47 protein-coding genes and 1 riboswitch are annotated in these 50,771 nt (G+C 61.7%); of the genes, 13 read left to right on the plus strand and 34 right to left on the minus strand.

The genetic code is table 11. The features are described 5' to 3' along the window. Positions 1 to 107: 107 nt before the first annotated feature. Together ASN89_RS23000 and ASN89_RS23005 are read right to left on the minus strand one after the other, a co-directional pair. Complete coding sequence (locus ASN89_RS23000; RefSeq protein WP_046683424.1) at positions 108 to 1,844, minus strand: ABC-F family ATP-binding cassette domain-containing protein; 1,737 nt, start codon at positions 1,842 to 1,844, stop codon at positions 108 to 110. Between the two features lie 258 nt (positions 1,845 to 2,102). Further along, on the minus strand, positions 2,103 to 2,861 hold the full coding sequence (locus ASN89_RS23005; protein WP_058050901.1) for a ZIP family metal transporter: 759 nt from the start codon (positions 2,859 to 2,861) through the stop codon (positions 2,103 to 2,105). Between ASN89_RS23005 and ASN89_RS29205 the strand changes: the two genes are divergently transcribed. Then, positions 2,773 to 2,973 (plus strand): hypothetical protein, encoded by a 201-nt coding sequence (locus ASN89_RS29205; protein WP_162483243.1) that lies wholly within the window; start codon positions 2,773 to 2,775, stop codon positions 2,971 to 2,973. The two genes, ASN89_RS23005 and ASN89_RS29205, sit on opposite strands and share 89 nt — an antisense overlap. Before the next feature lie 252 nt (positions 2,974 to 3,225). Here ASN89_RS29205 and ASN89_RS23010 read toward each other — a convergent pair whose 3' ends face one another. Beyond that, positions 3,226 to 4,110, minus strand: coding sequence for a dienelactone hydrolase family protein (locus ASN89_RS23010; RefSeq protein WP_058050902.1), 885 nt, complete (start codon positions 4,108 to 4,110; stop codon positions 3,226 to 3,228). Between the two features lie 91 nt (positions 4,111 to 4,201). Next, positions 4,202 to 6,961: a DNA polymerase I gene (gene polA, locus ASN89_RS23015; RefSeq protein WP_058050903.1), complete on the minus strand. Its 2,760-nt coding sequence runs from the start codon at positions 6,959 to 6,961 to the stop codon at positions 4,202 to 4,204. A gap of 291 nt (positions 6,962 to 7,252) precedes the next feature. On the opposite strand from polA, the gene ASN89_RS23020 reads away from it, so the two are divergent. The 3 genes from ASN89_RS23020 (at position 7,253) to ASN89_RS23030 (ending at position 9,482) form a co-directional block, all read left to right on the plus strand. Beyond that, positions 7,253 to 7,648 (plus strand): hypothetical protein, encoded by a 396-nt coding sequence (locus ASN89_RS23020; protein ID WP_046683428.1) that lies wholly within the window; start codon positions 7,253 to 7,255, stop codon positions 7,646 to 7,648. Positions 7,649 to 7,731: 83 nt separating this feature from the next. Then, positions 7,732 to 8,688: a homoserine kinase gene (locus tag ASN89_RS23025; protein WP_058050904.1), complete on the plus strand. Its 957-nt coding sequence runs from the start codon at positions 7,732 to 7,734 to the stop codon at positions 8,686 to 8,688. Between the two features lie 2 nt (positions 8,689 to 8,690). Further along, entirely contained in the window at positions 8,691 to 9,482 is a 792-nt protein-coding gene (locus tag ASN89_RS23030) for a BPSS1780 family membrane protein (RefSeq protein ID WP_046683430.1), read from the plus strand. Positions 9,483 to 9,750: 268 nt separating this feature from the next. Here the strand turns inward: ASN89_RS23030 and ASN89_RS23035 are convergent, their stop codons facing one another. Beyond that, complete coding sequence (locus tag ASN89_RS23035) at positions 9,751 to 12,054, minus strand: UvrD-helicase domain-containing protein (RefSeq protein ID WP_058050905.1); 2,304 nt, start codon at positions 12,052 to 12,054, stop codon at positions 9,751 to 9,753. A gap of 108 nt (positions 12,055 to 12,162) precedes the next feature. On the opposite strand from ASN89_RS23035, the gene ASN89_RS23040 reads away from it, so the two are divergent. Continuing rightward, positions 12,163 to 12,438, plus strand: coding sequence for a hypothetical protein (locus tag ASN89_RS23040; protein ID WP_058050906.1), 276 nt, complete (start codon positions 12,163 to 12,165; stop codon positions 12,436 to 12,438). Here the strand turns inward: ASN89_RS23040 and ASN89_RS23045 are convergent. From ASN89_RS23045 to ASN89_RS23100, 12 genes are all read right to left on the minus strand, one after another. Beyond that, on the minus strand, positions 12,435 to 13,289 hold the full coding sequence (locus ASN89_RS23045; RefSeq protein WP_152988662.1) for a hypothetical protein: 855 nt from the start codon (positions 13,287 to 13,289) through the stop codon (positions 12,435 to 12,437). The genes ASN89_RS23040 and ASN89_RS23045 overlap by 4 nt on opposite strands. Positions 13,290 to 13,473: 184 nt before the next feature. Then, positions 13,474 to 14,580, minus strand: a complete 1,107-nt coding sequence (locus ASN89_RS23050; protein ID WP_058050908.1) for an S-(hydroxymethyl)glutathione dehydrogenase/class III alcohol dehydrogenase — start codon at positions 14,578 to 14,580, stop codon at positions 13,474 to 13,476. Between the two features lie 86 nt (positions 14,581 to 14,666). Then, positions 14,667 to 15,299: an ANTAR domain-containing response regulator gene (locus ASN89_RS23055; RefSeq protein WP_034749164.1), complete on the minus strand. Its 633-nt coding sequence runs from the start codon at positions 15,297 to 15,299 to the stop codon at positions 14,667 to 14,669. Positions 15,300 to 15,377: 78 nt separating this feature from the next. After that, a complete protein-coding gene (gene thiE, locus ASN89_RS23060) occupies positions 15,378 to 15,989 on the minus strand; it encodes a thiamine phosphate synthase (RefSeq protein WP_058050909.1) in 612 nt (203 codons plus the stop codon). A gap of 10 nt (positions 15,990 to 15,999) precedes the next feature. Then, positions 16,000 to 16,767, minus strand: coding sequence for a bifunctional hydroxymethylpyrimidine kinase/phosphomethylpyrimidine kinase (gene thiD / locus ASN89_RS23065; RefSeq protein WP_058050910.1), 768 nt, complete (start codon positions 16,765 to 16,767; stop codon positions 16,000 to 16,002). Continuing rightward, the gene (locus tag ASN89_RS23070; protein WP_058050911.1) at positions 16,764 to 17,558 is read right to left on the minus strand and encodes a thiazole synthase; all 795 of its coding nucleotides are present in this window, start codon (positions 17,556 to 17,558) and stop codon (positions 16,764 to 16,766) included. The genes thiD and ASN89_RS23070 overlap by 4 nt, the downstream gene beginning before the upstream one ends. A gap of 157 nt (positions 17,559 to 17,715) precedes the next feature. Then, a complete protein-coding gene (thiS, locus tag ASN89_RS23075; RefSeq protein ID WP_046683437.1) occupies positions 17,716 to 17,928 on the minus strand; it encodes a sulfur carrier protein ThiS in 213 nt (70 codons plus the stop codon). An 11-nt stretch (positions 17,929 to 17,939) separates the two neighbouring features. Then, positions 17,940 to 19,853 carry a phosphomethylpyrimidine synthase ThiC gene (gene thiC, locus ASN89_RS23080; protein WP_058050912.1) on the minus strand — a complete coding sequence of 638 codons (1,914 nt, stop codon included), beginning with the start codon at positions 19,851 to 19,853 and terminating at the stop codon, positions 17,940 to 17,942. Positions 19,854 to 19,932: 79 nt separating this feature from the next. Continuing rightward, a riboswitch (TPP riboswitch) is annotated at positions 19,933 to 20,048 on the minus strand. Between the two features lie 83 nt (positions 20,049 to 20,131). Then, positions 20,132 to 20,389 carry a hypothetical protein gene (locus ASN89_RS23085; protein ID WP_046683439.1) on the minus strand — a complete coding sequence of 86 codons (258 nt, stop codon included), beginning with the start codon at positions 20,387 to 20,389 and terminating at the stop codon, positions 20,132 to 20,134. A 38-nt stretch (positions 20,390 to 20,427) separates the two neighbouring features. Next, positions 20,428 to 21,234, minus strand: a complete 807-nt coding sequence (locus ASN89_RS23090; RefSeq protein ID WP_046683440.1) for a response regulator — start codon at positions 21,232 to 21,234, stop codon at positions 20,428 to 20,430. 28 nt (positions 21,235 to 21,262) lie between these two features. Further along, entirely contained in the window at positions 21,263 to 23,167 is a 1,905-nt protein-coding gene (locus ASN89_RS23095; protein WP_235432892.1) for an ATP-binding protein, read from the minus strand. 45 nt (positions 23,168 to 23,212) lie between these two features. After that, complete coding sequence (locus ASN89_RS23100; protein WP_046683441.1) at positions 23,213 to 23,953, minus strand: Crp/Fnr family transcriptional regulator; 741 nt, start codon at positions 23,951 to 23,953, stop codon at positions 23,213 to 23,215. Between the two features lie 235 nt (positions 23,954 to 24,188). On the opposite strand from ASN89_RS23100, the gene ASN89_RS23105 reads away from it, so the two are divergent. Continuing rightward, a complete protein-coding gene (locus ASN89_RS23105) occupies positions 24,189 to 26,273 on the plus strand; it encodes a putative bifunctional diguanylate cyclase/phosphodiesterase (protein WP_058050913.1) in 2,085 nt (694 codons plus the stop codon). Between the two features lie 8 nt (positions 26,274 to 26,281). Here ASN89_RS23105 and ASN89_RS23110 read toward each other — a convergent pair whose 3' ends face one another. After that, positions 26,282 to 27,364 carry a porin gene (locus tag ASN89_RS23110; protein WP_058050914.1) on the minus strand — a complete coding sequence of 361 codons (1,083 nt, stop codon included), beginning with the start codon at positions 27,362 to 27,364 and terminating at the stop codon, positions 26,282 to 26,284. A gap of 491 nt (positions 27,365 to 27,855) precedes the next feature. Here ASN89_RS23110 and ASN89_RS23115 point away from each other — a divergent pair, with 491 nt between their 5' ends. The 4 genes from ASN89_RS23115 to ASN89_RS23130 all read left to right on the plus strand — a co-directional run bounded on the left by ASN89_RS23115 (position 27,856) and on the right by ASN89_RS23130 (position 35,018). Next, entirely contained in the window at positions 27,856 to 30,663 is a 2,808-nt protein-coding gene (locus ASN89_RS23115) for a valine--tRNA ligase (protein WP_058050925.1), read from the plus strand. Between the two features lie 164 nt (positions 30,664 to 30,827). Further along, positions 30,828 to 31,274, plus strand: a complete 447-nt coding sequence (locus tag ASN89_RS23120; RefSeq protein WP_046683443.1) for a DUF2147 domain-containing protein — start codon at positions 30,828 to 30,830, stop codon at positions 31,272 to 31,274. Between the two features lie 278 nt (positions 31,275 to 31,552). After that, complete coding sequence (locus tag ASN89_RS23125) at positions 31,553 to 33,865, plus strand: beta strand repeat-containing protein (protein ID WP_058050915.1); 2,313 nt, start codon at positions 31,553 to 31,555, stop codon at positions 33,863 to 33,865. Between the two features lie 13 nt (positions 33,866 to 33,878). Next, complete coding sequence (locus ASN89_RS23130; RefSeq protein ID WP_058050926.1) at positions 33,879 to 35,018, plus strand: OmpA family protein; 1,140 nt, start codon at positions 33,879 to 33,881, stop codon at positions 35,016 to 35,018. 51 nt (positions 35,019 to 35,069) lie between these two features. Here the strand turns inward: ASN89_RS23130 and ASN89_RS23135 are convergent, their stop codons facing one another. The 11 genes from ASN89_RS23135 to tyrS all read right to left on the minus strand — a co-directional run bounded on the left by ASN89_RS23135 (position 35,070) and on the right by tyrS (position 44,186). Further along, positions 35,070 to 35,537 (minus strand): YaiI/YqxD family protein, encoded by a 468-nt coding sequence (locus ASN89_RS23135; protein WP_046683529.1) that lies wholly within the window; start codon positions 35,535 to 35,537, stop codon positions 35,070 to 35,072. 23 nt (positions 35,538 to 35,560) lie between these two features. Further along, positions 35,561 to 36,616, minus strand: coding sequence for a Holliday junction branch migration DNA helicase RuvB (gene ruvB, locus ASN89_RS23140; protein ID WP_058050916.1), 1,056 nt, complete (start codon positions 36,614 to 36,616; stop codon positions 35,561 to 35,563). Positions 36,617 to 36,622: 6 nt separating this feature from the next. Beyond that, positions 36,623 to 37,201: a Holliday junction branch migration protein RuvA gene (gene ruvA, locus ASN89_RS23145; protein WP_034749203.1), complete on the minus strand. Its 579-nt coding sequence runs from the start codon at positions 37,199 to 37,201 to the stop codon at positions 36,623 to 36,625. Between the two features lie 31 nt (positions 37,202 to 37,232). Beyond that, positions 37,233 to 37,772 carry a crossover junction endodeoxyribonuclease RuvC gene (ruvC, locus tag ASN89_RS23150; protein WP_058050917.1) on the minus strand — a complete coding sequence of 180 codons (540 nt, stop codon included), beginning with the start codon at positions 37,770 to 37,772 and terminating at the stop codon, positions 37,233 to 37,235. A gap of 126 nt (positions 37,773 to 37,898) precedes the next feature. Further along, a complete protein-coding gene (gene purH / locus ASN89_RS23155) occupies positions 37,899 to 39,485 on the minus strand; it encodes a bifunctional phosphoribosylaminoimidazolecarboxamide formyltransferase/IMP cyclohydrolase (protein WP_058050918.1) in 1,587 nt (528 codons plus the stop codon). 105 nt (positions 39,486 to 39,590) lie between these two features. Next, a complete protein-coding gene (locus ASN89_RS23160; RefSeq protein WP_008445162.1) occupies positions 39,591 to 39,824 on the minus strand; it encodes a helix-turn-helix domain-containing protein in 234 nt (77 codons plus the stop codon). Between the two features lie 191 nt (positions 39,825 to 40,015). Next, positions 40,016 to 41,056, minus strand: coding sequence for a tRNA dihydrouridine synthase DusB (gene dusB / locus ASN89_RS23165; protein WP_082654716.1), 1,041 nt, complete (start codon positions 41,054 to 41,056; stop codon positions 40,016 to 40,018). 107 nt (positions 41,057 to 41,163) lie between these two features. Then, positions 41,164 to 41,808 (minus strand): histidine phosphatase family protein, encoded by a 645-nt coding sequence (locus ASN89_RS23170; protein WP_058050920.1) that lies wholly within the window; start codon positions 41,806 to 41,808, stop codon positions 41,164 to 41,166. A 3-nt stretch (positions 41,809 to 41,811) separates the two neighbouring features. After that, positions 41,812 to 42,444: a YbhB/YbcL family Raf kinase inhibitor-like protein gene (locus tag ASN89_RS23175; protein ID WP_058050921.1), complete on the minus strand. Its 633-nt coding sequence runs from the start codon at positions 42,442 to 42,444 to the stop codon at positions 41,812 to 41,814. A 33-nt stretch (positions 42,445 to 42,477) separates the two neighbouring features. Continuing rightward, positions 42,478 to 42,924: a D-aminoacyl-tRNA deacylase gene (gene dtd / locus ASN89_RS23180; protein ID WP_046683449.1), complete on the minus strand. Its 447-nt coding sequence runs from the start codon at positions 42,922 to 42,924 to the stop codon at positions 42,478 to 42,480. Beyond that, the gene (gene tyrS, locus ASN89_RS23185; RefSeq protein ID WP_034749219.1) at positions 42,921 to 44,186 is read right to left on the minus strand and encodes a tyrosine--tRNA ligase; all 1,266 of its coding nucleotides are present in this window, start codon (positions 44,184 to 44,186) and stop codon (positions 42,921 to 42,923) included. Before tyrS ends, dtd begins: the two co-directional genes overlap by 4 nt. Before the next feature lie 154 nt (positions 44,187 to 44,340). Between tyrS and ASN89_RS23190 the strand changes: the two genes are divergently transcribed. Continuing rightward, a complete protein-coding gene (locus tag ASN89_RS23190) occupies positions 44,341 to 45,708 on the plus strand; it encodes a M23 family metallopeptidase (protein ID WP_034749221.1) in 1,368 nt (455 codons plus the stop codon). A 123-nt stretch (positions 45,709 to 45,831) separates the two neighbouring features. Further along, on the plus strand, positions 45,832 to 46,926 hold the full coding sequence (locus ASN89_RS23195; RefSeq protein ID WP_058050922.1) for an anhydro-N-acetylmuramic acid kinase: 1,095 nt from the start codon (positions 45,832 to 45,834) through the stop codon (positions 46,924 to 46,926). A 65-nt stretch (positions 46,927 to 46,991) separates the two neighbouring features. On the opposite strand, the gene erpA is transcribed toward ASN89_RS23195, so the two are convergent. The 5 genes from erpA to rplM form a co-directional block, all read right to left on the minus strand. Further along, a complete protein-coding gene (gene erpA / locus ASN89_RS23200) occupies positions 46,992 to 47,354 on the minus strand; it encodes an iron-sulfur cluster insertion protein ErpA (protein ID WP_029496047.1) in 363 nt (120 codons plus the stop codon). Positions 47,355 to 47,452: 98 nt separating this feature from the next. Continuing rightward, complete coding sequence (locus tag ASN89_RS23205; protein ID WP_034785332.1) at positions 47,453 to 47,842, minus strand: bactofilin family protein; 390 nt, start codon at positions 47,840 to 47,842, stop codon at positions 47,453 to 47,455. A gap of 90 nt (positions 47,843 to 47,932) precedes the next feature. Then, positions 47,933 to 48,970, minus strand: coding sequence for an N-acetyl-gamma-glutamyl-phosphate reductase (gene argC / locus ASN89_RS23210; RefSeq protein WP_058050923.1), 1,038 nt, complete (start codon positions 48,968 to 48,970; stop codon positions 47,933 to 47,935). A gap of 170 nt (positions 48,971 to 49,140) precedes the next feature. Next, complete coding sequence (gene rpsI, locus ASN89_RS23215; RefSeq protein ID WP_010393285.1) at positions 49,141 to 49,533, minus strand: 30S ribosomal protein S9; 393 nt, start codon at positions 49,531 to 49,533, stop codon at positions 49,141 to 49,143. Between the two features lie 9 nt (positions 49,534 to 49,542). Then, complete coding sequence (gene rplM / locus ASN89_RS23220) at positions 49,543 to 49,971, minus strand: 50S ribosomal protein L13 (RefSeq protein ID WP_010393282.1); 429 nt, start codon at positions 49,969 to 49,971, stop codon at positions 49,543 to 49,545. A 225-nt stretch (positions 49,972 to 50,196) separates the two neighbouring features. Between rplM and ASN89_RS23225 the strand changes: the two genes are divergently transcribed. Beyond that, the gene (locus ASN89_RS23225; protein ID WP_058050924.1) at positions 50,197 to 50,619 is read left to right on the plus strand and encodes an OsmC family protein; all 423 of its coding nucleotides are present in this window, start codon (positions 50,197 to 50,199) and stop codon (positions 50,617 to 50,619) included. The last annotated feature ends 152 nt before the right edge of the window (positions 50,620 to 50,771 follow it).

Raw genomic sequence — 50,771 nt, forward strand, 5'->3', positions numbered from 1 at the left:
TATCCGGGTTCTTGGAGCGAATGGTGCGCCGATCCGGCGCGACCTGTGGCGACGGGGAATTAAAAAATGGCGGACCAACTGGTCCGCCACCTTTTACCCGTGGATAACTACGATGTTATTCCCAGCGCTTGATTCAAGCGTTCCAGTTCCGCCAGCCACGCCTGCTGGCTGGCCGGCTTCTGGTGGCGCGGCTTGCGGGCAAGGTCTTCCGTCAGCAATTGCTCCAGTTCGCACAAGCGTTCCAGCTGCACTTCGACGTCCTCCGGTACCGCAGATGCATGCTCCACTCTTGGCGCGGGCGTCAACGCCTGCCCATCTTCCGCACTGAGCCGTGCATACGCGCTGGCCGCGTCCGGCCACTCTTCCAGCTGGCCATCGGCCACCACCCAAAAACGGTTGCATGCCGTTTCGATCAGATCGCGGTCGTGCGACACCAATAAGCAGCCGCCGGCAAAGCCACGCAAGGCTTGCCCCAGGTCCGCCTTGCCCTGCATGTCCAGGTGGTTGCTGGGCTCGTCCAGCAGCAGCAAATGGTAGCTGGCCAGGGACAGGCCCAGGAACAGCAACCGCGCCCGCTCGCCGCCGCTCAGGGTCGCCACCGCCTGGCCATGGCGCGCATACGGAAAACCGGCCGCGATCAAGGCCTGCTTGCGCGCCACCTGGCTGCGGGCAGCCTCGTTTTGCACGGCAAACGGATACAAGGCGTCGGACAAATCGGCGTCATCGGCCAGTTGCTTGAGCGACTGGTCGTAGTAACCGATGTTGGCGGCGTGATGGTAGCGCAGGTCGCTGCGCTCCTCCTGCGCCTGGATCGCTTGCCAGCACAGCCTTAGCAAGGACGACTTGCCGCTGCCGTTGGCGCCCAGCAAGGCGATGCGGTCGCCCGGTTTCAGCCACAGCTGGCCGACGTGGAACAACAGCGGCGAGGCAGGCACGGCGCGCACGTCCACGGCGTCCAGCGCCAGCAACTGGTCGGCCGCCAGCGCCTTGCCCCGCAAGCTCAAGCGCCACGGCGCGCCATCGCTGACGAACGACTGTTCATCCTTCAGTTTGTCGATGCGACGCTGCATGGTCTTGGCCTTGCGCGCCAGGTCTTCATTGTCATAGGTGCGGCCCCACAGGGCCAGGCGGGCGCTGCTGGCCGACAGGCGGTCGATTTCCTTTTGCTCGGCCGCATGGCGGGCGGCAGCGGCCATATCCGCTTCGGCCAGCGCCGCCAGCGCGGGGCCGCACGGCAAGTCGAAGTCGTACAGGCGGCTGTCGCGCAAGATCCAGCTGCGCGTAGCCACGTTGTCGAGCAGGCGCTGGTCGTGCGAGACGAGGATGAAGGCGCCGCGCCAGGCCAGCAGGAATTGCTCCAGCCAAAGCAGCGACGGCAAGTCCAGGTGATTGCTCGGTTCGTCGAGCAGCAGCACGTTCGGTTCCTGCAGCAGGGCGCGCCCCAGCAGCAATCGCGTGTGCTGGCCGCCGGACAGCGAGTGTACGGGCACTTGCGCGGTTTCTTGATCAAAACCAAGTTCGGCCAGCAGGCTGTCGACCCGCCAATGCAGTTCCGGCTGGTCCAGCACGGGCGCCAGCAAGGCGTCGTACAGGCTCAGGCTGGCAAGTTCGGCCGGCAAATGCTGCTCCACGTGCTGCAAGCGGCAGGCACGGGCGTAGTGGATGGTGCCGGATGTCGCTTCGCGCGTGCCGCTGAGCAGACCCAGCAAGGTGGATTTGCCGCAGCCATTGTGGCCGATCAGGCCGATGCGGTCGCCCTGGCGCAAAGTAAAGGCGAGTTCGTTGAACAGGAAACCGTCGTGGGTATCCAGCTGTAAAGCTTGTGTCGAGATAAGGGTAGTCATGGCTCTTGTCTTTGTTCGGGATGCAAGCATCCGCGTTAACAGGAGCGCTAACGACAACCATGAGCCGAGAAAGACTCTATATGAGAGGGGTGACTTTGCTCTGACCCGGTTATCGCAGCGCGATAGAACGTGGGCAAGAGCTGGCAAATGCGCTTAAAGAGCGCGCATCCCATAGGGCGAGCATAAAAATTTCCATATTTTCCTCCTTTCTGTGCAAGTTAGTCAGAAAGGCAATACTACACCCACACAGTCAGTACATCAACCGCCGTGGCGCTTGTGCGTCAGGAACAGCACGATGCACACGCCCAGCGCGATCAACAGCACTTGCGGAATGGTTTCGCGCAAGGTGGCGCGGCGCTGCATCTGCGGCATCAGGTCGGACAGGGCAATATAGATGAAGCCGGACGAGGCGAACACGAGCACGTAAGGAATCAGATTGCTGGCGCGGTCCAAGGTGAAATAGCCGAGCAGGCCGCCCGCCACCGCCATCAGGCTGCACAGCAAATTGAAGATATAGGCGCGCAAGCGCGAGAAGCCGGCGTTGAGCAGAACAATAAAATCGCCGATTTCCTGCGGGATTTCATGCGCGATGATGGCCAGGCCCGTCACCAGGCCCAGCTTCGGGTCGGCCAGGAAGGCGGCTGCGATCAAAATGCCATCCGTAAAATTGTGCATGCCGTCGCCGACGAGAATCATCCAGCCGGCCTTGCCCGCCTCGTGCTTGTCGTGGCCGTGCGCATGGTGGTGTCCATCGCCTTCGTGGTGGTGCGAATGGCGCAGGACGGCGAATTTTTCCAGCATGAAAAAGGCCAGCAAGCCCGCCAGCAGGGTGGCGAACAGGGTGCGCGGGTCCGCCTGCGATTCGAACGCTTCGGGCAAGGCGTGCAGCAAGGACGTCGACAACATGATGCCGACGGACAAGCTGACCATGCGCTCCACCACTTTGGACAAGAATGCAAACGAAAAGATCGCCGCCGCGGTAATGCTCAACACGCCCGCGATCGTGGTCGCGAGCAAAATGGATATAAGGACGGGATCGATGATTTTCTTACCTCAAAATGGCGCCGGGTCACTGGCGCCCGCGATGCTGGCGTCTGGCCTGATGAATGCGTTGTTATCTATTGTTTAATTTTTTGCGCGTCTGGCGGCAGCGTCGCGCGATGAAGATGCAATTGTACTGCATTGGCGCGCAGCGGGCATTTTACAGCCCGGTGCGCCTTTCGCGTTAACTTCTGGGAAATTTAACTGTTCTCATGCTTTCGACGTCGGATAAAACCGTCGCGAGCGGCAGCGAATTGTGGCCGCGAAGCGGAACTGTACTGAGTACAGTGAGCATCGCAGGCCGCAAGTCGCAACGCGCAGCAGGTTTAATCAGACGTCGTCACGCCACGCCGTGTGTCTTGAACCAGGCCAGGCAGCGCGCATAGCCGTCCTTCGCATCGGCGGCAACATAGCTGGGGCGGTAATCGGCATTGAAGGCGTGGCCCGCATCAGGGTACACGACGAATTCCGACTTGTTGCCGCCCTTGGCCAGCGCCTCCTTCATCTTCGCGATCGACTCCTGGCTGATGCCCGTATCCTTGCCGCCATACAAGCCCAGCACGGGGACCTTCAAGGTGGCAGCGATATCGATGGGGTTGCTCGGCTGCAAGGGATTGGGCTCGCCCACCAGGCGGCCATACCAGGCCACGCCCGCCTTGACGGCTGGATTGTGCGCCGCGTACAGCCACGTGATGCGCCCGCCCCAGCAAAAGCCCGTGATGCCCAGGCGGCTCGTGTCGCCGCCGTTCTGTTTCGCCCACGCAACAACAGCGTCGAGGTCCGTCATCACTTGCGCGTCCGGCGTCTTGGCGATGATGCCTTTCATTAATTCGGGGATGCTGCCCACCTTGGTCGGGTCGCCTTGGCGCACGAACAAATCGGGCGCCAGCGCCAGATAACCCTGCTTGGCGAAGCGGCGCGCCATGTCGGCGATATGCTCATGCACGCCAAAGATTTCCGAGATGACCAGTACCACTGGCAAACCCGTCTTGCCCTCCGGCTGCGCCGCATACACGGGCACGGCCTGGCCATCGACCATCACCGACATGCTGCCCGTGACGAGCCCGGCGGAATCCGTCTTGATGACATTTTGCGCCGCCACGGGCAGCACGGCCACGGCAAAGCCCGTTCCCAGCGCCACCTTCAGGAAACCACGCCGGCCGTCCGGCCCGGACAAGCTGCTCTGGCCCAGCAAACTTTCACAATCGGTGATCATGTCGCTCATGCGTTTCTCCTGAAGGGTGTGTTGACAAAAAATGTCGGCTTACGCGCTGCGCGCTAAGCCGACCTACGGTCATTGCTGCTATGTCACATAGTTAATGCGCTTCGTCCCAATTTTTGCCGACGCCCACCTCGGCGATCAAAGGCACTTTCAGGTCGGCCACGCTGGCCATCAGTTCCGGCAGCTTGCGCTTGACCAATTCCAGCTCGGCGTCCGGTACTTCCAGCACCAGTTCATCGTGCACCTGCATGATCATCTTCGTCTGCAAGTTGTCCGTTTCCAGCCAGCCTTGCACGGCGATCATGGCCAGCTTGATCAGGTCGGCGGCCGTGCCCTGCATCGGCGCGTTGATCGCCGCCCGTTCCGCGCCCTGGCGGCGCGGGCCGTTAGGCGAATTGATTTCCGGCAGCCACAGACGGCGGCCAAACACGGTTTCCACGTAGCCGCGCGCCTTCGCTTGCTGGCGCGTGTCTTCCATGTACTGTTTCACACCAGAAAAACGCGCGAAGTAACGGTCGATATAGCTTTGCGCGGCCGTGCGGTCCACGCCCAAGTTACCGGCCAGGCCGAACGCGCTCATGCCGTAAATCAAACCGAAGTTGATGACCTTGGCGTAGCGGCGCTGCTCGCTTTGCACTTCCGCGGCCGGCACGCCAAAGATTTCGGCCGCCGTGGCGCGGTGAATGTCGATGCCGTCGGCAAACGCGCGCAACATGGCTTCATCGCCCGAGATATGCGCCATGATGCGCAATTCAATTTGCGAATAGTCGGCCGAGACGATGTGGCTGCCGGGCGGTGCAATAAACGCTTCGCGGATGCGGCGTCCTTCCGCGCTGCGGATGGGAATATTCTGCAAGTTCGGGTCGTTCGACGCCAAACGACCCGTCACGGCCACGGCTTGCGCATAGTTCGTATGCACGCGTCCCGTCGTAACGTTGATCATCTTCGGCAATTTATCGGTATAGGTCGACTTCAGCTTGGCCATCCCGCGGTATTCCAGCAGCACTTTGGGCAACGGATAATCCTCGGCCAGCTTTTGCAGCACCTCTTCATCCGTCGATGGCGCGCCCGTCGGGGTTTTCTTGACCACCGGCAGCTTCAGCTTCTCGAAGAAAATCTCGCCGATCTGCTTGGGCGAACCCAGGTTGAACGGCTGCTCGGCCAGTTCATACGCCTTCTTTTCCAATTCCAAAATCTTGACGGCCAGCTCGGCCGACTGGATGTTGAGCAATTCGTCATCGATCAGCACGCCGTTGCGTTCGATCTTTTGCAAGACCACGGCCGTCGGCATCTCGATCTTTTCATAGATGAAGGTGAGCTTGTCATCATTCGCCACGTTGCCCCACATGGCATTGTGCAGGCGTAAAGTGACGTCGGCATCCTCGGCCGCATATTTTGCCGCCTGCTCCACTTCCACCTGGTTGAAGGTAATCTGCTTGGCGCCCTTGCCGCACACGTCCTCGAACGGGATCGTCGTGTAGTTCAGGTGGCGCAGGGCCAGGCTGTCCATGTCGTGTTTCTTGTGCGATTCGAACACATACGATTCCAGCAGGGTATCGTGGGCGATGCCGCGCAGGGTCACGCCGTGGTTGGCGAAGATGTGGCTGTCATACTTGAGGTTCTGGCCCAGCTTGGGCTTGTTGGCATCTTCCAGCCACGGGCGCAGTTTCGCCAGCACGTGTTCGCGCGTCAACTGTTCCGGCGCGCCCGCGTAGTCGTGGGCCAGCGGGATGTAGCAGGCGGCGTGTTCGGCTACCGAGAGGGAAATGCCGACCATTTGCGCCGTCATCGGTTCCAGCGACGTGGTTTCCGTGTCGACGGCGGTCAAGGGCGCCGCATCGATCAGCGCGATCCATTTGTCCAGCTGTTCATCCGTCAGCACGGTTTCATACACGGCTTCCACCGCTGGTGCCGCATCGGCAAACATGTCGCCCGTCGTGTTGCTGGCAGCACCACCGGCAACAGGTGCGCCCACAGGCGACATCGGCGGCGGCGCGGCGCCCAGTTCGCGCAGCAGGGCCTTGAAGCCGTAGCGGTTGAAGAAAGCCAGCAGCGCTTCCTTGTCTTCGTGTTTCGCCACCAGCGAGTCGGCGATCGTCGTCATGTGCCCGGACAAATCGCAATCGGTCTTGACGGTGATCAAGGCGCGCGCCTGCGGCAGCCATGGCAAGGCCGTGCGCAGGTTTTCACCGACGGCGCCGCCCACCTTGGCCGCGTTTTCCATCACGCCTTCCAGGCTGTCGTACAAGGTCAGCCATTTGACAGCCGTTTTCGGGCCGCATTTCGATACGCCCGGCACGTTGTCCACGGTATCGCCGATCAGCGACAGATAATCGATGATGCGGTTCGGCGGCACGCCGAACTTGACCAGCACGGCCGCTTCATCGAGCTTTTCATTGCTCATGGTATTGATCAGGGTCACCTGGCTGTTGACCAGCTGCGCCAGGTCCTTGTCGCCCGTGGACACCACCACGTTCATGCCGGCGGCGGCAGCCTGCACGGCCAAGGTCCCGATCACGTCGTCCGCTTCCACGCCATCGACCATCAGGATCGGCCAGCCCATGGCGCGCACGGCTTCGTGAATCGGTTCGATCTGCAGGCGCAGGTCGTCCGGCATCGAGGCGCGCGTGGCCTTGTATTCGGGATACATGTCGTCGCGGAAAGTTTTACCTTTGGCATCGAACACGCAGGCGATGTAAGCGGCCGGGAAATCGGCGCGCAAACGGCGCAGCATGTTGACCATGCCGTGCATGGCGCCCGTGGGATAGCCATCCGGGCTGCGCAGGTCGGGCAGCGCATGGAAGGCACGATAAAGGTAACTGGAACCGTCGACTAACAGCAGGGTGTTTTGCATAATGCCAATAAAATAAGGTGAGCCGCGCCAGCCGGGAAGACACAGCGGCGAACGGGCGGAATATCGCACAATTATCGCAGAGTTTAGGGCCGCGCCACCGGCAGCCACGCGTGCCGTTCCTGGCGTTTTTGACACGCTGACAGTCCCGTGCGGACGCGCGGGCTGCCACCTGGGCCGATTTCAACCCATTTAAACAGCATTGCCTACCAGTTTGTTACAATGCCTTATAGATAAATTGACGGCATTACACACTGCACGCGCTGCAGTCCCACACATGGAAGCGAACCCATCATGATGCGTACATCGACACTCTGGACATTCCTCGCCCTGCCCCTGCTGGCATGTTCGGCCATTGCCAGCGCCCAGACGCCGGCCAAACCGAGCGACGCGCCGCCACAGCTCGAACGTATCGAGGAAATGGGCGAAGCGCCCATTACCGTGGCGCCAGCGGCGGCCAAGCAGCAGATTACCGAAAAACGCGAAGCGGGCGTGACGTCCGAAGTCAAAGTCACGAGCGGCGGCAGCACGTATTACATGAAGCCGGCCGCTGGCGGCGACCAGGCCCACAACGGCGCCCTGCGCGGCCCGCAATGGAAAGTGCTGGAATTCGACCTGGGCAAGAAGAAACAGAAACAACGCGATGAAGAGGCAGCGGACGCGCCAGCACCACCCGCACCAGCGAAGTAAGCAGCCACTCTCTTCTGCCCTGCCCCGGCCACCTGCGGGGCAGCCGGCTTTTTTTGACCTTTTAGACCATTCCCCTCTTTCCCATGGCAGTTTTTACCGCGCTACACCTGGACGATATCGGCCAGTGGATCACGCAGTTTCCACTTGGCAAACCTCTGGCGCTCAAGGGCATCGCGTCCGGCATCGAAAACAGCAATTTTTTCCTGAGCGCGGAGCGCGGCGAGTATGTGCTGACGATCTTTGAAAACCTCAGCTTCGAGCAATTGCCGTTCTATCTGCAACTGATGCGCCATTTGGCGGACCGGGGCGTGCTGGTGCCGGCGCCGATCGCCAATGCGGACGGCGAACTGGTGACGGCCTTGCACGGCAAGCCGGCCGCCATCGTCAGCAAACTCGACGGCAGCTCGCAGATGGCGCCGCAAGCCGTGCACTGCGCGGCTGTCGGCGCCATGCTGGCGAAAATGCACCTGGCGGCGCAGGATTTCCCCCTGCAACAGCCGAATTTACGTGGACTAGACTGGTGGAACGCCACCACTCCGCTGGTCTTGCACCACCTCGACGATGCCAGGGCGCACTTGCTGCGCGCGGAAATCCACTTCCAGGATGCCTTTGCTGCCTGCGATACGTATAAAGCCATCCCGCGCGGTCCCGTGCATGCCGACTTATTCCGCAACAACGTCATGTTTGACGGCGAGCAACTGACGGGCTTTTTCGACTTTTACTTTGCCGGCTGCGACACGTGGCTGTTCGACGTGGCCGTCACCGTCAACGACTGGTGCGTGGACCTGGCCACGGGCGTGCTCGACACGGTGCGCGTGCGCGCCCTGCTCGACGCCTACCAGGCCGTGCGCCCGTTTACGCAGGAAGAACAAACGGCATGGCAACCGATGCTGCGCGCCGCCGCGCTGCGCTTCTGGCTGTCGCGCCTGTACGATTATTACCAGCCGCGCGAAGCGGAAATGCTGACCCCGCACGATCCCACGCATTTCGAACGCATTCTGCGCGAACGTATCGCCACACCTGCTCCGGAACTGTTTTAAACATGGAAAAATTACCTGCAAGTACAGGTTGGCAATGGGTGAAACAAGGCTTCGCCCTGTTTCGCAAGCAACCTGGCGGCATGTCGATGCTGTTTCTCGGCTATATGTTCTGCATGCTGGCCGTCAGCATCGTGCCCGTGCTCGGCCAGTTACTGCCCGTCATCCTCGTGCCCGTGTTTTCCGTCGCCTTCGTGCAAGGCTGCCTGAATATCGACCAGGGCAAGCGCGTCCTGCCGAGCCTCTTGATCTCCGGCTTTCGCAAGCCCGCCTTTCCGTCCCTGCTGGGCCTGGGCGTGCTGTACATCCTCATGGCCATCGTCGCCATCGGCGCCTCGACCCTGGTGGACGGCGGCTTGCTGTGGCAACTGGTCACAGGGCAACTGACGGAAGAAGCGGCGCGCGCCGCCATCCCCGAATCGCGCCTGGGCTTGGGCATCCTGCTGGCCATCGCGATGTACGTGCCGGCCGCCATGGCCTTCTGCTTTGCCGCGCCGCTGATCTACTGGCAACGCATCAGCCTGGGCAAGGCGCTGTTCTTCAGCTTTTTCGCCGTCTGGCGCTCGCTGTCGGCCTTCATCGTCTTCGCCAGCACGTGGTTCGCCATCAGCATCGTCACCAGCCAGTTGCTGGCTCTCATCTTTGGCCGCACGCCGCTGATGATGCAACTGATGATGCCGCTGTCGATGATACTCACCATCATCATGCATTGCTCGTTCTACGCCGCCTACCGCCAGATCTTCGGCCTGCCCGTCGATGACAGCAAGACGGTGTCGCTGGACAAGACCGGCGAATAATCGCCGGCCAGATGTAAAAAGGGGCAGCCTGCGCAGGCTGCCCCTTTTTTATTTTCCGAATGCCTCGCAATGCCACCCGTAAGTCGGATTAGCGGCGGCACGCCGCGTAATCCGACGCTGCGAGGCCAACAATGGTGTCGGATTACGCTTCGCTAATCCGACCTACGCGACCGGCCAGAGTATCTTCCCGGTAGGTCGGATTAGCGGGGCCGAAGGCCACGCGTAATCCGACAACATTGTTAGCGCCTGCGGTGGTGCCGGATTACCTTCACAGCCGTTCCAGCTTCGCAATCCCCAGGTCCAGCACCTTCATGCCGTGCTGTCCGAAATTGATTTGCGCACGCGCATTGCCGCCGCCGCCTTCGATATTGACGATCACGCCTTCGCCAAACTTGGCGTGCGCCACGGATTCGCCGATGCGCCAGCCGCCGCCCGTGGCTTTTTGCGCGATCTTTTGCGCAATCGCATTGTCCGAACCCAGGCTGGCCACGCGCGGCGCCTCGTCCCAGGCCGACTTGCGGTTGCCGAACCAGTTTGCCTGCACCTTCGGCGACAGCCATTTCAAGGATTCTTCCGGCAATTCGTCGAAGAAGCGCGATTTCATGTTGTAGCGCGTCTGGCCGTGCAGCATGCGCGTCTGTGAAAAGCTCATGTACAGCCGCTTGCGCGCACGCGTGATCGCCACGTACATCAGCCGGCGTTCCTCTTCCACGCCATTGTCTTCCTTCGAGCTACTTTCGTGCGGGAACAGGCCCTCTTCCAGGCCCGTGATAAACACGTTGTCGAATTCCAAGCCCTTGGCCGAGTGCACCGTCATCATCTGCAGCGCATCCTGGCCCGCCTGCGCCTGGTTGTCGCCCGCTTCCAGCGACGCGTGCGACAGGAAGGCGGACAGCGGCGACATCACGGCCGGCAGCGGCGCGTCCGCGTCCAGGATTTCGATGCCATCCTGGTTGACCACGGGCGCGCCCGACTGCGCCTGGGCGGCAGGCCCCAGGTGGGCCGGTGCGCCCTGGCCGAAACCTTCCTCGGAAATGAACTGGCTGGCCGCGCTGACCATCTGCTCCAGATTCTCGATGCGGTCGGCGCCTTCCTTTTCATTCTGGTAATGCTGCAGCAAGGTACTGGCTTCCAGCACCACTCTAACCATTTCCGGCAAGGACAATTGCTGCGTTTCAAAGCGCACGCCTTCAATCAGCTTGACGAAGCCGGCCAGCACGCTGCCCGCCTTGCCCGCCACATACGGCACGGATGCATACAGCGAAATGCCGTACTGTTCCGATGCGGCCTGCAATTGCTCGATCGAGCGCATGCCGATGCCGCGCGTAGGGAAATTGACCACGCGCAAGAAGGCCGAATCGTTGTGCGGATTGTCCATTAATTGCAAATAGGCAATCGCGTGCTTGACCTCGGCGCGCTGGAAGTAGCGCTGGCCGCCATACACGTGATACGGAATCGCGGCCGAAAACAGCGCATGTTCGATCACGCGCGACTGCGCATTCGAGCGGTACAAGATGGCGATTTCGCTGCGCGAGGCGCCGTCGGCGATCAGGCTTTTCGCCTCTTCGATGATCCACTGCGCTTCCTGCAAGTCGGAACTGGCTTCATAGACGCGCACCTGCTCGCCATGGCCCGCGTCCGTGCGCAGATTCTTGCCCAGGCGCTTGCTGTTGTTCGCGATCAGCACGTTGGCGCTGTCGAGGATGTGGCCGTGCGAGCGGTAGTTCTGCTCCAGCTTGATCAAGTTCTTGACCTGGAACTCGTGCTCGAAGGCGCTCATATTGCCCACGTTGGCGCCGCGGAACGCGTAGATGCTCTGGTCATCGTCGCCGACGGCAAACAGGGCGCCGCCATCGCGGCTGCCGTGCCCGGCCAGCAATTTGAGCCAGTTGTATTGCAAGTCGTTGGTATCCTGGAACTCGTCCACGAGAATGTGGCGGAAACGCGCCTGGTAGTGTTCGCGCAGCGGCTGGTTGCGGCTCAGCAATTCGTACGTGCGCAACAGCAATTCCGCAAAATCGACGACGCCTTCGCGCTGGCACTGGTCGTCGTACAGCTGGTACAGCTCGACCATCTTGCGCTCGTGCGCGTCGTACGCTTCCACGTCCGTGGCGCGCAAGCCCTGGTCCTTGGCATTGTTGATGAAATACATCACCGTCTTCGGCGGGAATTTTTCATCATCGATATTGTTCGCCTTCAACAAGCGCTTGATCACCGACAATTGATCCTGGGAATCGAGGATCTGGAAGGTCTGCGGCAAGGCAGCGTCGCGGTAATGCGTGCGCAGCAAGCGGTTGCACAGGCCGTGGAAGGTGCCGATCCACATGCCGCGCGTATTGATCGGCAGCATGGCCGACAAGCGCGTGAGCATTTCCTTGGCGGCTTTATTGGTAAACGTCACGGCCAGGATGCCGGGCGGCGATACCTGCTGGGTCTGGATCAGCCACGCGATGCGGGTGGTCAGCACGCGGGTCTTGCCCGAACCGGCGCCCGCCAGGATCAGCGCATGTTGCGCCGGCAAGGTGACGGCAGCCAATTGTTCGGGATTGAGGTTGTGAAGAAGATTTTGCATCCCGTGATTATACCGGCATGGCTAAAAATACTGTGCATTTGTCCAGCGGTCGCGGCATTTTACCCACGCGCGCTACAATCGGTATCCCGACACAGCGGCCTGTATCCCATGACACCACCGACCCATCTCGACGGCGCCCGCGTACTGGCCTGGGCCTGGTCCGACCTGCCCTTCGGCCACGTCGCCAGTGAAGGCGGCGCCGCCCCCGTCGCCATCCACGGCCTGGCCCTGTGCCGCTACACAGACGAAGCGCGCGTGTACCGTTTCAGCTGCGACGCGCAGTGGGAAACCGTGCAGGATGACGTGTATGCCAGCGAGGACGAAGCCATGCAGCAGTTGCCAGCGCAATATCGCGCCGTGGCCGCCGCGTGGCGTAAAGTCTAGCGCACCAGTTTTGCCTTGCCTTCGCTGAGCGCCTGGGCGATCACCTGGCGCGTGGTCTTGTCGGCTGCCTTCGATGCCTTTTCCTGCTGGCGTCCCAGCGCTTCCATTTGCTTGCCCAGGGTTTCCATCGGCTTGCCGCGCTGGTCCATCTGGCGCGACAGTGCGTCCACCTTGTTTGCTTCGCGCTCGTGCGCGGCGGCGATGCGGTCATTGACCTCTTCCATGGCGTCCTGCGCATCTTCCATCTGCTGCTGCAAGCGTTCCACGTCGCGTCCGGCCGCGCGACGCGCCGTCTCCGTAGTCGCCTGCGCCTGGCGGCGCGCCGCCTCGCCCATCTTGCGGCCCAGTTCCTGCTGCTGGCGGCCCAGCGCCTGCAACTGCTCCGCATCGCGCGTGCCGCCGTTCGCCTGCGCCGCGCCATGGGCACCCATCTTGCTGCCCAGTTCACCCATCGCCTTGCCGTGCTCGCCCATCTGCTTGCCCAGGTTGCCCATCTGTTCACCCAGCTGCTGCGACGGTTTCCAGGCTTCGCTGACCCGGGCCAGCAATGCGGCATCCTGCGTCACATAACTCTTGCCCTGGTCGCGGAACCACAGGAACTGGCCCTTGACGGACTGTTTCAGCTGCTTGATCTGCTGGCCATCGACATCGGTGCCGGCCATGGTGACGCTATCCTTGCGACTGTCGACGAGCGCATAACCGTCGCCGCTGCCCATGGAAATATTGATCTGCTTGCTCGGTGCTGCCGGTGCGGCCGGTGGCGCGGGCGGCTCGGGCGGCTGCACGGCCAGCGCGCTGCCGCCGATCAGGATACCGGCCAGGCTGAGGATCAAACGGTGGGAAGTGGACATGGCTGCCTCGTCGCAAAAGTAGTGGAGCCTTGACTTTAACGGCGGATGAAGCACGGCTCCAGCGCAATGCGACAGGCTGCAAAAAGACCGGCCTGGATGGCAGACACGGACGATGGATGGAACGCCGGGCAAAAAAAACGGAGGCCGCAGCCTCCGCAAAAACGCCGTGGTACGGCGTAATGTATTAGTACAGCACGACGGAGCGGATCGATTCACCGCTTTTCATCAGGTCGAAGCCCTGGTTGATGTCGTCGAGCTTCAAACGGTGCGTGATCAAATCGTCGATATTGAGCTTGCCTTCCATATACCAGTCGACGATCTTCGGCACGTCCGTGCGGCCGCGCGCGCCACCGAAAGCGGAGCCTCTCCACACGCGCCCCGTCACCAGCTGGAATGGACGGGTGGAAATTTCCTGGCCGGCCGCCGCCACGCCGATGATGATGGACTGGCCCCAGCCCTTGTGGCAGCACTCGAGCGACTGGCGCATGGTGGTGGTGTTGCCGATGCACTCAAACGAATAGTCGGCGCCGCCGTCCGTCAGCTGCACGATGGTGTCGACCACGTTTTCCACCTCGTTGGCGTTGACGAAATGCGTCATGCCGAACTTGCGTGCGATTTCCTGACGCGCCGGGTTGATGTCGACGCCGATGATCTTGTCGGCGCCGACCATCTTGGCCGCCTGGATCACGTTCAAGCCGATGCCGCCCAGGCCGAATACGACCACGTTGGCGCCCGCCTCGACCTTGGCCGTAAACAGCACGGCGCCCACGCCGGTGGTGACGCCGCAGCCGATGTAGCAAACCTTGTCGAATGGCGCATCTTCGCGGATCTTCGCCAGGGCGATTTCCGGCACGACGATGTAGTTGGAAAAGGTGGACGTGCCCATGTAATGGAAGATGGGCTTGCCATCGATGGAAAAGCGCGACGTCGCGTCCGGCATCAGGCCGCGGCCCTGGGTCGAGCGGATCGATTGGCACAAGTTGGTCTTTTGCGACAGGCAAAATTTGCACTGGCGGCATTCCGGCGTGTACAGGGGAATGACGTGGTCATCCTTTTTCAGGCTTTTCACGCCCGGCCCCACGTCGACGACGATGCCGGCGCCTTCATGGCCCAGGATGGACGGGAAGATGCCTTCCGGATCGGCGCCCGACAGGGTGTAATAATCCGTGTGGCAAATGCCCGTGGCCTTGATCTCGACCAGTACCTCACCCTCGCGCGGGCCGGCCAGGTCGACTTCTTCGATGGTCAAAGGCGCGCCGGCCTTCCATGCAATCGCTGCTTTGGTTTTCATGTGTGTCCTGTGCTGTGTATGGTTGAACCGGGCGCGCCAGCGCGCCGTATCGCCACATCATAGCAAAGCAGGCGCCAGGAAAACGCTTACTTGGTTTTCGCGCGGTTCAAGAACGCCCCGTGCAAGCCGTTCAGGGTTTCCTCGGCCAGCAGCAGCTGGCTGGCGATTTCATTGATCTTGCGGCGGCTGGAACGGGCGTGGTCGCGCAACACTTCGAAGGCCGTGTTGCGGTCCGTCTGGAATTTGCCCATCAGCAAACCGACTGCCAGGCTCGTTTCGCGGCCGGCGGCCAGCGCCGCGTTCAGATTCAGTTCCGTGCGGCGCAGCTGGCGGATTTCATCGGCACGGGCCAGGCCCGCTTCGAACGCGGGCATCAAGCGGCCTTCATCGACGGGTTTCACCACGTAACCGACGGCGCCGTAGGCGGCCGCCTGCTTGCCCGATTCGCTGTCGCCGCTGCCGGACAGGAACATGAACGGCACGGCCGTTTCGCCATGCAGGCGCTTGGCCAGTTCCAGGCCGGACATGCCCGGCATGTGGATGTCGAGCAAGGCCAGGTCCGGCTCGCGCTGGGCGATCAGCTGCAGCGCCACTTCGGCCGAATGGGCCAGGGCTGTTTCGTAGCCGGCATGGCGCAGGACTTCGCCGAGGAACTCCAACAGGAGCTGGTCATCGTCAACGATCAGGATAAGGCGTTTCGCGGCGGCTGGCTGGCTCATGGGTGGGGGACCTCGGTAATGAATGATGTTCTTATTATATGCCGATTATTCCCCCAAACCAGCCCTGCACGTCCATGCTCACGCCGCAAACAAGTGATTGAATTGCTGCACCGCAATATTCACATCGTCCGCCTGATAGACGCTGCTGATGGCCGCCACCATGTCGGCCCCGCGTGCGGCCAGCGGTGCGGCGTTCTCCGGCGTCATGCCCCCGATCACCACGCAGGGCAAGGCAATCTCGCGCTTGGCCTGCAGCACGATGTCCAGCGGTGTCGTGACCGGGTACTTTTTCACCAGCGACGGATAAAAGCCGCCGAAGGCCACATAGCTGGCGCCGCCCGCCTCCGCCGTCCTTGCCAATGTCATGTCGCCATAGCAGGAAGCGCCGACGATCTTGTCCTTGCCCAGCCGCGCGCGCACCTGCGCCACGGACGCATCCGTGCCGCCCACGTGCACGCCGTCCGCATCGAGCGCTTCGCACAGCTCGATAAAATCGTTAATGATGAAAGGCACGCCATACTTGCGGGACAGCGCCAGCAAGGCGCCAGCCTGTTCGCGCCGCTGCTCCGCGTCGGCGCTCTTGTGGCGGTATTGCAGCAGGGCCACGCCTTCCTGCAAGGCTTGCTCGCTCACGTCGAGCAGGCGGTCGGTGTCGTCCCAGTTCGGGGTGACCAGATACAATCCACGCATGATGTTTTCCTTATTGAATGAATCGTTGCGGTATCAGCTGACCTGGCGCTATCGCATACGCGTCGGACAGGGCCGCATGACAATAACGCTGCGCGCCATCGAGCGCATCTTGCATCCGCACGCCTTGCGCCAGACGCGCCGCGATGGCCGACGCCAAAGTGCAGCCGCTGCCATGAAATTCGCCGGGCAGGCGCGGCCAGCGCCACGCGTGCTCCCTGCCATCGGCGTCAAACCAGCGGTTGACGATCATCTCGCCTTCGCCGTGGCCGCCCGTCACCAGCACGTTCCGACAGCCTTGCGCGCGCAAGTTTTCTACGCCGCCGAGGACCACCGCTTCCGGCCCGTTCGGTACGATCACGGTCGTCACCGGCAACAAGGGCGCCAGCGCCAGCACGACATCGTCCCGGCTAAGCACGTCGCCATGGCCGCTGGCCAGCACGGGATCGAGCACGACAGGTAAATGCGGCCGGGCCAGCCGCAATTGCGCGATCAGTTGCGCAATGACGGCCGCATTCGCGGCGCTGCCGGGAATGCCGATTTTCACGGCATGAATCGCCATCTTGTCGATCAGCGCCTGCGCCTGCCGGCGCAGCAATTCCGGCGCCACCGGCTCGACGCCAAAGACGCGGTCGTTGTCCTGCACCGTCAGCGCCGTGATGACGGGCAGCGCATGCGCGCCCTGCGCGGCAATGGCCAGGATATCGGCGGCGATACCGGCGCCGCCCGAGGGATCGACACCGGCAAACACCAGCACCGCCGGCAAGCTGCCTGGCTTCACGCCAGGCGGCCCGCCATCGGCGACGACGGCGACGCGGCAAACTTGCGCGGCATGCGCCCCGCCAGAAACGCTTCGCGCCCGGCCCGCACGGCCAGTTTCATCGCATGCGCCATGCGCACGGGGTCGCGCGCACCGGCAATGGCCGTATTCATCAGCACGCCATCGCAGCCCAGTTCCATGGCAATGGCCGCATCCGACGCCGTGCCCACGCCGGCATCGACGAGCACGGGCACTTTCGCCTGGTCGATGATCAGCGACAAATTCCACGGGTTCAAGATGCCCATGCCCGAGCCGATCAGGGAGGCGAGCGGCATGACGGCCACGCAGCCGATATCTTCCAGAATCTTCGCCTGGATCGGGTCGTCGCTGCAGTAGACCATCACGTCAAAGCCATCCTTGACCAGCGCTTCGGCGGCGACCAAGGTTTCCGGCATGTGCGGAAACAAGGTCTTTTCGTCACCGAGCACTTCCAGTTTCACGAGATTGCGCCCGCCCAGCAGCTCGCGCGCCAGTTGCAGGGTATAGACGGCGTCCTTCGCGTTGTAGCAGCCGGCCGTGTTCGGCAAGATCGTGTACTGGTCCGGCGGCACGAAGTCGAGCAGGCTGGGCGCGTTCGGATCCTGGCCAATATTTACCCTGCGGATCGCCACCGTGATGATCTGCGCCTCGGCCGCATCCGTCGCTTCGCGCGTCTGCGGCAAATCCTTGTACTTGCCGCTGCCGACCAGCAGGCGCGATTGATACTGTTTTCCTGCAATGGTCAGCAGGTCGTTATGTGTTGCGGTATTCATGTGTTCTTCCTTAAGTTTTTAAACGTCCGAAGAAAACCGTAACGAGCGGCGATGATTTGTGGCCGAGACGCGCAACCGTGCTAGAGCACGGGGGCGCCGAGCCGGTGAGCATCGCAGGCCGAAAAGCGCGACGCGCAGTAGGTTTGCTTGGACGTTTTCAGCCGCCGCCGATGGCGCGGACTATTTCCACTTGATCCTGGGTTTGCAAGACCTGTCCCGGCCACGCCTTGCGCGGCACGACATTGCGGTTGACGGCCAGCGCCAGCGCCTGGTTTTCCAGCGACAGGGCGGCGATCAATTTGTCCAGGGTTTGCCCCGGCGGCACCTGGTGCGGTGCGCCGTTGAGCGTGATGTTGATGAATGCAGGCATCACGCTCTCCCTCAGACCTTGCGGTACAGCTCGGCGCCGTTCTTGATGAATTCAATGGCCTTGATTTCCATGCCCTGCTTGAGCGCCTTGTCTTCCGCGATGCCCATGCCGGCCGCGTATTCGCGCACTTCCTGCGTGATTTTCATCGAGCAGAAATGGGGGCCGCACATGGAGCAGAAATGCGCCACCTTGGCCGAATCCTTGGGCAAGGTTTCATCGTGGAATTCGCGCGCCTTGTCCGGGTCCAGGCCGATGTTGAACTGGTCGTCCCAGCGGAATTCGAAGCGGGCTTTCGACAGGGCGTTGTCGCGGATTTGCGCGCCCGGATGGCCCTTCGCCAGGTCGGCCGCGTGCGCCGCAATCTTGTAGGTGATGATGCCGTCCTTGACGTCCGCCTTGTTGGGCAGGCCCAGGTGTTCCTTCGGCGTCACGTAGCACAGCATGGCCGTGCCGTACCAGCCGATCATGGCCGCGCCGATGCCGGACGTGATGTGGTCGTAGCCGGGTGCGATATCGGTCGTCAGCGGCCCCAGGGTGTAGAACGGCGCTTCGCCGCACTGCTCCAGCTGCAAGTCCATGTTTTCCTTGATCAGCTGCATGGGCACGTGGCCAGGCCCCTCGATCATCACTTGCACGTCATGCTTCCACGCGACTTGGGTCAGCTCGCCCAGGGTCTTCAGCTCGCCCAGCTGCGCCTCGTCGTTGGCGTCATAGATGGAGCCGGGACGCAGGCCGTCGCCCAGCGAGAACGACACGTCGTACGCCTTCATGATTTCGCAAATTTCTTCGAAATGCGTGTACAGGAACGATTCCTGGTGATGCGCCAGACACCATTTCGCCATGATGGAGCCGCCGCGCGACACGATGCCCGTCAGGCGCTTGGCTGTCATCGGCACATAGCGCAGCAGCACGCCCGCGTGGATGGTGAAGTAATCGACGCCCTGCTCTGCCTGCTCGATCAGGGTGTCGCGGAAGATTTCCCAAGTTAAATCTTCGGCCTTGCCGTTGACCTTTTCCAGCGCCTGGTAGATCGGCACGGTACCGATCGGCACGGGGCTGTTGCGCACGATCCATTCGCGCGTCTCGTGGATATGTTTACCTGTGGACAGGTCCATCACGTTGTCGCCGCCCCAGCGGATGGCCCAGGTCATCTTTTCCACTTCCTCGCCGATCGACGAAGTGACGGCGGAATTGCCGATATTCGCGTTGATTTTTACGAGGAAATTGCGGCCGATAATCATCGGTTCCACTTCCGGATGGTTGATGTTGGCGGGAATGATGGCGCGGCCGCGGGCGATTTCCTCGCGCACGAATTCCGGCGTGATCTCGGCCGGAATGCTGGCGCCGAACGACTGGCCAGGATGCTGGCGGCCCATCAGGTCGGCCAGGCGTACGCCCATGGGGCCGGAGGCTTTCAGCTCGCGCAGATATTCCTGGCGCCGCATGTTTTCACGGATGGCCACGTATTCCATTTCCGGCGTGATGATGCCGCGCCTCGCGTAATGCATCTGCGTCACGTTCTTGCCGGCGATGGCGCGGCGCGGCTTGCGGTGCAAGTTGAAACGCAGCTCGGCCAGCTTCGGGTCCGCCAGGCGGGCGATGCCGTAGTCGGAGGTCGGGCCGGGCAACTCTTCCGTGTCGGCACGCTCGATGATCCACGGCAGGCGCGGCGTATCGAGGCCCGAGCGGATGTCGATCTGCACGTCCGGATCCGTGTAGGGGCCGGACGTGTCGTAGACGTAGATCGGCGGATTCTTTTCGCCGCCGAACGACGCTTCCGTATCGGACTGGCTGATCTCGCGCATGGGCACGCGGATGTCGGGGCGGCTGCCTTCAACATAGATCTTGCGCGAATTGGGCAGCGGCGCGATGGCGGCTTCGTCGACCGTGGCGGTGGCGGAGAGGAATTTCGGGTTGGCGTTCATTTTGGCTCCTTGGCTAGACTATTTTTAAGCCTGGAGCCAGCTAAGGAGGTTCGGCTGTGCGCACGCGGAAAAGCGGGGTGCGTTCATCCTAAAGCTTCCCTTCGCTGGCATTATCCAGATCAGGTTCGGAGGGTATTTCTCACCCGCGCTTGCACTGTGTTTTCACAGCGAAAGGCAGGACCCCTAGCGTTTGCCGCCTTGCGGCAGCGAGCCAATTATACGCGGTTCACGTCGCGTGGCCAGATGATTTCTTGCAGGTGTCGTCTTTGTACATCGCTCTACTTCTTCTTGCCCCAGCGCCAGCTGGTCGGTTCGCCCTTCAGCTGGCAGATGAAAATAAGCACGGCAACGATGGCCGCTTCATAGACGATGTAGCCGACCAACATGGTTTGCGGCGGGAACAGGAAGGCGCCGCAGGCGAACAGCGCCAGCGCGGCCAGAAACACCAGCCAGCCCTGCCAGGTGATGGGCAAGCCCCAGCCCCAGCCATAGGTTTTGGCGGGGAACCAGTATTGCGGCCTTGATTTGTCAGTCATGATTTTTCCTGGTCAGTATCGATAGCACCCAGTATAAATCAGCCGATGCGATGGCGTTCCGTGACGTCGAGGCCGATGCCGCGGTAGCCGATGAAGCGGCTGCCATTGTCGAACATCGGTTCGCCGCTCACTTGCAGGTACTGCGTGCTGCCGTCGAGATTGGCGCGGCTGTAGATGAAATCGAGAAACGGTTCGCGCGCGGCAATTTTTGCGTCGAGCAAGGCGCGCTCGGTGGCGTTCCAGCGCTGCGGCTCTTGCTCGCTGCCGATGCCCAGCATTTCGGCCACGGGGCCGGAAAAGCGCGTCAGATTGCCCTGCGCATCCTGCTCCCAGTACCAGTCGGACGACAGTTCCGTGAAGCGCTGGAAGCGCGCTTCGCTTTCGCGCAGTTCCGCCGTGCGCTCTTCCACCATCTGTTCGAGCGACTTGTTGTATTCGGCCAGCTTCTGGTACAGCAGGCGCACTTCCAGCATGTTGTGGATGCGCGTTTTCACTTCCACCAGGTCGAACGGTTTGCTGACGAAATCCTTGGCGCCCGCTTGCAGCGCGCGCAGCTTGTGGCCGGGCTGGGCCGTGATCACCAGCACGGGCAGATAGCTGCCCGCCTCGATGTCGCGCAAGCCTTCCATGACTTCAAAACCATCCATTTCCGGCATCTGCAAGTCGAGCAGGATCAGGTCGTAGCGGTGCTGCTGGTGCAGCGCGCGCACGGCTTGCGGGTCCATGGTGGAAGTAATGCGCGTATAACCGGCATTGCGCAGCACCTGTTCCAGCAGCATGACGTTCGCCTCCTGGTCATCGACGATGAGGATGCTGGCGTTCAGAATCTCGGTGGCTTGAAGCATGGCGGTATTCCTAAAAATAAATGCTGAATTAGCGTACTGCGTGAATGTCGTCGGCCAGGCCGTGCGCGGCCGCATGGTGCAGGGCCACGTCGAGCGCATCCATGAATTCGACGACCTTGATCGGCTTGGTCAGGTAGCGGAAGAAGCCCGCTTCCAGGCCCTTCTCGATGTCGCGCGGCACGGCGTTGGCCGACAGGGCCATCACGGGAATATGTTTCGTGAGCGGGTCGTCATGCAGGATGTGCAGGGCGCCAAAGCCGCTGATGCCGGGCAGGTTGATATCCATCAAGATCACGTCCGGCTGATACGTGCGCGCCAGGTCGATGCCCAGGTGTGCATCGATGGCCGTGAGCAGTTTCAAATCGCTGCGGCGGGCGATCAATTGCTCCACCAACGCCAGGTTGGCGGGATTGTCTTCCACGTACAGCAAGGTGCGCTGGCTTTCCTGCGGCTCCTGCACCTGCGGCAGCGCGTCGCCATCGCCCAGCACCAGTGCGGGAGCACTGCTGGCGGCCAGCTCGAACCAGAACGTGGTGCCCACGCCGACCGTGCTGTCGACGCCGATGGTGCCGCCCATCAATTCGACCAGCTGCTTGGTGACGACGAGGCCGATGCCCGTGCCCTCTTCCGTGCTGTTTTCCTGTCCCAGGCGGTTGAAGGGCTGGAACAGCTGGGCTACCTGGCCCGCATCGAGACCGGCGCCACTGTCGCGCACGCTCACGCGCACACGCTCGCCATGGCGGCTGCATTCGACGGTGACGGCGCCGCCGCCCTGGTTGTACTTGATGGCGTTCGACAGCAGGTTGACCATCACCTGTTTCACGCGCGTGCGGTCCGCATGCACATAGAAGGCCTGGCCGCAGCGGGGGAAATGCATGCGGATGCCGCGCTTTTCCGCCTGCGGCGCGATCATTGCCTGGCAATCCTGCAACACGTCGAGCAGCGACATCGCTTCCTGCGACAAGGTGACCTTGCCCGATTCGATCATGGCCAGGTCGAGGATTTCATTAATCAGGCGTAACAGATACCAGCCGCCCTTGAGGATTTGCTCGATCGAGCGCTGCTGCGGCGGGCTCGGTGGCGGCACGTCGGACGCCATCAGCTGCGCAAAGCCCAGCACGGCGTTCAGCGGCGTGCGCAATTCGTGGCTCATGCTCGACAGGAATTCGGACTTGGCGCGATTGGCCTTTTCCGCCACCTGGCGCGCCTTCTTCAACTCCGCATTGTTGGTCTCGACCAGCGAGCGCGTGTACGCCTGCTGCTCCTGCAGGCGCTGGTCCAGCAAGGCCTGTTCCGCCTCGACCTGCTTGCGCGCCGTGTTGTCCGTGCCGATCAGCAAGTAACCGATGACTTTGCTTTGCGCATCGCGCAAGGCCGTCACGGAGACGATGGCGGGGAAGCGGCTGCCATCCTTGCGGATGTAGGTCAGCTCATAGATGTCTTCGATGCCGCGCGTGGCCTTGAACACGAGCGCTTCCACGCCGGGCGTGATGACGGTGTCGAGTTCGGCACTGAGGGCGGCGGCGCGCGCGACGATTTCCTGCGCGTCAGAAATACCAGCCGGCGTCAGCTTGTCGACCACGTCGCTCGCCGCATAGCCCAGCATGCGTTCGGCGCCCACGTTGAAAATCTGGATCACGCCCTGCGCATCGGTGGCGATGCAGGAGAAATTGGCGCTGTTGAAAATCGCATCCTGCAGGGCGCCCGCCTTGAGCAGCTGGCGCGGCAGGCTGGCCGCCAAGGTGCGCCGGTACAGCGCCACGAGCAGCATCAGCAGCAAGAAGACCAGCGCGTCGATGACGCAGGCCGTTTCGAACGGCGCGCGCCAGGCCAGCAGGCCGATGGCCAGCAGCACGATGGCGCTGAACGAAAACGCCAGCGCCATGGGCCAGCGCGACGGTGCGCGCGGGGGAATGTTTTCAACAGATTGCATGGGGTAGCCCGGGCTGTGACAACGATAAAAGAGAGGATGCGGTGTTCAACGCGCCTGGCGCTGGCGCACGTCCGACAGCAGGCGCGTGAATTCCTTCTTCACCACGCCATAGCATTCGCACACGTGGCCTTCGAGGCCGGCGCGGTCCAGCACGGAGATATGGCCGCGCCGATAACTGATGAAGCCGCGCGTCTGCAAACGCCCGGCCGCTTCCGTCACGCCTTCGCGGCGCACGCCCAGCATGTTGGCGATGAGTTCCTGCGTCATGGTCAGCTCGCGGTTCGGCAGGCGGTCCATGGTCAGCAGCAGCCAGCGGCACAGCTGCTGCTCCACCGTATGGTGGCGGTTGCACACGGCCGTCTGCGACATTTGCGTGATCAGCGCTTGCGTATAGCGCAGCAGCAAGCGCATGACGGGGCCGGCGCGGTCGAATTCCTCCATCAGTAAATGCGCCTTCAGCCGGTAGCCGACGCCGCCCGTCTGCACGACGGCGCGGCTCGGCGTCGAGTTGCCGCCCATGAACAGCGACACGCCCACGACGCCTTCATTGCCGACACCGGCAATTTCCGACGATCCGCCGTTTTCCAGCAGGTAGTGAATGGAAACGATGGCCGTGGTGGGGAAATACACATGCTGCAGCTTGTCGCCCGAATCGTAGATCACGTCACCGAGCAGCATCGATACTTGCTCCAGGTGGGGGGCCAGGCGCGCGAAATCGGCGTCGAGCATGGCGGCGAGCAAATGGTTTTGATTCGGGTTGTGCAACTGGGCATGCGGACTCGACATGGGCAGGTTTCCTGTTTTCCAGTCGTCAGCTAGGGGATCGATGAAAGGCGTCCGAACGAGGGGCGCCATGTGGTGCAGCGTAACACAGCGCTGGCACAGTGACCCGACTATATTTCTTGTCAGCATTGCCGTCCGTTCGGTAGCGAACGGACGGTATTTCGCCGTGCACCCTACAGTCAGTCACTGCCCGGCTTGCCTGATCATGGATCGGCACCGGCGCTGCCACGGGACCACCATGCAATCATTCTTCAAACGCATCTCCATTTCCGTTTCCACCTCGGCCCTGCTCACGCTGGCGTTCGGGCTGTGCCTGACGGCCCTTTGCTACGCCTCGGCGCGCCAGATCGAAGCGGAAAGCGCACGGCTGCTGCTGCAGTACCACGCCAGCGGCCACACCTTGGGCGCCGCCCTGCTGCCGGCCAAAGGCATGGGCCTGGACGCCAGCCATCGCGGCTCGCTGTATGTGCTGCTGGGCGGAATGCTGTCGAGCCTGCTGGCAGCCGCGTATGTGTATCAGCTGGTGTCGCGCAATTCCGTCATTGCCCGCATCACGGGCGAACGCACGGCGGCGCTGCAGTTTGCCAATTTGCGCCTGTCCGAAGACATCGCCGCGCGCATGCACAATGAAAAGTCGCTGCGTTTGCGCGAACGCATCATCGAAGTGTCGGCCAATGCCATCATCCTGTGCAGCGCCGACGCGCCAGGCTACCTGATCGAGTACGTCAACCCCGCCTTCGAGCGCATCACCGGTTATGCGGCCGGCGAAGTCATCGGCCAGCGCCTGGAAGACTTGCAGGGTCCCGAGCAAGGGCGGCAAGACATGCACGCCATTACGGCGGCCCTGCGCGAGCAGCGCGAAGGCAAGGCCATCGTGCGCAATTTCCGCAAGGATGGCAGTTGCTACTGGAGCGAGCTGTTCGTCGCGCCCGTGCGCGACGATGGCGATGGCCCCGTCAGCCACTTTGTCGTGGCGCAATACGACATCAGCACCGTCATGCGCTTCGAACAGGAACTGGAATTCCAGGCCAGGCACGACATCCTGACGGGCCTGGCCAACCGGGCCCTGCTGCGCGAACGGCTGGAGCAGGCGATGGCCGTGACGCGGCGCAGCGGCCTGCCCCTGTGGGTGGTCTTCATCGACCTCGACCGCTTTAAATTCGTCAACGATACCCTGGGCCACGACGCGGGCGACCTGGTGCTGAAAAACGTGGCCGAGCGCCTGCGCGACGCCACACGCGAAGTCGACACGGTGGCGCGCCTGGGCGGCGACGAATTCGTGCTGCTGCTGCCACAGCATGGCGATGGCGAACCGGGCGCCGCCATCCTGCAGCGCATCCAGGATGCCGTGGCGCAGCCGCTGCAACTGGGCGAATATGAATTTTTTCTCAGCTGCTGCATGGGCGTGGCCGTATATCCCGACGACGGCCAGAATGCCGACACCCTGATCAAGCACGCCGACATCGCCATGTACCGCGCCAAGGAACAGGGCCGGGGCCACTGGCAATTCTATGCCTCGGGCATGAATGCGGGCACCCTGGAGCGGCTGGGACTGGAGAGCGAATTGCGCCACGCGCTGGAGCGGGGGCAGTTTCACCTGGAATACCAGCCCCAGCTGGATCTGGCCAGCGGCACCGTCGTGGGCATGGAAGCGCTGCTGCGCTGGCAACATCCGCAACTGGGGCGTATTCCACCTGCCAGCTTTATCGGCCTGGCCGAGGAAATGGGCTTGATCACCCCCATCGGCGACTGGGTGCTGCGCACGGCATGCGCCCAGACGCGCGCCTGGCAACTGGCAGGCCATGGCCCGCTGCGCCTGGCCGTCAACCTGTCGGCACGGCAATTCAAGCAGAGGAACCTGCTGCACGCCGTGGCGCAGGTGCTGGCGGACACGGGACTTGAGGCGGCCCACCTGGAACTGGAATTGACGGAAAGCATGGTCATGCATAACGTGGAACAAGCCACGGCCATCATGACCAACCTGAAGGCGCTGGGCGTGCAACTGTCCATCGACGACTTCGGCACCGGCTATTCCAGCCTGGCCTACCTGCGCCACTTCCCCATCGACGTGCTGAAAATCGACAAAACCTTCGTCAGCGACATCACGCACAGCATCGACGACGCGGCCATCGTGCGCGCCATCATTTCGCTGGCGCACAGCCTGCGCCTGAAAGTCATCGCCGAAGGCGTGGAAACGGAACAGCAGCTGGCCTTCCTGCGCCAGCACGGCTGCGACCAGATGCAGGGCTACCTGTTCAGCCGCCCCCTGGCCGCCGCCGCCTTCGAAGCGCTGCTGCACGAAGGCAGCATGCTGCCCGCCTAGACCAAAGTTTAAAAAGCGTGGCGCAAGCCGACGTTGAAGGCGCGATTGCCCGTGCCCACTTCCGTGGCATTGCCCACCATGTAGGCGGCGTCGTTGCGGTTGCGGATATGCGCATAAGCAACATACACCTTGCTGCGCTTGGACAAGGCATACGTGGCGCCGATGGCCAGCTGCCGCGCGTCGCGGTTGGCAGCGTCGCGGTCATCCTTGTGCACGTACGAGGCCAGCAAGGTCGTCGCGCCCAGCGGCACGGACACGCCGACGATGGCGTCGCGGCTGTCTGTGGACTGGGCCGGCGCCTGCGCCGCGCCATACGGGTTTTCCGCAAAGAACATGGTGCTGCCGTCGCCCGTGTTGCGGCCATAGCCGGCAAATGCCGTCGCCACGCCAAAGTTGTAGTTACCGGCCAGAATCGTGTTGTTGACGTCAGCCTTGCCCGGCTCGCCGGCGCGGCTCTGGCGCGCCAGGCGCAAGGTCAAGGGGCCGTTGACATAGCCGAGGGCCAGGCCCAGCGAGCGCTGGTCGGCCGCCACACCCGTGTGTTCGCCGGCACCGACCATGACCGTGCCCGTCACGCCGCGCCATTCCGGCGAGGTGTAGCGCACGGTATTGTCGATGCGCGTGGCCGAATAACCGGCCAGGTTGGTCGCCGCGCCGGCCAGGCCGCCTTCGAACGGATCGGCCACGTCGGTCAGGGCCTGGCTTTGCAGGTTGTACTGGCGCCCGATGGTCAGCATGCCCAGCGGGCTGTCGATGCCGACAAAAGCCTGGCGACCGAACAATTGGCCCGCCTGGTCGGAGCGGCCCGTGTCGCTCAGGACGCCCGCTTCCAGCGTGAACACGGCTTGCCAGCCATTGCCCAGGGATTCCGTGCCGCGCAAGCCCAGGCGCGAGCCGGCCGATACGCCGCTGGTGAGCTTGCTGACGCCGCCTTCCTGCACCAGGCCGGCATCCATCAAGCCATACATGGTGACTGAAGACGGGGTGACTGACGACGGGGTGACTGAAGACGGGTCGACGGACGACTGTGCGTGGGCGGCAGGCAAGGCGCCCAGGGTGGCGAGTGCCATCGTGATCGAGATTTTTTTCATGCGGGTTTCCTTGTAAAAGCAAAACCGGGAAAGCGCGCGGCCATGGCGCGGCCACAGGCGCAAAGGCGCGCTGCAGGAGCGCCGTATCGAAAGACGACGGGCCAGATAACAACATTCCTGGCTAAGCTGTGGCGGCGCGGCCGGCAAACGGTGGCGCGCGGTATTCCGCCGTGAATGGTGCACCGCTGGCGGTGCGCGTGGCTCAGGCGCCCAGCCCGCAGGGGACGCTCTGAAAGTGGCTGGCATCGCAGATGCGCTGGCCGTGTGACGCGGACGAGAGTTGGATAAAACTGCGTCTGCTGGCGCCGTCCGCAAAGATAGGGCAGGAGGCGCCGAGGCCGGCATTATAACATCGGCAGCCCTTTCATCCCCGTTCTGTTGCGGGAAAACGGCCCGCAAAGCCGCCAAAACACTGAAAAAGGCGGCTTGCCACGCTGCAGGCGATGCCGTGTCATCTATAATGGTTCCTTTTGCCAATCACACGCCAAATCATGGAATTAGCCAAGTCTTTCGAGCCCGCCGACATTGAACAATTCTGGCGCACCGAGTGGGAACAGCGCGGTTACTTTACCGCCACCCTCGATGCCGGAAAACCTTCCTTCAGCATCCAGTTGCCGCCGCCGAACGTCACCGGCACCCTGCACATGGGCCATGCGTTCAACCAGACCATCATGGATGGCCTGACCCGCTACCACCGCATGCTGGGCCACAACACGGCCTGGATACCCGGCACCGACCACGCGGGCATCGCCACGCAAATCGTCGTGCAGCGCCAGCTGGACGCGCAAAAGATTTCGCGCCATGACCTGGGCCGCGAGAAATTCGTGGAAAAAGTGTGGGAATGGAAAGAAAAATCCGGTTCCATCATCACCGGCCAGATGCGCCGCCTGGGCGCCTCGGCCGACTGGCAGCGCGAATACTTCACGATGGACGAACCGCGCTCGAAAGTCGTCACCGACGTCTTCGTGCGCCTGTTCGAGCAGGGCCTGATCTACCGCGGCAAGCGCCTGGTGAACTGGGACCCCGTGCTGGGCACGGCGGTGTCCGACCTGGAAGTGGTATCCGAGGAAGAAGACGGCTCCATGTGGTACATCAAGTACCCGCTGGCCGACGGCAGCGGTTTCCTGACGGTGGCCACCACCCGTCCTGAAACCATGCTGGGCGACGTGGCCGTGGCCGTCGATCCGACGGACGAGCGCTACACCGCGCTGGTGGGCAAGATGCTGAAACTGCCGCTGACGGACCGCGAAATCCCCATCATCGCCGACGAATACGTCGACAAGGAATTCGGCACCGGCTGCGTCAAAATCACCCCCGCGCACGACATGAACGATTACGCCGTGGGCCAGCGCCACAAACTGGCGCAGATCGTCATCCTGACCCTGGACGCGAAGATCACCGACGACGCACCCGAGGCCTACCGCGGCATGGACCGCTTTGCCGCGCGCAAGCAGATCGTCGCCGACCTCGACGCGCAAGGCTTGCTGGAACAGGTCAAGCCGCACAAGCTGATGGTGCCGCGCGGCGACCGCACGGGCGTCGTCATCGAACCGATGCTGACGGACCAGTGGTTTGTCGCCATGAGCAAGCCGGCCCCGGAAGGCACTTTCTTCCCGGGCAAGTCGATCGCGGAAACGGCGCTGGACAAGGTCGCCAATGGCGAAATCAAGTTCGTGCCGGAAAACTGGAGCACCACCTACAACCAGTGGCTCAACAACATCCAGGACTGGTGCATCTCGCGCCAGCTGTGGTGGGGCCATCAAATCCCGGCGTGGTACGACGACAAGGGCAATATCTTCGTTGCGAAGACGGAAGCCGAGGCACAAGCCAAGGCGCAGGCAGCCGGCAGCACGGGCCCGTTGAAACGCGACGACGACGTGCTCGACACGTGGTTCTCGTCGGCCCTGGTGCCGTTCTCGACCATGGGTTGGCCTGAAGAAACGCCGGACATGAAGGCGTTCCTGCCATCGTCCGTGCTGGTCACGGGTTTCGACATCATCTTCTTCTGGGTCGCGCGCATGGTCATGATGACGGCGCACTTCACGGGCAAGGTGCCGTTTGAAACCGTCTACGTGCATGGCCTCGTGCGCGATTCGACGGGACAGAAAATGTCCAAGTCGAAGGGCAACACCCTGGACCCGATCGACCTGATCGATGGCATCGACCTGGAAGGCTTGATCGTCAAGCGCACGACGGGCCTGATGAACCCGCGCGACGCGGAAAAGATCACCAAGGCCACGCGCAAGGAATTCCCGGAAGGCATTTCCGCCTACGGCACGGACGCCGTGCGCTTCACCATGGCCAGCTACGCTTCGCTGGGCCGTAACATCAATTTCGACCTGGGCCGCTGCGAAGGCTACCGCAACTTCTGCAACAAGATGTGGAACGCCACGCGTTTCGTCATGATGAATACGGAAGGCAAGGATTGCTCGCCGAACGACGCCGACCTGTCGCAAGCGGATAAATGGATCATCTCGCTGCTGCAAAAAGCGGAACTGGACGTGGCCAAGGGCTTTGAAGACTTCCGTTTCGACAATATCGCCGCATCGATCTACAAATTCGTGTGGGACGAGTATTGCGACTGGTACCTGGAAGTGGCCAAGGTGCAAGTGCAGCAAGGCACGGAAGGCCAGCAGCGCGCCACCCGCCACACCCTGCTGCGCGTGCTGGAAGTGGTGCTGCGCCTGGCCCATCCGATCATCCCGTTCGTCACGGAAGCCCTGTGGCAGACGGTGGCGCCATTGGCTGGCAAGACCTTGAAGGCCGAGGGTGATTCGATCATGATGCAGCCGTATCCGATCGCCAACACCGACAAGATCGATGAATCGGCCGAAGCGTGGATGCAGCAGCTGAAAGCCTTGACGGACGCGACGCGCAACCTGCGCGGCGAAATGCAGATCTCGCCTTCCGTGCGCGTGCCGCTGATCGTCGAAGCGGGCAATGCCAGCGAGAAAGAAGCACTGGCGTCGTATGCGCCGTACATCCAGTCGCTGGGCAAGCTGGCCGAAGTGCAGATCGTCGATGCGCTGCCGGACTCGCCAGCGGCCGTCGCCATCGTCGGCACCACCAAGCTGATGCTGAAAGTGGAAATCGACGTGGCTGCCGAACGCGAACGCCTGTCGAAAGAAATGACGCGTCTTGAAGGCGAGATCAACAAAGCCAACGGCAAACTGTCGAACGAAAGCTTTGTTGCCCGCGCGCCGGCTGAAGTCGTGGCGCAGGAAAAAGCCCGCGTCGCGAACTTCTCTGCGACGCTGGAGAAGATGCGCGAGCAATTTGCCAAGTTGTCAGCCTCCTAAGCAGGCCCAAGCAATGTCCCAGTTGAAAAGCCGCCCTCCCGGGCGGCTTTTTTTTGGCCATGCGCCTATGCTGTCATTGTCCCGCGCTTAATTCAAAGGGAAATAGTACGATCGGTCATTTATTTGCTACACTCGTCAAACAAAAACCATTGAGGAGACTTACCATGAAATTTGCCGCATTCGCCATCAGCGCCATGCTGTGTGTCGCCCCTGCCCTCGCCTTGGCCGCAGATGTATCGCCGGTCGGCCTGTGGAAAAACATCGACGATGAGACTGGCAAGCCAAAAGCGCTGATACGCATCACGGAAAACAATGGCGTACTGCAAGGCCAGATTGAAAAGCTGTTCCGCGAGCCCAACGAAGACCAGGCGCCCAAATGCGAAAAGTGCGAAGGTGCGCGCAAGGATCAGCCCATTATCGGCATGGTGATCCTGACTGGCCTGAAAAAAGATGGCAATGATTTTACCGGCGGTGAAATCGTCGACCCCAAAAATGGCACCGTCTATAAAAGCAAAATCAGTCTGAGCGATGGCGGCAAGAAAATCAGCATGCGCGCCTACAAGGGCATACCGATGTTGGGCCGCACACAAACCTGGCTGCGCGAAGAATAATAAGCGCAACACTTCCGCCCTGACGAAGCCGGCCCTGCGCCGGCTTTTTTACGTCTGTTTTCCGTACACGGCCGTTGTTTTCCAGGCCGAATCGCGTTTTTTTGAAGCTATCTCCGAACGCCGAACGCCTATGCGCGCCACCGAACATACTTGAAGTTTCCTAAATGAAATAGTGCATGCCTGTGACGCCATCGCCCTGTAGCGAAAGGCGGCATGGCTCTGCCGGATGACCTCATCCGCGGATGACCGGCAATGACTGCCATGCACAAAGGAACTATATGAATCTCTTCAAGCGATATCTGAACCCGCTGCTCGTTTCGGCAGGTCTACTGGCCATGGCCGCCCTGGCCGGTTGCGGCGGCGGTGGCGACCAGGGACGCGATCCCATCCTCGGCTTGCCGGCGGCCACCTTGTCCAGCCTGGCCGTCACGCCAGCCACGGCCACGGTCGCCATCGGCGCGGGCCAGCAATTCACGGCCATCGCCACGTATAGCGACGGCTCCTCGCAAGATGTCAGCGCCAAGTCGGCCTGGACGTCCGCCACGCCTGCGGCGGCCAGCGTCAACGCCAGCAGCGGCGTCGCCGCCGGCGTGAGCGCCGGCAGCAGCGGCATCAGCGCCACATTTGGCGGCAAGAGCGCCGCAGCGCAACTGACCGTCTCGGCCGCCACCTTGACAGCCATCGCCATCACGCCGCTCACGCCCTCCATCGCCATCGGCGGCACGCAGCAATTTGCGGTGAGCGGCAGCTTCAGCGACGGCGCCACGCGCGATGTCACGGCCGTGTCGGCCTTTGCCTCGGCCAGTCCCGCCACGGCCAGCATCGCCGCTGGCGGCCTGGCGCTGGGCAAGGTTGCCGGCACCACGCAGATCACCGCCACCACGGGCACGCTGACGGCCAGCACCTTGCTGACCGTTACGCCCGCCGTGCTGCTGTCGATCGCCGTCACGCCGCAAAATCCAACTGTGCTGATCGCGGCAACGCGCCAGCTGACCGTCATCGCCACCTATTCGGACGGCACCACGCCTGACGTCAGCGCCAGCAGCAGCTACAGTGCTGCCACGCCGGCAGCAGCAAAGATCGGCAGCACGGGCCTGGTCACGGGCGTTGCCAGCGGTAACAGCGTCATGACGGCCAGTTTCGGCGGCAAGAGCGCCAGCACCACCGTCACCGTACCGGCCACCACCATGACCGGCATCGCCGTCACGCCAGCCACGGCCAGCATCACCGTCGGTGCCACGCAGCAATTCATCGCCACGGCAAGCTATTCGGATAACTCGACGGCCAACATCACCGCCAGCGCCCTGTGGACCACTGCGGCGCCTGCCACGGCTACCGTATTGAGCACAGGTATCGCCACCGGTATTACCGCCGGCACCGCCAGCATCACTGCCAGCGCCGGCGTCCTGTCGGGCAGCGCCCTCCTGAGCGTCACCGCCGTTGTCGTACCGCCACCGGCAGTGCTGTTGTCGATCGCCGTCACGCCGCAAAACCCGACCGTGCTGATCGCCGCGACGCGCCAGCTGGCCGTGATTGCCACGTATTCGGATAGCAGCACCGTCGACGTCACCGCCAGCAGCACCTTCGTTGCCGTCACGCCAGCTTTCGCCAGTGTCGCCAGCAATGGTCTCGTCACCGGCGTTGCCTTTGGTACCAGCGTCATGAATGCCAGCTTCAACGGCAAGACGGCCAATACCACCGTCACCGTTCCTGCCGCCACCCTGGTCAGCATTGCCGTCACGCCAGCCACAGCCAGCATCGCCGTCGGCGGCGTACAACAGTTCGTTGCCACGGCAACGTATTCGGATAGTTCGAACGCCATCATCACCAACAGCGCCACCTGGACGTCGGGCACCATCGCCACGGCCACGGTACTGAACACGGGCATCGCCACCGGCATCACCGCCGGCACCAGCAGCATCACCGCCACATCCGGCGGCCAGTCGGGCAGCGCGCTGCTGACCGTCACCGCTGTCGCCATCCCGCCCGTCCTGAATCCGATCATTCTGGGCCGCGCGGCATCGTTCGGCGTACTGGCGGGCACCTCGATCACGAATAATTCGGGCGGCACCACGCTGATCACGGGCGACGTCGGTTCGCCTTCGCAAACGGTCGACCCGACCCAGGCGGCAGGTTTTACCAACTACAAGTCGGGTGCCATCCTGGCCGGCGCCATGACGGACCTGCAAGCGGCGATCACGGACGGCAACAGCCGCATCTGCGACGTCACTTTTGCCGGCGGCATCGACCTCGGCGGCCAGACCTTCGGCCCCGGCGTGTATTGCTATGCGGGCGCCATCAGCATCACGGGCACCCTGACCCTGAACGGTCCTGGCGTGTATATCTTCCGCACGGCGCTGACCTTGAACTCGACCGTCAATTCAGTGGTTGCCCTGAACAACGGCGCCACGGCCGACAACGTCACCTGGTTGCCCGTCGGCCCGACCACCTTGGCCGCGAACAGCGTCTTCAAGGGCAATATCCTGGGCGAATCGGCTGCCATCACGGTGGGCGACAACACGACCTTGCTCAATGGCCGCGTGCTGACGGCTGCCGCCGTTACTCTGCGCAACAACCAGATCACCAAATAACCGGGACATGACCATGACTATCGCACACACACTGGGCGCCCTGAGCGTCATGACCGGCGCCTTGCTGGCGGCGCAACCGGCGCAGGCGCAGGACAACACCTTCATCAACCCGGACTGGGCCAACAGCGCCTGGTACATCGGCGCGGGCGTGGGCCAGTCGCGCGCCAACATCGACGAGCCGCGCCTGCGCGCCAGCCTGGCCGCCAACGGCGAAAGCGTCACCGGTTTCAGCAAGGACCAGCGCGACACCGGCTATAAACTGTTTGTCGGCCGCCAACTGAACCAGTATTTCGCCGTGGAAGCGGGCTACTTTGACCTGGGCAAGTTCGACTTCAAGTCGACCACCAGCGGCAACGGCGTGCTGAACGGACAAGCGGCCTTTCGCGGCGTGAACCTGGACTTGCTGGGTCAGCTGCCGCTGTCGCAGCGCCTGTCTTTGCTGGGCCGTGTCGGCATGCACTACACCAAGACCAACACGGAATTCAGCGGCAACCGCCTGCTGGGCTCGACCAATACCCATGCCAGCGAGCGCAAGCTCAACGCCAAGGTGGGCCTGGGCCTGGAATACAAGTTCAGCGAAGCGCTGGCCCTGCGCGGCGAAGTCGAGCGCTATCGCCTGAACGACGCCGTTGGCAACCGCGGCGATGCGGACCTGTATTCCGTCAGCCTCGTGTACAAACTGGGCCGCCCGGCCAGCGCCACGCCAGCCTACCAGCCTGCGCCAGAAGCAGCGCCCGTCGTCACGATGGCGCCACCGTTGATCGAAGCCAAGCCCGCACCGGCCCCCGTGTCGGAAAAAGTGTCGTTTGCCTCTGAAGCGCTGTTTGATTTCGATCAATCGACGCTCAAGCCACAAGGCAAGGCGGCGCTGGACCAGCTGCTCGGTCAATTGACGGGCATGGATCTGGAAGTGATCGTCACGGTCGGCCATACGGATGCCGTCGGCCCTGACGCCTACAACCAGAAACTGTCGCAACGCCGCGCCGAAGCCGTCAAGGCCTATCTGGTGGCGCAAGGCGTGGAAACGAACCGTGTCTACACGGAAGGCAAGGGAGAAACGCAGCCGGTGGCCGACAACACAAGTGCCGCCGGCCGCGCCAAGAACCGCCGCGTGACGGTGGAAGTGGTGGGCACGAAAAAAGTCATGCGTTAAGTTTCATGCGCAAAAAAAACCGGCTTGCGCCGGTTTTTTTACGTCCGCGGATTACTGCGCCGGAGTCGGCTTGCGGTGATGCTTGCTCAAGTGCCGGTCCAGGCTATTGGCAAACTGTTGCCGGTCGGACTGGCTGAAGGCGGCCGGGCCGCCCGTGTCCACGCCGCCGCTGCGCAATTCTTCCATGAAGGCGCGCATCGTCAGTTGCTGGGCGATATTGTCCTTCGTGTAGAACTCGCCGCGCGGATTGAGCGCAAAACCGCCCTTGGTCAGCACGTCGGCGGCCAGCGGGATGTCGCCCGTGATGACCAGGTCGCCGGGATTCAACAGCCGCACGATTTCCTGGTCGGCCACGTCGGCGCCGGACGGCACTTGCACGGTGCGGATGAAACGCGAGGGCGGCACGCGCAAGCCCTGGTTGGCCACCAGAGTGAGCGGCAACTCCAGGCGGTCGGCGACCCGGTACAAAATTTCCTTGATGACGACGGGACAGGCGTCCGCGTCGATCCATATCTGCATGCCCGGCATACCCTCTTGCGCCATCATAGTTCCCACGTTTCGCCGCCCGGGCCCATGCGCGGCGCGCTGACGCCGAAGTGCAAATAGGCGGCCGGCGTGGCGACACGGCCGCGCGGCGTGCGCTGCAGGAAACCTTGCTGTATCAGATACGGTTCCAGCACGTCTTCGATGGTATCGGCCGCTTCGCCGATGGCCGCCGCCAGGTTGCCAATGCCGACGGGGCCGCCGCCGAACTTGAACAGCACGGCTTCAAGCAACTTGCGGTCCATCACGTCGAAGCCGGCGGAATCGACGTCGAGCATGGCCAGCGCGCGGTCGGCCACCACCTTGGTGATCTCGCCATTGCTTTTGACTTCCGCGAAATCGCGCACGCGGCGCAGCAAACGGTTGGCGATGCGGGGCGTGCCGCGGGCGCGCTGGGCGATTTCAATCGCGCCTTCCGGGTCGATGGGCGCTTTCAGCAAGGCCGCGCTGCGCGTGACGATCTTCGTCAGTTCGCCCGTGTTGTAAAACTCCAGGCGCGCGACAATGCCGAAGCGGTCGCGCAGCGGGTTGGTCAGCATGCCGGCGCGCGTCGTGGCGCCAACTAATGTAAACGGTTGCAGATCAAGCTTCACGGAACGGGCGGCCGGGCCTTCGCCGATCATGATATCGATTTGATAATCCTCAAGCGCCGGATATAAAATTTCCTCGACGACCGGCGACAGCCGATGGATTTCATCGATGAACAGGACGTCGTTCGCTTCCAGGTTCGTCAGAATCGCAGCCAGGTCGCCCGGGCGCTCGAGCACGGGGCCGGAAGTCTGGCGCAGATTGACGCCCATTTCGCGCGCGATGATGTGCGCCAGGGTCGTCTTGCCCAGGCCAGGCGGGCCGAACAGCAAGGTATGGTCGAGCGCTTCCTTGCGCTGGCGCGCGGCCGTGATGAAAATCTCGAGCTGGTCGCGGATCTTTTCCTGCCCTACATACTCATCGAGCTGCTTGGGACGCAAGGCCCGTTCGATCGCCTCTTCGTTGTGCGAGATGGGCGCCGCGTCGATGATGCGCTGTTCCGTGAAGCTGTCGGTCTGGATGCTCATGCCCTATCAGCCTTTCGACAGCGCTTTCAGCGCCAGTTTGATGCCGTCCGACACGCCCGTACCGGCCGGCACGTTCTTCACGGCGGCCAGCGCTTCCTTGTCCGAATAGCCGAGCGCGACCAGCGCGTTGAGGATATCCGATTGCGCGTCCGGCGCCGCATGCGCGCCGCCGGCGCCGATATCGGCCCCCAGCTTGCCCTTCAATTCCAGTAACAGGCGCTCGGCCGTCTTCTTGCCGATGCCCGGCACTTTGACCAAACGGCCGGAATCCTGCAGGGTGATGGCTTGGGCCAGGTCGGCAATCGTCATGCCGGAAAGAATCGACAGCGCCATGCGCGCGCCCACGCCCGTGATCTTGATCAACTGGCGGAATACTGCCCGCTCGGCCGCATTGCCGAAGCCAAACAGCAGGTGCGCGTCTTCGCGGATGGCCTGGTGCGTGAACAGCACGACTTTTTCGCCCACGTGGGGCAAGTTGTAAAAGGTGCTCATCGGCACGTCGACTTCATAGCCGACGCCCTGGCAATCGACCAGCAATTGTGGCGGATTCTTTTCAAGCAAAATACCGGAGAGACGGCCTATCATCGCGTGTTCCTAATGTTAAATTTCAGAGTGATTATCCAACTAAACGGCCGCGCTTCATGCGCAAGCCCTGCAGTTGTGGCGCCAGCGCGCCGAGCATGGCCAGCGCGTCAATGCTGTTGGCGTGGCAAATGGCCACGCCCAGCGCGTCGGCCGCATCCGTGCCGGGCAAGCCGGGCAAGGACAGCAGCCGCGACACCATTTCCTGCACCTGCTCCTTGGCCGCCTTGCCGTGACCCGTGACGGCCTGTTTCACTTGTAACGCCGTGTATTCGGCCACCGACAGGTCGGCATGGACGAGGGCGCAAATGGCCGCGCCACGCGCCTGGCCCAGCAGCAAGGTCGATTGGGGATTGACGTTGACAAACACTTTTTCGATGGCCGCGCAATCGGGCTGGTAGGTGCCGACGATTTCGCTCACGCCCCGCAGGATGACCTTCAGGCGCGGCGGCAATTCCCCTTCGGAACCCGTCTTGACGGTTCCCGACGCGATATAGCGCAGCTTGTTGCCGTGTTTTTCAATGACCCCAAAGCCGGTGGTGCGCAAGCCAGGATCGATGCCAAGAATAATCATCGCCAGATTCTATAATGAATACGGCAGGCACCGGTGAATAACCGATGCCTGCCGCTGAGTACTTTTTAGAGTAGTTGTAGGTCGGATTAGCGGTACGCGTAATCCGACCTACTTTCTCCATCGATATTAATGACGGAAGTGACGCGTACCCGTGTACAGCATGACCACGCCGCGCTCGTCCGCCGCATCGATCACTTCCTGGTCGCGCATGGAGCCGCCCGGGTGGATGACGCAGGTCGCGCCCGCGTCGACGACGACGTCGAGGCCGTCGCGGAACGGGAAGAAGGCGTCCGACGCCACGACGGAACCGGTCAGCGACAGGCCTGCGTTTTGCGCCTTGATGGAAGCGATGCGGGCCGAGTCGATACGGCTCATCTGGCCAGCGCCCACGCCCAGGGTCATGTTATTGCCGCAGAAGACGATGGCGTTCGATTTGACGAATTTCGCCACTTTCCAGGCGAACATCAGGTCGGCCAGTTGCTGCGGCGTTGGCTGCAGTTTGCTGACCACGCGCAAGTCGCCGATACCGACGTTTTTCGCGTCCGGCGATTGCACCAGCAAGCCGCCACCAACGCGCTTGAAGTCCATGGCGTGCACGCCGCTGCCCAGCGGGATTTCCAGCATGCGCACGTTTTGCTTGCTCGACAGAATCTGTTTCGCTTCGGCGGAGAACGACGGGGCGATCAGCACTTCGACGAACAGCTTGGCGATTTCGCCGGCCGTGGCGCCGTCGAGTTCCGTGTTGAAGGCGATGATGCCGCCAAATGCCGAGGTCGGGTCCGTCTGCAGGGCGCGCGCATACGCTTCCGCCGCATTCTTGCCCAGGGCCACGCCGCATGGGTTCGCATGCTTGACGATGACGCAGGCGGCGCTTTGCTCGAAGCCGCCCATGCTCTTCACGCATTCCCAGGCCGCATCAGCATCGGCGATGTTGTTGTACGACAATTCCTTGCCTTGCAGCTGGCGGTAGTTGGCCAGCGCGCCATCGGTGGCGACGAGGTCGCGGTAGAAGGCGGCGCTCTGGTGCGGGTTCTCGCCGTAGCGCATGTCTTGCACTTTTTCAAAGGCCACGTTCAGGATTTGCGGGTAAGCGCCGCGCTCGGCGTGCACTTTCGTCGGCCCCAGGCTGGTCAGGTAGTTGGTGATGGCGCCATCGTATTGCGCCGTGTGCGCAAAGACTTTTTTCGCCAGCATGAACTTGGTGTCGTAGCTGACATCGCCTGCCTTGCCGTCGGCCGCACGCATTTCCGCCAGTACCACGTCGTAGTCGGTCGGATCGCAGATGACAACCACGTCCTTGTGGTTCTTGGCCGCCGAACGCAGCATGGTCGGGCCGCCGATATCGATGTTTTCGATCGCGTCTTCCAGGGTGCAATCGGCCTTGGCGACCGTGCCCTGGAACGGGTACAGGTTGACCACCACCATGTCGATGGTCGGCATGTCGTGCTCGACCAGTTTCGACATGTGCTCAGGGAAATCGCGGCGCGCCAGGATACCGCCGTGTACTTTCGGGTGCAGGGTTTTCACACGGCCATCGAGCATCTCCGGGAAACCCGTGTAATCGGCAACTTCCGTGACAGGAACACCGTTGTCTGCCAGCAATTTGGCGGTGCCGCCCGTGGACAGGAGGTTGACGCCGAGGGCGGACAGGGCGCGGGCGAATTCGAGAACGCCGGTCTTGTCGGAAACGGAGAGGAGAGCTTGTTTGATCATGGCTGTGGCTAGGTGGTTAAGTGTTCTTGGCGAATGGCGCAGTTCAGTCTTCAGGCGAAGACTGCTGCGGCGGATTCAAATCTTGGCGTCACTTGCATGCCGGCATTACAGCAAACCGTGCTCCTGCAATTTCTTGCGCAGGGTATTGCGGTTGATGCCCAGCATCTGCGCGGCGTGCGACTGGTTGCCATCGGCGCGTGTCATCACGACTTCCAGGATGGGCTTTTCCACGGTCAGCACGACCATGTCGTAGATATTCGATGCTTGCTGTTCGCCCAGGTCATTGAAGTAATCTTCTAGACTTTTCTGTACGACTTCCTGAATGCTTTCTTTGCTCATTTGTATGCTTCAACCGGCTGAACACCTGGCCATCCGGCGCCGCGTCGCTCCTGCGGTCCGCGTGCTGCCCTCTTGCCTCGGTGTTGTAATTAATATTGCATGACGCTCTGTATAGGCGCTCGCCCTTGTACTTCTTATCACTCTTGCTGATCACTATTGCTTGTAACTTATACAACTGCCTTGCTATCTGCTCATGCTGCCGTGGCCACTTCTATCAAGCCACTTTCACTGGATTCGGAGAGGCGGTATTGTAACCGTTCGCCAAATTTCCATTGCGACTCAAAAAATTGATCGACGGCCAGCAATTGCGCGTCCGTCGATTCCAGCAAGTTCATTTGCTGGCGGAACGCTTCGCCGCCTTCCAGATCCTTGACGTACCAGCCGATGTGCTTGCGCGCCGTGCGCACGCCGAGAAATTCGCCATAAAACGCGTAATGGGCGCGCAAATGCTCGTCCATCAGGCTGCGCACTTCATCCACGTATGGCGCCGGCAGCAAGGTGCCGGTGCGCAGGAAATGGTCGATTTCGCGGCAAATCCACGGCCGGCCCTGCGCCGCGCGGCCGATCATGACGGCATCAGCGCCCGTTTGATCGAGCACAAAGCGGGCCTTTTCCGGGCTGGTAATGTCGCCATTGGCCACCACGGGGATGCCTACCGACGCTTTCACGGCGGCAATGGTTTCATATTCGGCATCGCCCTTGTAGCCATCGGCGCGCGTGCGGCCGTGCAAGGTCAGCATCTGGATACCGGCTTGCTCGGCGATGCGGGCGATGGTCAGGGCATTCTTGTTGGAACGGTTCCAGCCCGTGCGAAATTTCAGGGTGACGGGCACGTCAACGGCGTTGACGACGGCGTGCAAAATCTTTTCAACCAGGCTTTCATCTTGCAACAGGGCCGAACCGCACCAGCTGTTGCACACCTTTTTCACGGGGCAACCCATGTTGATGTCGATGATCTGCGCACCCCGGTCCACATTGAACTTGGCGCAGTCGGCCAGGTCTTGCGGATCGGCGCCGGCGATCTGCACGGCTTTCGGCTCCATTTCGCCTTCGTGGTCCGTGCGGCGCGAGCTTTTTTCCGTTGCCCACAGGCGCGGATTCGACGCCGCCATCTCCGACACGGCGTAACCGGCACCCAACTGCTTGCACAACTGGCGGAAAGGCCGATCCGTCACGCCCGCCATGGGAGCGACGAAAACGTTGTTGCGCAGAATGTGAGGGCCGATTTGCACTGAGGAACCTGGAATGGACGGAGGAACCTGCTATTTTAACCGATTCCCTGCCTATTTAATAAGCACTATTTTTTTGGCTCAGTGCGTCAGAGTGACGATGGGGCCGCTTAGCCCAGCTCGTCCATCGCGGGCGCGCTCAGGTGTTCGATATTTCCCCAGTGCACTAAATGCAGCTTGCCGTCCACGTATGAGAAACGGTTGACGCTGGCATTTTTCACCTGGAAGTCGCGCGGACTGTCGAGCGTCATGCCGACCGCCTCGCGGTAAGCGCACTCGAGCACGCCGCCGTGCGCCACGATGCCGATGGTCTGGCCGTCATATTGTTCGGCCCAGCGGGCGATGGCGCCATTCGCGCGCGCATAAAACTGGCGGAAACTTTCGGCCTGGCGCTCGCCCGACGGCATCACGGCGTCGATCTGGCGCGATTGCCATTGCGCATACTCATGCGGATAGCGCGTGGCAATGTCCGCATACAGCAAGCCTTCGAAAGCGCCGTAGCAGCGCTCGCGCAGCAAGGGATCCGTTTGCACGGGTAAATCTTTCACGTCGGCCACGGCTTGCGCCGTCTGCCGCGCGCGCTGCAGATCGCTGGCGATGATCGCGGCCAGCGGTTCGTCCGCCAGCGCCTGTCCCAGCGCGGAAGCTTGCGCCAGACCCGCCTCGTTCAAGGCGATGTCGATATGGCCTTGCAGGCGGCGGCCCGCATTCCAGGCCGTCTCGCCATGGCGTATCAGTAAAATCGTGGTGCTCATGCTTTATTTCTTCAGGGTAAGTGCCAACTCGGGATTGAGCGAATAGGCGACGACGAGCTGGGCTTCGTCGAGGATGTGGCCGTACAGGGCGGCATACGCTTGCTGCCCCGTGAAACGCTCGGGCAAGGCCAGCTGCGGCACGTCGAGCGCGTACAGGCGGAAAATATAGTGGTGGATGCGCTCGTCATTCCACGGCGGGCACGGGCCATCATAGCCGTAGTAATCGCCGGCCATGGCGGCATCGTCGGCAAACCAGCCCGTGTAGTCGTTGACGCCCTGGCGCAGACCAGGACCGGCAGCCTTGCCGCGCGGCGTGATGCCGCTGGAAAATTCTCCGGCGGCAATCACGCGCATGCTGATGGGAATATCGAGCAAGCTCCAGTGATAAAAGTCGCCGCGCAGCGCCGTCAGCGACAGGGCCTTGTCATCGCGGTTGGCCAGGCTGGCATCCTGCGGCGCATCGGGGTCGATGCAGAACAGGGCCAGCGACTCGGTGCCGTTGGGCACCTCGTCCCAGGCCAGATGGGGATTGCGATTAGCGGCGAGGCGCACGCGGCTGGCCGGATCGATCTCGGCAAAGGCATTACCGGCCGGCATCAGGCCACCATCACGAAACGTCTCGCTCCACAATTTCATCGCTTGCTCCTTTTTATAGTTATTGCTTTGCGCTTATTTGGCATTCACTTGCAGCCAGAACGTGACGGGGCCGTCGTTCGTCAGCGACACTTGCATGTCGGCGCCGAACTGCCCCGTTTGCACGGTCGCATGGCGGCTGCGTGCCTGGTCCACGAAATGCGTGAACAGGCGCAAGCCGTCCTGCGGCGCGGCCGCCGGCGTAAACGACGGGCGCGTGCCGGACTTGGTGTCGGCCGCCAGGGTAAACTGCGGCACCAGCAGCAAGCCGCCGGCCACGTCCGTCACGCTGCGGTTCATCTTGCCCGCCTCGTCGGCAAACACGCGGTAGCCGAGCAGCTTGGCCAGCAGGGCGTCCGCTTCCTTCTCCGTATCGCCCCGCTCGGCGCACACGAGCACCATCAGCCCGGCGTCGATGGCGCCGATGGTGGCGCCAGCAACGTCGACTTTCGCCTGCGTCACTCTTTGCAGCAGCGCGATCATGCCGTCAAGGTGACGCGCGCAAAGCTGCGCTTGCCAACTTGCAACACGAACTGGCCGGCTTCCACTTGCAAGCCCTTGTCGCTGATGACGGTGCCGTCGATACGCACGCCGCCCTGGTCAATCTTGCGCATGGCTTCCGATGTGGACGGGCACAGGCCAGCTTGCTTGAGCAATTGCGGAATCCCCAGCGGTGCGCCAGCGAGGCTCACTTCCGGGATATCGTCGGGAATGCCGCCCTTCGAGCGGTTGACGAAGTCGGCCAGCGCATCTTCGGCCGCCTGCTGCGAGTGGAAGCGGGCAACGATCTCTTGCGCCAGCGCAACCTTGGCATCGCGCGGATTGCGGCCTTCCTCGACTTCGCGCTTCAGCTGGGCCAGTTCGGCGATCGAACGCCACGACAGCAGCTCGTAGTAGCGCCACATCATGACGTCGGAAATGCTCATCAGCTTGGCGAACATGGTGTTGCCCGGTTCCGTGATGCCGATGTAGTTATTCTTCGACTTGGACATTTTTTCCACACCGTCCAAACCTTCCAGCAGCGGCATGGTCAAAATACACTGCTGCTCCTGTCCGTACTGCTTTTGCAGTTCGCGGCCCACCAGCAGGTTGAACTTCTGGTCCGTGCCGCCCAGTTCCAGGTCCGATTTCAGGGCCACCGAGTCGTAACCTTGCATCAGCGGGTACAGAAATTCATGGACGGAAATAGGAATGCCGCCCTGGAAGCGCTTGGTAAAATCGTCGCGCTCGATCATGCGCGCCACCGTGTAGTGGGAAGCGAGCTGGATGATGCCGCGTGCGCCCAGCGGATCACACCACTCGGAGTTATAGCGAATTTCCGTCTTGCTGGCGTCCAACACTAAAGATGCTTGCGCGAAATACGTCATCGCGTTAATCTCGATCTGTTCCTTGGTCAATGGCGGGCGCGTGACGTTGCGGCCCGAAGGGTCGCCGATCATGGACGTGAAGTCGCCAATGAGGAAAATGACTTGATGGCCGAGGTTTTGCAGCTGGCGCATCTTGTTCAGCACGACAGTGTGGCCCAGATGCAAGTCGGGTGCGGTCGGGTCCAGGCCCAGTTTGATGCGCAGCGGAACACCGGTTTTCTCGGAGCGCGCTAATTTTTGCGCAAATTCGCTTTCGATCAATAGTTCGTCGACGCCACGCTTGGTAATCGCGAGGGCTTCTTGTACTCTGTCAGACAGCGGAAGCGCGGTCTGAGCGGCGTTAGCCTTTGTAGGCGATGCGGTGGTGTTGATTTCCATAAAATTTGACTGTAGATCTCAAAATGGTAGTAGGTTTGCGGAGTTTGCTATAATGCTCGATCCCATCAATCTTGCCGTATGAAAACGAATCAAAATAACAATAACAAAGAGCGCTAGCTCAGGTCACGTTCAAGGGCAAATTTTAACTGATTGCATGAACCCTATACATAAAATCACAGGCTCACGCTTGTACACACAGCTGACGACGACCCGCAAGGCACGCATTATTGGTGCGTCCGCGGTGCTGCTCGCCGTGGCCGCCTTCGGCGCGGTCGCTGTGTCGCCTATGGCGCCCGACGCATCGGACCTGCCGGTCACGTCCATCGCCCAAAACCTGGAAATGCCTGATCTTGCCTCGCAAATTTCCGCGATGGAACAGGTAGACCAGAATTTCACCCACGAAGAAAAAGTCCGCGCTGGCGATACCCTCGCCACCCTGCTGACCCGTCTCGGCGTGGATGATCAGGCGGCCGCCAATTTCATTAAAACCGACAAGATCGCGCGCGGCGTGATGTTGCTGAAATCGGGCAAGCGCGTACAAGCGCAAACCACCGAAAACGGCGACCTCAACTGGATGCGCGCCACCCTCGTCGACGGCACGGACAAATCGGTCAAGAACATCCTGATCACCCGCAAGGGCGACAAGTTCGTGGCCACGGAAGTGGCAGCCCAGCTGGAACGCCGCGTTGAAATGCACGCGCGCAAGATTACCTCCACCCTGTTCGCCGCCACCGACTCCAGCCTGGACGGCACCCGCCTGCCAGACTCGATTTCCGCGCAAATCGTGGAAATGTTCTCCACCAATATCGACTTCCGCTCCGACCTGAAACGCGGCGACTCGTTCAATGTTGTCTACGAAACATTCTGGCAAGATGGCGAATTTGTCCGAGCGGGCCGCATCCTGGCCGGTGAATTCACCAACCGCGGCACGACTTACCAGTCCGTTTGGTTCGAAGACCCAGCCAGCAAGCAAGGTGGCGGTTACTACAGTTTCGACGGCAAGTCCCTCAAAAAAGCCTTCCTGAAATCCCCCCTCGAATTTTCCCGTATCTCATCCGGCTTCTCCATGCGCGTGCACCCGATTTCCGGCAACTGGAAAGCGCACAAGGGCATCGATTTCGCTGCAGCAACGGGTACGCCTATCCGCGCTTCGGGCGATGGCGTGGTCGATTCCGTCGGCAGCCAGAACGGCTATGGCAATGTTGTTGTCCTGAAACACTGGGCCAACTACAGCACCGCCTACGCCCACATGAGCCGCTTCGCTTCGGGCCTGAAAAAAGGTCAAAAAGTCAGCCAGGGCGATGTGATCGGCTACGTCGGCACCACCGGCTGGTCCACGGGCGCGCATTTGCACTATGAATTCCGCGTCGGCGGCGTGGCACAAGATCCAAGCAAGCTGAACGTACAAGCCCAGGCGCCATTGACGGCCGCCGAGCTGAGCCGCTTCCGCATGGTGTCGGCCGACATGATGCACCGCTTCACCCTGCTGCGTCCGAACGACACGGCACTGGCTTCGCGCTAAGCAACACTGCCTCCGGGCAACATATAAAGGCACCGCCCATGCAGATGGCCGGTGCCTTTGTTTTATGTGCACAGGAAAATGCGGCACAATGCACACCATCACTTACGCACTCAAGGAAAACCCATGCTGTATATCGGCCTGATGTCTGGCACCAGCCTCGATGGCGTTGACGGCGCGCTGGTCGACTTTTCCGACGATGGCGGCACGCGCAGCCTCGGCGACGCCTACATTCCCTTTCCCGCCAGCCTGCGCGACGACCTGATGGCCTTGCAAAGTGCCGGCCAGAATGAAATCGAACGCGAAGCACTGGCGGCAAATCAGCTCGTGCGCCATTACGCCGACTGCGTCGCCCAGCTCCTGAGCAACGCGGGCATCGGCCCGGACGCCGTCACCGCCATCGGCGCGCATGGCCAGACCATCCGCCACCGCCCCGAGCTGGGCTTTACGCGCCAGTTGAACAACCCGGCCCTGCTGGCAGAACTGACAGGCATCGACGTCATCGCCGACTTGCGCAGCCGCGACGTGGCGGCAGGCGGCCAGGGCGCGCCACTGGTGCCCGCCTTTCACCAGGCCATTTTCAATCTGCCCGGCCACACGCGCGTGCTGGCCAATATCGGCGGCATCAGCAATATCAGCGTGTTGCACGCGGACGGCAAGGTGACAGGCTACGACACGGGCCCCGGCAATGCATTGATGGATGGCTGGGTCTTGCAGCACCTGGGCCAGCCCTACGACGCCAACGGCGCCTGGGCCGCCACGGGCCAGGTCATCCCCGCCTTGCTGACAGACTTGCTCAATGAACCGTATTTTGACTTGCCGGCGCCGAAAAGCACGGGCCGCGACCTGTTCCATGCTGACTGGCTGAGCGCCAAGCTGGCCAATTATCCAGCCGCCCTGCCCGCCGACGTGCAGTCGACCTTGACCCAACTGACGGCCGCCAGTCTGGCGCACGCCATCCTACGCGACGGGGCGCAGGCGGAAACCGTGTATGTGTGTGGCGGCGGCGCGCAAAACGCCAGCCTGATGGCGGCGCTGGCCCGTGCATTGCCGGGCATGGCGGTGGAATCGACAGAAGTGCTGGGCGTGGCGCCCAGCCAGGTCGAGGCGCTGGCCTTTGCGTGGCTGGCCTGGCGTTTTACACAGCGCAAGCCGGGCAACTTGCCAGCCGTGACGGGCGCGCAGGGGCTGAGGGTACTGGGCGCATTGTACCCGAGCTAAGCGGGCGCAGAAACACAAATAGCGGATCGATGATCCGCTATTTTCTTACTTGCCCAGTTTAGTACTTAAACGGAGAAAGACGAACCGCAACCGCAGGTCGACGTTGCTGTCGGATTCTTGATCACGAACTGCGCGCCTTCCAGGTCATCCTTGTAGTCGATTTCCGCGCCGACCAGGTACTGGTAGCTCATGGAATCGATCAACAGCTGGACGCCGTTCTTGACCATGGTGGTGTCATCTTCGTTGACGATTTCGTCGAAGGTGAAGCCATACTGGAAACCGGAGCAGCCGCCGCCTTGCACGAAGACGCGCAATTTCAGGTCGGGATTGCCTTCTTCTTCGATCAGCTGCGCGACTTTTTCAGCGGCGCTATCGGTAAAGATAATAGGGGAAGGGATCACATCTTGCATTTCAGCGACGGCATTCATATCAGGCACTCCTACTAGAAAACATTAAGTCATTATAGACTGTTGGCGCAAGTCGCGCTGCGGCCGCCGCTGATGCGGCTGGACGGTGTTGTTCCTGCTCACATTTCCGATACGGCCAAGTGCAGCACGGGGTCGGCGCTGTCATGCCGGCTGAGCTTGCCTTGCACCAATGCGCCGCTGTGCATTTCCAGCACCTTGTAATAGACCTCTCCTACAATGCGGGCTTTTGGCTGGATTTCAAGCATTTCGGACACATACACGGGGCCATTGATCTCGCCGCTGACAACCAGGCTCGAACAGCGCACCTCGCCATCGATGCGGCCCGCCTCGCCCAGCACCACATACGTGGGCTCGCCCGGCTCGCCCGTGACATTGCCGCGCACATGGCCGTCGATGCGCAAGCCGCCGCAAAACAGCAAGTCACCCTCGATCCGCGTGGAAGCGCCGATCAAGGTGTCGATGGGGTTTTTCGCGTTGCGCTCGAACATGAACGTCATCCTGTCGGGGTAGGTGGCAGTCCAATTTATCACAGGTCCGGCAAAAAGGCGCCGGACCCGCGCAAGCACCTGCGCCGATAATTACGGCAGCAGGGCGATGTGTTGCAAACCGGCCGTTTCTTTCAAGCCAAACATCAAGTTCATGCACTGCACGGCCTGGCCCGACGCGCCCTTGACCAGATTGTCCTGCACCACCAGCACGATGACGGTATTGCCGCCTTCCGGACGGTGCAAGGCCAGGCGCAGCATGTTCGAGCCGCGCGTGGAGCGGGTTTCCGGGTGCGAACCGAATGGCATCACGTCGACGAAAGGCTCGTCCTTATATTGCTCTTCGAACAAGGCTTGCAATTCCTCATTGCTGACCTCCTTGTTCAGCTGCGCGTACAGGGTCGAATGCATGCCGCGGATCATCGGCACCAGATGCGGCGTGAAGGTCAACGCCACTTTCTCGTCCGTGAAACGCTGCAGTTGCGCCGTCGTTTCCGGTAGGTGGCGGTGGCCGGCCACGCCGTAGGCCTTGAAACTGTCGCTGCTTTCCGAGAACAGGATGCCGATTTCCGCCTTGCGGCCGGCGCCGGACACGCCCGACTTGCAGTCGGCGATCAAGCCGCCCGCGTTGACCAGGCCCGCTTTCAGCAGCGGGTAAAAGCCCAGCTGCATGGTGGTCGGGTAGCAACCGGGATTGGCGATCAGCTTGGCTTGCTTGATGTCTGCGCGATTCAGTTCCGGCAAGCCATACACAGCTTGCTCGATCAATTCAGGGGCCGTGTGGGGAATCTTGTACCACTGCTCGAACTTGGCCTGGTCTTTCAGGCGGAAGTCGGCGGCCAGGTCGATGACTTTCACGCCGGCGGCCAGCAAGGCTGGTGCTTGCGCCATAGCAACACCATGCGGGGTGGCAAAGAAGACCACGTCGCATTGCTCCAGATTCGCCTTGTCCGGCGAGGAAAATGCCAGTTTGACATGGCCGCGCAGGGAAGGATACATGTCAGCAACGGGCAAGCCATCTTCCTTGCGCGAGGTAATCGCCGTCAACTCGACATCTGGATGGGTAGCGAGCAAGCGCAGCAACTCCACGCCCGTGTATCCAGTGCCGCCGACGATGCCAACTTTGATCATGTTCTTTCCTTGTGTATAGATTGCATAAAGATGAGGGGGAACGCTACCCATAGGGGTTTTCCGCGTATTTTACAGCGCAACGCAGAGTCACGCTGAAATGCAAAAAAGCCGCGGGACCAAAGTCCAGCGGCTTTTCGACCAGCACCCCGAAAGGTGCTGTAGCGTAGAAATTAACGCTTCGAGAATTGCTTTGCGCGACGTGCTTTGCGCAGACCAACTTTTTTACGCTCGACTTCACGTGCATCGCGGGTCACGAAGCCGGCTTTCGCCAGTTCCGGTTTCAACGCTGCATCGTAGTCGATCAGAGCGCGGGTGATGCCGTGACGAACTGCACCAGCCTGGCCCGACTCACCGCCGCCATGGACGTTGACTTTGATGTCGAAACGCTCGACATTGCCGGTCAGTTCCAGTGGTTGACGGATGACCATCAGACCCGTTTCGCGCGAAAAGTATTCGTTTGCTGGTTTGCCGTTAACAACGATCAAGCCTGTGCCAACTTTGATAAAAACCCGAGCCACTGCACTTTTGCGACGGCCGGTTCCATAATTGTAATTACCGATCATGTCAGTTCCTTAGAGAACAAGTGCTTTAGGTTGCTGAGCAGCGTGCGGATGGGAACCTTCCGCGTACACTTTCAGCTTCTTGATCATTGCGTAGCCGAGTGGGCCTTTAGGCAGCATGCCTTTGACCGCTTTCTCAAGCGCGCGACCTGGAAAACGCTGTTGCATTTTCTGGAAGTTGGTTTCGTAGATGCCGCCTGGATAGCCAGAGTGACGGTAGTAAATTTTCTCAGTAGCTTTGGTACCGGTCACACGCAGTTTGCCTGCGTTGATGACGACGATAAAGTCGCCGGTATCGACGTGAGGAGTAAATTCTGGTTTGTGTTTGCCGCGCAGTCGGAGTGCCACTTCGCTGGCAACACGTCCGAGGACTTTGTCCGTCGCGTCAACCACGAACCAATCGCGCTGGACTTCATGTCCTTTAGCGGAAAATGTTTTCATGTTGACTTCCTAATAGATTACACGCTCAAATGGTGGTTCCGCCGATGCTGCCGTGCGGACTCTGCCTTATTTACTTTTCCTGAGCGAACGGAAAGCCGACAAGTATAAGCGGCTTTGCCTTGCCGCGTCAAGCCGCAATCGAGGCCCGCTGCGGGCCGGCGGGCGGCACATGGATGGGCATTCCTCTATTACAATACAAAACGCTTACAATTTTCGGAGAGTACGATGGAATGCAAAGTCAGCTGGAATGGCCCGTCGGGCATGAGTTTTCGGGCAGAAACCGGTTCCGGCCACCTGGTGACCATGGATGGCGCGCCCGATGGCGGCGGCCACAACCTGGCGCCACGCCCCATGGAAATGGTCTTGCTGGGCACGGGCGGCTGCACCGCCTATGACGTGGTGCTGATCCTGAAACGGGGGCGCGAAGCCGTCAGTGGCTGCGAAGTGACCCTGAAGGCCGACCGCGCCGACACCGATCCGAAAGTATTTACCAAGATCCACTTCCACTTCACCGTGCGGGGCAAGGCCCTGAAACCGACGGCCGTGGAACGGGCCGTGTCCTTGTCGCATGACAAATATTGCTCGGCGTCGATCATGCTGGCCAAGACGGCCGAGATTACGCACTCGTTCGAAATCATCGAGGAGTAGGTCGGATTAGCGGGGCAAGGCCCCGCTAATCCGACGACACCGGTAGCGCCAACAATGTTGTCGGATTACGGCCGGCGGCCTAATCCGACCTACCCGACCTGTCAGATGTAATAGGCGGTTTTCGTCATCACTTTACCCATCAACCCCATCAG

This window comes from Janthinobacterium sp. Ant5-2-1 (assembly GCF_001445815.1).
Lineage (GTDB): Bacteria > Pseudomonadota > Gammaproteobacteria > Burkholderiales > Burkholderiaceae_D > Janthinobacterium > Janthinobacterium lividum_E.

What these genes read in the sequence shown, in the direction of transcription:
- ASN89_RS23000 (WP_046683424.1), bottom strand. Translation starts at nt 1,844, where the DNA reads ATGACTACCCTTATCTCGACACAAGCTTTACAGCTGGATACCCACGAC.
- ASN89_RS29205 (WP_162483243.1), top strand. Translation starts at nt 2,773, where the DNA reads ATGCGCTCCACCACTTTGGACAAGAATGCAAACGAAAAGATCGCCGCC.
- ASN89_RS23010 (WP_058050902.1), bottom strand. Translation starts at nt 4,110, where the DNA reads ATGAGCGACATGATCACCGATTGTGAAAGTTTGCTGGGCCAGAGCAGC.
- polA (WP_058050903.1), bottom strand. Translation starts at nt 6,961, where the DNA reads ATGCAAAACACCCTGCTGTTAGTCGACGGTTCCAGTTACCTTTATCGT.
- ASN89_RS23020 (WP_046683428.1), top strand. Translation starts at nt 7,253, where the DNA reads ATGATGCGTACATCGACACTCTGGACATTCCTCGCCCTGCCCCTGCTG.
- ASN89_RS23025 (WP_058050904.1), top strand. Translation starts at nt 7,732, where the DNA reads ATGGCAGTTTTTACCGCGCTACACCTGGACGATATCGGCCAGTGGATC.
- ASN89_RS23030 (WP_046683430.1), top strand. Translation starts at nt 8,691, where the DNA reads ATGGAAAAATTACCTGCAAGTACAGGTTGGCAATGGGTGAAACAAGGC.
- ASN89_RS23035 (WP_058050905.1), bottom strand. Translation starts at nt 12,054, where the DNA reads ATGCAAAATCTTCTTCACAACCTCAATCCCGAACAATTGGCTGCCGTC.
- ASN89_RS23040 (WP_058050906.1), top strand. Translation starts at nt 12,163, where the DNA reads ATGACACCACCGACCCATCTCGACGGCGCCCGCGTACTGGCCTGGGCC.
- ASN89_RS23045 (WP_152988662.1), bottom strand. Translation starts at nt 13,289, where the DNA reads ATGTCCACTTCCCACCGTTTGATCCTCAGCCTGGCCGGTATCCTGATC.
- ASN89_RS23050 (WP_058050908.1), bottom strand. Translation starts at nt 14,580, where the DNA reads ATGAAAACCAAAGCAGCGATTGCATGGAAGGCCGGCGCGCCTTTGACC.
- ASN89_RS23055 (WP_034749164.1), bottom strand. Translation starts at nt 15,299, where the DNA reads ATGAGCCAGCCAGCCGCCGCGAAACGCCTTATCCTGATCGTTGACGAT.
- thiE (WP_058050909.1), bottom strand. Translation starts at nt 15,989, where the DNA reads ATGCGTGGATTGTATCTGGTCACCCCGAACTGGGACGACACCGACCGC.
- ASN89_RS23070 (WP_058050911.1), bottom strand. Translation starts at nt 17,558, where the DNA reads ATGAATACCGCAACACATAACGACCTGCTGACCATTGCAGGAAAACAG.
- thiS (WP_046683437.1), bottom strand. Translation starts at nt 17,928, where the DNA reads ATGCCTGCATTCATCAACATCACGCTCAACGGCGCACCGCACCAGGTG.
- thiC (WP_058050912.1), bottom strand. Translation starts at nt 19,853, where the DNA reads ATGAACGCCAACCCGAAATTCCTCTCCGCCACCGCCACGGTCGACGAA.
- ASN89_RS23085 (WP_046683439.1), bottom strand. Translation starts at nt 20,389, where the DNA reads ATGACTGACAAATCAAGGCCGCAATACTGGTTCCCCGCCAAAACCTAT.
- ASN89_RS23090 (WP_046683440.1), bottom strand. Translation starts at nt 21,234, where the DNA reads ATGCTTCAAGCCACCGAGATTCTGAACGCCAGCATCCTCATCGTCGAT.
- ASN89_RS23095 (WP_235432892.1), bottom strand. Translation starts at nt 23,167, where the DNA reads ATGCAATCTGTTGAAAACATTCCCCCGCGCGCACCGTCGCGCTGGCCC.
- ASN89_RS23100 (WP_046683441.1), bottom strand. Translation starts at nt 23,953, where the DNA reads ATGTCGAGTCCGCATGCCCAGTTGCACAACCCGAATCAAAACCATTTG.
- ASN89_RS23105 (WP_058050913.1), top strand. Translation starts at nt 24,189, where the DNA reads ATGCAATCATTCTTCAAACGCATCTCCATTTCCGTTTCCACCTCGGCC.
- ASN89_RS23110 (WP_058050914.1), bottom strand. Translation starts at nt 27,364, where the DNA reads ATGAAAAAAATCTCGATCACGATGGCACTCGCCACCCTGGGCGCCTTG.
- ASN89_RS23115 (WP_058050925.1), top strand. Translation starts at nt 27,856, where the DNA reads ATGGAATTAGCCAAGTCTTTCGAGCCCGCCGACATTGAACAATTCTGG.
- ASN89_RS23120 (WP_046683443.1), top strand. Translation starts at nt 30,828, where the DNA reads ATGAAATTTGCCGCATTCGCCATCAGCGCCATGCTGTGTGTCGCCCCT.
- ASN89_RS23125 (WP_058050915.1), top strand. Translation starts at nt 31,553, where the DNA reads ATGAATCTCTTCAAGCGATATCTGAACCCGCTGCTCGTTTCGGCAGGT.
- ASN89_RS23130 (WP_058050926.1), top strand. Translation starts at nt 33,879, where the DNA reads ATGACTATCGCACACACACTGGGCGCCCTGAGCGTCATGACCGGCGCC.
- ASN89_RS23135 (WP_046683529.1), bottom strand. Translation starts at nt 35,537, where the DNA reads ATGCAGATATGGATCGACGCGGACGCCTGTCCCGTCGTCATCAAGGAA.
- ruvB (WP_058050916.1), bottom strand. Translation starts at nt 36,616, where the DNA reads ATGAGCATCCAGACCGACAGCTTCACGGAACAGCGCATCATCGACGCG.
- ruvA (WP_034749203.1), bottom strand. Translation starts at nt 37,201, where the DNA reads ATGATAGGCCGTCTCTCCGGTATTTTGCTTGAAAAGAATCCGCCACAA.
- ruvC (WP_058050917.1), bottom strand. Translation starts at nt 37,772, where the DNA reads ATGATTATTCTTGGCATCGATCCTGGCTTGCGCACCACCGGCTTTGGG.
- purH (WP_058050918.1), bottom strand. Translation starts at nt 39,485, where the DNA reads ATGATCAAACAAGCTCTCCTCTCCGTTTCCGACAAGACCGGCGTTCTC.
- ASN89_RS23160 (WP_008445162.1), bottom strand. Translation starts at nt 39,824, where the DNA reads ATGAGCAAAGAAAGCATTCAGGAAGTCGTACAGAAAAGTCTAGAAGAT.
- ASN89_RS23170 (WP_058050920.1), bottom strand. Translation starts at nt 41,808, where the DNA reads ATGAGCACCACGATTTTACTGATACGCCATGGCGAGACGGCCTGGAAT.
- ASN89_RS23175 (WP_058050921.1), bottom strand. Translation starts at nt 42,444, where the DNA reads ATGAAATTGTGGAGCGAGACGTTTCGTGATGGTGGCCTGATGCCGGCC.
- dtd (WP_046683449.1), bottom strand. Translation starts at nt 42,924, where the DNA reads ATGATCGCGCTGCTGCAAAGAGTGACGCAGGCGAAAGTCGACGTTGCT.
- tyrS (WP_034749219.1), bottom strand. Translation starts at nt 44,186, where the DNA reads ATGGAAATCAACACCACCGCATCGCCTACAAAGGCTAACGCCGCTCAG.
- ASN89_RS23190 (WP_034749221.1), top strand. Translation starts at nt 44,341, where the DNA reads ATGAACCCTATACATAAAATCACAGGCTCACGCTTGTACACACAGCTG.
- ASN89_RS23195 (WP_058050922.1), top strand. Translation starts at nt 45,832, where the DNA reads ATGCTGTATATCGGCCTGATGTCTGGCACCAGCCTCGATGGCGTTGAC.
- erpA (WP_029496047.1), bottom strand. Translation starts at nt 47,354, where the DNA reads ATGAATGCCGTCGCTGAAATGCAAGATGTGATCCCTTCCCCTATTATC.
- ASN89_RS23205 (WP_034785332.1), bottom strand. Translation starts at nt 47,842, where the DNA reads ATGTTCGAGCGCAACGCGAAAAACCCCATCGACACCTTGATCGGCGCT.
- argC (WP_058050923.1), bottom strand. Translation starts at nt 48,970, where the DNA reads ATGATCAAAGTTGGCATCGTCGGCGGCACTGGATACACGGGCGTGGAG.
- rpsI (WP_010393285.1), bottom strand. Translation starts at nt 49,533, where the DNA reads ATGATCGGTAATTACAATTATGGAACCGGCCGTCGCAAAAGTGCAGTG.
- rplM (WP_010393282.1), bottom strand. Translation starts at nt 49,971, where the DNA reads ATGAAAACATTTTCCGCTAAAGGACATGAAGTCCAGCGCGATTGGTTC.
- ASN89_RS23225 (WP_058050924.1), top strand. Translation starts at nt 50,197, where the DNA reads ATGGAATGCAAAGTCAGCTGGAATGGCCCGTCGGGCATGAGTTTTCGG.